General features: G+C 62.2%; 50 protein-coding genes. 23 read left to right on the top strand and 27 right to left on the bottom strand.

Features of this window, described 5'->3' with window-relative positions:
- Positions 1 to 246 precede the first annotated feature (246 nt).
- Complete coding sequence (locus ACP7EW_RS24095) at positions 247 to 3,330, bottom strand: efflux RND transporter permease subunit (protein WP_426220289.1); 3,084 nt, start codon at positions 3,328 to 3,330, stop codon at positions 247 to 249.
- 2 nt (positions 3,331 to 3,332) lie between these two features.
- Entirely contained in the window at positions 3,333 to 4,439 is a 1,107-nt protein-coding gene (locus tag ACP7EW_RS24090) for an efflux RND transporter periplasmic adaptor subunit (RefSeq protein WP_426220287.1), read from the bottom strand.
- Positions 4,440 to 4,542: 103 nt separating this feature from the next.
- On the opposite strand from ACP7EW_RS24090, the gene ACP7EW_RS24085 reads away from it, so the two are divergent.
- From ACP7EW_RS24085 to ACP7EW_RS24055, 7 genes are all read left to right on the top strand, one after another.
- Positions 4,543 to 5,748, top strand: coding sequence for a multidrug effflux MFS transporter (locus ACP7EW_RS24085; protein WP_426220285.1), 1,206 nt, complete (start codon positions 4,543 to 4,545; stop codon positions 5,746 to 5,748).
- Positions 5,749 to 5,824: 76 nt separating this feature from the next.
- Positions 5,825 to 6,691, top strand: a complete 867-nt coding sequence (locus tag ACP7EW_RS24080; RefSeq protein ID WP_426220283.1) for a pirin family protein — start codon at positions 5,825 to 5,827, stop codon at positions 6,689 to 6,691.
- Between the two features lie 166 nt (positions 6,692 to 6,857).
- Positions 6,858 to 8,303, top strand: coding sequence for a mechanosensitive ion channel family protein (locus tag ACP7EW_RS24075; RefSeq protein WP_033901674.1), 1,446 nt, complete (start codon positions 6,858 to 6,860; stop codon positions 8,301 to 8,303).
- Between the two features lie 122 nt (positions 8,304 to 8,425).
- On the top strand, positions 8,426 to 9,850 hold the full coding sequence (aldA, locus tag ACP7EW_RS24070) for an aldehyde dehydrogenase (RefSeq protein ID WP_033901672.1): 1,425 nt from the start codon (positions 8,426 to 8,428) through the stop codon (positions 9,848 to 9,850).
- Between the two features lie 76 nt (positions 9,851 to 9,926).
- Positions 9,927 to 11,234 (top strand): MFS transporter, encoded by a 1,308-nt coding sequence (locus tag ACP7EW_RS24065; RefSeq protein WP_426220281.1) that lies wholly within the window; start codon positions 9,927 to 9,929, stop codon positions 11,232 to 11,234.
- A gap of 1 nt (position 11,235) precedes the next feature.
- The gene (locus tag ACP7EW_RS24060; RefSeq protein WP_016979588.1) at positions 11,236 to 12,453 is read left to right on the top strand and encodes a mandelate racemase/muconate lactonizing enzyme family protein; all 1,218 of its coding nucleotides are present in this window, start codon (positions 11,236 to 11,238) and stop codon (positions 12,451 to 12,453) included.
- A gap of 27 nt (positions 12,454 to 12,480) precedes the next feature.
- Positions 12,481 to 14,094 (top strand): GMC family oxidoreductase, encoded by a 1,614-nt coding sequence (locus tag ACP7EW_RS24055; RefSeq protein WP_426220278.1) that lies wholly within the window; start codon positions 12,481 to 12,483, stop codon positions 14,092 to 14,094.
- A 127-nt stretch (positions 14,095 to 14,221) separates the two neighbouring features.
- Here the strand turns inward: ACP7EW_RS24055 and ACP7EW_RS24050 are convergent, their stop codons facing one another.
- Positions 14,222 to 15,325 carry a DSD1 family PLP-dependent enzyme gene (locus ACP7EW_RS24050; protein ID WP_426220276.1) on the bottom strand — a complete coding sequence of 368 codons (1,104 nt, stop codon included), beginning with the start codon at positions 15,323 to 15,325 and terminating at the stop codon, positions 14,222 to 14,224.
- A gap of 70 nt (positions 15,326 to 15,395) precedes the next feature.
- Between ACP7EW_RS24050 and ACP7EW_RS24045 the strand changes: the two genes are divergently transcribed.
- Positions 15,396 to 16,022: a helix-turn-helix transcriptional regulator gene (locus ACP7EW_RS24045; RefSeq protein WP_033901663.1), complete on the top strand. Its 627-nt coding sequence runs from the start codon at positions 15,396 to 15,398 to the stop codon at positions 16,020 to 16,022.
- Here the strand turns inward: ACP7EW_RS24045 and ACP7EW_RS24040 are convergent.
- Together ACP7EW_RS24040 and ACP7EW_RS24035 are read right to left on the bottom strand one after the other, a co-directional pair.
- Positions 16,010 to 16,390, bottom strand: coding sequence for a RidA family protein (locus ACP7EW_RS24040; protein WP_177053947.1), 381 nt, complete (start codon positions 16,388 to 16,390; stop codon positions 16,010 to 16,012). The two genes, ACP7EW_RS24045 and ACP7EW_RS24040, sit on opposite strands and share 13 nt — an antisense overlap.
- Complete coding sequence (locus ACP7EW_RS24035) at positions 16,387 to 17,352, bottom strand: threo-3-hydroxy-L-aspartate ammonia-lyase (RefSeq protein WP_426220273.1); 966 nt, start codon at positions 17,350 to 17,352, stop codon at positions 16,387 to 16,389. The genes ACP7EW_RS24040 and ACP7EW_RS24035 overlap by 4 nt, the downstream gene beginning before the upstream one ends.
- A 115-nt stretch (positions 17,353 to 17,467) precedes the next feature.
- Here ACP7EW_RS24035 and ACP7EW_RS24030 point away from each other — a divergent pair, with 115 nt between their 5' ends.
- Positions 17,468 to 18,082 (top strand): LpxA family transferase, encoded by a 615-nt coding sequence (locus ACP7EW_RS24030; protein WP_426220271.1) that lies wholly within the window; start codon positions 17,468 to 17,470, stop codon positions 18,080 to 18,082.
- On the opposite strand, the gene ACP7EW_RS24025 is transcribed toward ACP7EW_RS24030, so the two are convergent.
- The 9 genes from ACP7EW_RS24025 to ACP7EW_RS23985 all read right to left on the bottom strand — a co-directional run bounded on the left by ACP7EW_RS24025 (position 18,079) and on the right by ACP7EW_RS23985 (position 27,504).
- A complete protein-coding gene (locus ACP7EW_RS24025; protein ID WP_426220270.1) occupies positions 18,079 to 19,401 on the bottom strand; it encodes a carbohydrate porin in 1,323 nt (440 codons plus the stop codon). The two genes, ACP7EW_RS24030 and ACP7EW_RS24025, sit on opposite strands and share 4 nt — an antisense overlap.
- A 186-nt stretch (positions 19,402 to 19,587) precedes the next feature.
- Entirely contained in the window at positions 19,588 to 20,358 is a 771-nt protein-coding gene (locus ACP7EW_RS24020; RefSeq protein ID WP_038844039.1) for an SDR family NAD(P)-dependent oxidoreductase, read from the bottom strand.
- A gap of 28 nt (positions 20,359 to 20,386) precedes the next feature.
- Positions 20,387 to 21,445 (bottom strand): L-rhamnose/proton symporter RhaT, encoded by a 1,059-nt coding sequence (rhaT, locus tag ACP7EW_RS24015; RefSeq protein ID WP_426220268.1) that lies wholly within the window; start codon positions 21,443 to 21,445, stop codon positions 20,387 to 20,389.
- A gap of 40 nt (positions 21,446 to 21,485) precedes the next feature.
- On the bottom strand, positions 21,486 to 21,806 hold the full coding sequence (gene rhaM, locus ACP7EW_RS24010; RefSeq protein ID WP_426220266.1) for an L-rhamnose mutarotase: 321 nt from the start codon (positions 21,804 to 21,806) through the stop codon (positions 21,486 to 21,488).
- Positions 21,806 to 22,681 carry an amidohydrolase family protein gene (locus ACP7EW_RS24005; protein WP_426220264.1) on the bottom strand — a complete coding sequence of 292 codons (876 nt, stop codon included), beginning with the start codon at positions 22,679 to 22,681 and terminating at the stop codon, positions 21,806 to 21,808. The genes rhaM and ACP7EW_RS24005 overlap by 1 nt, the downstream gene beginning before the upstream one ends.
- 70 nt (positions 22,682 to 22,751) lie before the next feature.
- Entirely contained in the window at positions 22,752 to 24,185 is a 1,434-nt protein-coding gene (gene aldA, locus ACP7EW_RS24000) for an aldehyde dehydrogenase (RefSeq protein ID WP_033901650.1), read from the bottom strand.
- An 11-nt stretch (positions 24,186 to 24,196) separates the two neighbouring features.
- Entirely contained in the window at positions 24,197 to 24,997 is an 801-nt protein-coding gene (locus ACP7EW_RS23995; protein ID WP_426220261.1) for an HpcH/HpaI aldolase family protein, read from the bottom strand.
- A gap of 10 nt (positions 24,998 to 25,007) precedes the next feature.
- Positions 25,008 to 26,192 (bottom strand): L-rhamnonate dehydratase, encoded by a 1,185-nt coding sequence (gene rhmD, locus ACP7EW_RS23990; RefSeq protein WP_038844028.1) that lies wholly within the window; start codon positions 26,190 to 26,192, stop codon positions 25,008 to 25,010.
- 16 nt (positions 26,193 to 26,208) lie between these two features.
- A complete protein-coding gene (locus ACP7EW_RS23985) occupies positions 26,209 to 27,504 on the bottom strand; it encodes an MFS transporter (protein WP_426220259.1) in 1,296 nt (431 codons plus the stop codon).
- A 116-nt stretch (positions 27,505 to 27,620) separates the two neighbouring features.
- On the opposite strand from ACP7EW_RS23985, the gene ACP7EW_RS23980 reads away from it, so the two are divergent.
- From ACP7EW_RS23980 to ACP7EW_RS23970, 3 genes are all read left to right on the top strand, one after another.
- Positions 27,621 to 28,562 (top strand): LysR family transcriptional regulator, encoded by a 942-nt coding sequence (locus ACP7EW_RS23980; RefSeq protein ID WP_177076029.1) that lies wholly within the window; start codon positions 27,621 to 27,623, stop codon positions 28,560 to 28,562.
- A 91-nt stretch (positions 28,563 to 28,653) separates the two neighbouring features.
- A complete protein-coding gene (locus ACP7EW_RS23975) occupies positions 28,654 to 29,172 on the top strand; it encodes a sigma-70 family RNA polymerase sigma factor (protein WP_426220256.1) in 519 nt (172 codons plus the stop codon).
- Complete coding sequence (locus tag ACP7EW_RS23970) at positions 29,169 to 30,086, top strand: FecR domain-containing protein (protein ID WP_426220254.1); 918 nt, start codon at positions 29,169 to 29,171, stop codon at positions 30,084 to 30,086. Before ACP7EW_RS23975 ends, ACP7EW_RS23970 begins: the two co-directional genes overlap by 4 nt.
- On the opposite strand, the gene ACP7EW_RS23965 is transcribed toward ACP7EW_RS23970, so the two are convergent.
- The 3 genes from ACP7EW_RS23965 to ACP7EW_RS23955 are packed head-to-tail and all read right to left on the bottom strand — an operon-like array spanning position 30,083 to position 32,584.
- A complete protein-coding gene (locus ACP7EW_RS23965) occupies positions 30,083 to 30,799 on the bottom strand; it encodes an ABC transporter ATP-binding protein (protein ID WP_426220252.1) in 717 nt (238 codons plus the stop codon). The two genes, ACP7EW_RS23970 and ACP7EW_RS23965, sit on opposite strands and share 4 nt — an antisense overlap.
- Entirely contained in the window at positions 30,796 to 31,617 is an 822-nt protein-coding gene (locus ACP7EW_RS23960; RefSeq protein WP_426220250.1) for an ABC transporter permease, read from the bottom strand. The genes ACP7EW_RS23965 and ACP7EW_RS23960 overlap by 4 nt, the downstream gene beginning before the upstream one ends.
- 10 nt (positions 31,618 to 31,627) lie before the next feature.
- The gene (locus ACP7EW_RS23955; RefSeq protein WP_426220248.1) at positions 31,628 to 32,584 is read right to left on the bottom strand and encodes an aliphatic sulfonate ABC transporter substrate-binding protein; all 957 of its coding nucleotides are present in this window, start codon (positions 32,582 to 32,584) and stop codon (positions 31,628 to 31,630) included.
- 318 nt (positions 32,585 to 32,902) lie between these two features.
- Here ACP7EW_RS23955 and ACP7EW_RS23950 point away from each other — a divergent pair, with 318 nt between their 5' ends.
- On the top strand, positions 32,903 to 33,118 hold the full coding sequence (locus ACP7EW_RS23950; RefSeq protein ID WP_003173733.1) for a TOBE domain-containing protein: 216 nt from the start codon (positions 32,903 to 32,905) through the stop codon (positions 33,116 to 33,118).
- 136 nt (positions 33,119 to 33,254) lie between these two features.
- On the opposite strand, the gene ACP7EW_RS23945 is transcribed toward ACP7EW_RS23950, so the two are convergent.
- The 4 genes from ACP7EW_RS23945 to ACP7EW_RS23930 all read right to left on the bottom strand — a co-directional run bounded on the left by ACP7EW_RS23945 (position 33,255) and on the right by ACP7EW_RS23930 (position 37,116).
- Positions 33,255 to 34,406 carry a MalY/PatB family protein gene (locus ACP7EW_RS23945; RefSeq protein WP_426220246.1) on the bottom strand — a complete coding sequence of 384 codons (1,152 nt, stop codon included), beginning with the start codon at positions 34,404 to 34,406 and terminating at the stop codon, positions 33,255 to 33,257.
- 60 nt (positions 34,407 to 34,466) lie between these two features.
- On the bottom strand, positions 34,467 to 35,060 hold the full coding sequence (locus tag ACP7EW_RS23940; protein ID WP_426220244.1) for an FMN-dependent NADH-azoreductase: 594 nt from the start codon (positions 35,058 to 35,060) through the stop codon (positions 34,467 to 34,469).
- Positions 35,057 to 35,497, bottom strand: coding sequence for a GNAT family N-acetyltransferase (locus ACP7EW_RS23935; RefSeq protein ID WP_426220242.1), 441 nt, complete (start codon positions 35,495 to 35,497; stop codon positions 35,057 to 35,059). Before ACP7EW_RS23935 ends, ACP7EW_RS23940 begins: the two co-directional genes overlap by 4 nt.
- A 767-nt stretch (positions 35,498 to 36,264) precedes the next feature.
- On the bottom strand, positions 36,265 to 37,116 hold the full coding sequence (locus ACP7EW_RS23930) for a LysR substrate-binding domain-containing protein (protein ID WP_033901635.1): 852 nt from the start codon (positions 37,114 to 37,116) through the stop codon (positions 36,265 to 36,267).
- A gap of 244 nt (positions 37,117 to 37,360) precedes the next feature.
- Between ACP7EW_RS23930 and ACP7EW_RS23925 the strand changes: the two genes are divergently transcribed.
- Genes ACP7EW_RS23925 through metC form a run of 10 tightly spaced genes read left to right on the top strand, consistent with a single transcriptional unit; the run spans position 37,361 to position 47,787 of the window.
- The gene (locus ACP7EW_RS23925) at positions 37,361 to 38,182 is read left to right on the top strand and encodes a transporter substrate-binding domain-containing protein (RefSeq protein WP_269134026.1); all 822 of its coding nucleotides are present in this window, start codon (positions 37,361 to 37,363) and stop codon (positions 38,180 to 38,182) included.
- A gap of 1 nt (position 38,183) precedes the next feature.
- On the top strand, positions 38,184 to 38,990 hold the full coding sequence (locus ACP7EW_RS23920; RefSeq protein ID WP_426220240.1) for a transporter substrate-binding domain-containing protein: 807 nt from the start codon (positions 38,184 to 38,186) through the stop codon (positions 38,988 to 38,990).
- A complete protein-coding gene (locus tag ACP7EW_RS23915; protein ID WP_061436771.1) occupies positions 38,983 to 40,404 on the top strand; it encodes an FAD-binding oxidoreductase in 1,422 nt (473 codons plus the stop codon). Before ACP7EW_RS23920 ends, ACP7EW_RS23915 begins: the two co-directional genes overlap by 8 nt.
- Positions 40,401 to 41,603 (top strand): aminotransferase class I/II-fold pyridoxal phosphate-dependent enzyme, encoded by a 1,203-nt coding sequence (locus ACP7EW_RS23910; protein WP_426220237.1) that lies wholly within the window; start codon positions 40,401 to 40,403, stop codon positions 41,601 to 41,603. The genes ACP7EW_RS23915 and ACP7EW_RS23910 overlap by 4 nt, the downstream gene beginning before the upstream one ends.
- Positions 41,600 to 42,325: an amino acid ABC transporter permease gene (locus ACP7EW_RS23905; RefSeq protein WP_314530199.1), complete on the top strand. Its 726-nt coding sequence runs from the start codon at positions 41,600 to 41,602 to the stop codon at positions 42,323 to 42,325. The genes ACP7EW_RS23910 and ACP7EW_RS23905 overlap by 4 nt, the downstream gene beginning before the upstream one ends.
- A complete protein-coding gene (locus tag ACP7EW_RS23900; protein WP_038851189.1) occupies positions 42,315 to 42,998 on the top strand; it encodes an amino acid ABC transporter permease in 684 nt (227 codons plus the stop codon). The genes ACP7EW_RS23905 and ACP7EW_RS23900 overlap by 11 nt, the downstream gene beginning before the upstream one ends.
- Positions 42,985 to 43,809 carry an amino acid ABC transporter ATP-binding protein gene (locus ACP7EW_RS23895; protein ID WP_426220235.1) on the top strand — a complete coding sequence of 275 codons (825 nt, stop codon included), beginning with the start codon at positions 42,985 to 42,987 and terminating at the stop codon, positions 43,807 to 43,809. The genes ACP7EW_RS23900 and ACP7EW_RS23895 overlap by 14 nt, the downstream gene beginning before the upstream one ends.
- Positions 43,810 to 43,825: 16 nt before the next feature.
- A complete protein-coding gene (locus tag ACP7EW_RS23890; protein WP_426220232.1) occupies positions 43,826 to 44,422 on the top strand; it encodes a cysteine dioxygenase in 597 nt (198 codons plus the stop codon).
- Positions 44,419 to 45,066: a glutathione S-transferase family protein gene (locus tag ACP7EW_RS23885; protein WP_426220230.1), complete on the top strand. Its 648-nt coding sequence runs from the start codon at positions 44,419 to 44,421 to the stop codon at positions 45,064 to 45,066. The genes ACP7EW_RS23890 and ACP7EW_RS23885 overlap by 4 nt, the downstream gene beginning before the upstream one ends.
- 27 nt (positions 45,067 to 45,093) lie before the next feature.
- Positions 45,094 to 47,787 (top strand): cystathionine beta-lyase, encoded by a 2,694-nt coding sequence (gene metC / locus ACP7EW_RS23880; protein ID WP_426220228.1) that lies wholly within the window; start codon positions 45,094 to 45,096, stop codon positions 47,785 to 47,787.
- A gap of 41 nt (positions 47,788 to 47,828) precedes the next feature.
- Here metC and ACP7EW_RS23875 read toward each other — a convergent pair whose 3' ends face one another.
- The 6 genes from ACP7EW_RS23875 to ACP7EW_RS23850 all read right to left on the bottom strand — a co-directional run bounded on the left by ACP7EW_RS23875 (position 47,829) and on the right by ACP7EW_RS23850 (position 53,802).
- Positions 47,829 to 48,905: a nucleoside hydrolase gene (locus tag ACP7EW_RS23875; protein WP_426220226.1), complete on the bottom strand. Its 1,077-nt coding sequence runs from the start codon at positions 48,903 to 48,905 to the stop codon at positions 47,829 to 47,831.
- Between the two features lie 28 nt (positions 48,906 to 48,933).
- Positions 48,934 to 50,244, bottom strand: coding sequence for an MFS transporter (locus ACP7EW_RS23870; protein WP_426220224.1), 1,311 nt, complete (start codon positions 50,242 to 50,244; stop codon positions 48,934 to 48,936).
- 162 nt (positions 50,245 to 50,406) lie between these two features.
- Entirely contained in the window at positions 50,407 to 51,039 is a 633-nt protein-coding gene (locus ACP7EW_RS23865) for an N-carbamoylsarcosine amidohydrolase (protein ID WP_426220222.1), read from the bottom strand.
- Positions 51,040 to 51,107: 68 nt separating this feature from the next.
- The gene (locus tag ACP7EW_RS23860) at positions 51,108 to 51,860 is read right to left on the bottom strand and encodes a maleate cis-trans isomerase family protein (RefSeq protein ID WP_426220220.1); all 753 of its coding nucleotides are present in this window, start codon (positions 51,858 to 51,860) and stop codon (positions 51,108 to 51,110) included.
- 14 nt (positions 51,861 to 51,874) lie between these two features.
- On the bottom strand, positions 51,875 to 52,672 hold the full coding sequence (locus ACP7EW_RS23855; protein WP_426220218.1) for an alpha/beta fold hydrolase: 798 nt from the start codon (positions 52,670 to 52,672) through the stop codon (positions 51,875 to 51,877).
- Positions 52,669 to 53,802: an FAD-dependent monooxygenase gene (locus tag ACP7EW_RS23850; protein WP_016977979.1), complete on the bottom strand. Its 1,134-nt coding sequence runs from the start codon at positions 53,800 to 53,802 to the stop codon at positions 52,669 to 52,671. The genes ACP7EW_RS23855 and ACP7EW_RS23850 overlap by 4 nt, the downstream gene beginning before the upstream one ends.
- Positions 53,803 to 53,905 lie beyond the last annotated feature (103 nt).

Here is a 53,905-nt window from a genome sequence, read left to right as displayed (position 1 = left end):
TCACCGAATCCAGCGCACGCGAATACCACGCGTCCATCTGCTGGCGATAAAGCACCAGGCTCTGATGGAAACCATCCAGCTCAAATTCAATCAGGGCAATGTGGGAAGGGTGGGTCATCGGCGCCGATTCCCCACAGATGACGCACAAAAAGGCAAAGCACTAAAAAGAAAATCCATCCGCAATCCCTCGCACTGTGTATTCAGGCGAGGGACTTTGCGGACCTTTTCAGGGGAGGGGAGTAGCGCTTATCCGGCAGTTACGTGGGATTTTTCGACAATCCTCGTCTTCTCCCGCCCCAGCACCAGACTGCACAGCGCCGGCAAAAACAACAGCGTCAACAGCGTGCCCACCAGCACTCCACCAATCAGCACATAGGCGAGGGACGACCAGAACACCGACAAGGTCAGCGGAATAAACGCCAGCGCCGCCGCCAGTGCAGTCAGGATCACCGGCCGTGCACGGCGCACCGTGGCTTCGACGATGGCTTCGCGAATCGCCATGCCGTGCTCCTGGTTCTGGCGGATCTGGTCGGTAAAGATCAGCGTGTTGCGCATCAGGATCCCGCCAATCCCGATCAAGCCCAGGATCGCGTTGAAGCCGAACGGCTGGTTGAACAGCAGCAAGGTCGGCACCGCGCCGATCAAGCCCAGCGGCGCCGTGGCGAAGACCATGAACATCACGCCGAACGAGCGCACCTGGAACATGATCACCGTGAGGGTCAGCAGGATCATGATCGGGAACAGCGCGGCCAGGGCGACGTTGGCCTTGGCGCTTTCTTCCACCGGGCCGCCGATGTCGATCTGGTAACCGGCGGGCAGCTTGGCGATCAGCGGTTGCAGGTCTTTGTACACGGCCATTTCCACGTCGGGCGGTTGTACGCCGTCGATGATATCGGCGCGCACTTCCACGGTGGTCGCGCGGTTGCGGCGCTTGAGGATCGGCTCTTCCATCACTGCCTGGAAATGCCCGACCTGGGCCAATGGCACTGAGGTACCGGCGCTGTTGGTCAGGGTCATATTGTTGAGGTTGCCGAGGTCTTCGCGTTGGCTGCCCTGGGCGCGGGCGACCACGGAGACGGTGCGGTTGCCCTCGCGCACTTCGGTGATCGGGTTGCCGCTGAGCAAGGCATTGAGCTGGGACTTGACCTCGTTGGGGGTGAAACCCAGCAAACGCAGGCGGTCTTGATCCAGCACCAGGCGATAACCGCTGGTACGCTCGCCCCAATCGAGGAACGCGTCCTTGGTCAGTTTGTTGGCGGCGACCACTTTGCGCACGTCTTCGGAGACCCCGCGCAACACGTCCACGTCAGGGCCGGACACACGGAACACCACGGGGAACGGCACGGGCGGACCGAACAGCAACTGCGTCACGCGCACCCGCGCCGCAGGAAACTCACCGGCCGCAATGCGTTCACGCATGCGCAGTTTCAAAGCGTCGCGGGCGTGGGAGTCCGGGGTCTGCACGACCAGCTTGGCAAACGCCGGGTCCGGCAGTTCGGGGTTCAGCGACAGGAAGAAGCGCGGTGCGCCGCCGCCCACGTAGGTGTCGACCAGGGTGGTTTGCGGCTCTTGCAGCAGGGCTTTTTCCAGCTGCGCGGCCACCGCTTCGGTGCTTTTGAAGGCACTGCCGGGCGGCATGTACACCTCAAGAATCAACTCGGATCGGTCGGAGTTGGGAAAGAACTGCTTCTTCACCACGCTCATGCCCAGCACGCACAGCACAAACGCCGCCACCACCAAGCCGGTGACCAGCCAACGCCCACGTACACAGGCTTCGACCAATGCCCGCAGCTTCTGGTAGTAACGCCCAGCATAGATTGCATCATGGCCGCCCGGCACAGGCTTGATCTGCGGCAGCAGTTTCACCCCCAGATACGGCGTGAACACCACGGCCACCAGCCAGGACGAGATCAGCGCAAACCCGACGATCCAGAAGATATTGCCGGCATATTCCCCGGCACCGGAACGGGCAAAGCCCACCGGCAGAAAGCCGATGATGGTGACCAGCGTGCCGGTCAGCATCGGTGCTGCCGTGGAACTCCAGGCAAAGGTGGCGGCGTGAATCCGGTCGAAACCTTCCTCAAGCTTCACCACCATCATTTCAATGGCGATGATCGCGTCATCCACCAGCAAACCCAGGGAAATGATCAGCGCGCCGAGGGTGATGCGGTCGAATTCACGCCCGGTCAGCAGCATGATTACAAACACCACCGACAAGGTCAGCGGCACCGCTGCCGCCACCACCAGGCCCACACGGAAGCCCAGGGCCAACAGGCTGATGACCATCACCACCGCGAGGGCGACGAAGAATTTCAGCATGAATTCGTTCACCGCCAGGCTGATGTTTTTCGCCTGGTCGGAGACCTTGGCGAAGTTCACGCCCAGCGGCAGGTCGGCCTGGATCCTGGCTTCCTGGGCCTTGAGGCTCTTGTCGAGTTCGAGGCCGTTCCAGTGCTTCTCCATGATCACGCCCAGCATCAATGCCGGATCGCCTTGATGGCGGATACGGTAGCTGGGCGGGTCTTCATAACCCCGGCTGACCGTGGCCACGTCGGCGATGCGCAACACGCGGCCATTGACTTCCAGCGGCACGTTTTCGATCAGCGACAGGCTGTCGAACGCACCGTCGATCCGGATGTAGGCGCGGGCCCCGGCGGTCTCGACGAAGCCCGATGGTGCCACGGCGTTTTGTGCGGCCAATGCAGAAAAAATCTGATCCGGCTTGATGCCCAGGGTTGCCAGGCGCTCGTAGGAAAACTCCACAAACACCCGTTGCGCTTGCTCGCCAAGGATATTGATCTTCTTCACCCCCGGCAGGTTGAGCAAACCCTGGCGCAGGTCTTCGGCCATCTGCACCTGTTGCCGATGGGGCAGGTGTTCGGCCTCCAGGGCGTACAGCGCGAAATACACATCGGAATATTCATCGTTGAAGAATGGTCCGATCACGCCCTTGGGCAGCTTCGCAGCTTCATCACTGAGCTTTTTGCGGGTCTGGTAGAACAGGTCCTGGATTTCGCTGGGGCGCGTGGACTCCTTGTAGGTCATGCGCATCGACACGAACCCCGGCTGGGCGATGGTCTCGACGCGGTCGTAGTAGTCCAGTTCCTGCAGGCGTTTTTCCAGGCGGTCGGCCACCTGTTCCTGCATCTCCTGGGCGGTGGCGCCGGGCCAGGCGGCGGTGATGGTCATCACTTTGACGGTGAAAGACGGGTCTTCGGCGCGACCCAGCTTGCCGAACGAGAAGATCCCTGCCGCCAGGATCGCGATGATCAGGAACAACGTGACCGCGCGATGCTTGACCGCCAGTTCCGAGAGGTTGATACCGCGCATGCTCAGTTGTCCTGTTTGCGGTTGAGGGCCAGTACTTGCGCGGGCAGCAGGCGCACGGCGTCACCGCTGTGCAACAGGTGTGCGCCGAGGGCGACGATGATCTGGCCGGGGACAACGCCACTGTTGAGCAGCGCGTCTTCCTGGCCGAGGCTGGCGACGTTGACCGGGGCGAAACTGACTTTGTCGTCCGCGCCGATCAGCCATACGCCGGTGCCTTGTCCCGAGTCCTGCAGTGCGCCAATGGGCACGCGGGTTTGCTGGGCCTGGCCGTTGCCTTGCAGGCGTACGGTGATGGTGGAACCGAGGGCGAAGCGGTCGACGGCACCGTGCAGCACGTAGCGGGCGCGGTAGGTGCGGGTGGTTGGGTCGGCGCTGGCAGAGAGTTCGCGCAACGTGGCGGTCACCGCCTGGTCCGGGGCGCCGAAGGGGAAGGCCAGGGCTTTCTGTGAGGCTTGGTCGCGCTGGTTTTCTGGCAGGTTGACGATGGCTTCGCGGGCACCGTCATGGGCCAGGCGCGCAACGATCTGCCCTTCGGCGACCACTTGGCCGCGATCCACGCGCACGTCGGTGATGACGCCGTCGCCATCGGCCTTGAGCACGGAGTAGGTGCGACGGTTTTCGATCTGGCTGGCGTCGGATTGCGCCGAGGCCAACTCGGCTTCGGCGACGCGCAGGTTGGTCGCGGACTGGTCGAAGATCTGCCGCGACACGGCGCCAGTGTTGGCCAGGCGCTGGTAGCGGTTTTCATCGTCGCGGCGCTGGCGCAGTTGGGCCTGGGCGGCGTTGACGCGGTTTTTCGCCGAGCGCAGGGCCAGTTCGAAGTCGCCGATGTCCAGCACCAGCAGCGTGTCGCCACGGGAAACATGCTGGCCGGGGTCGACCTTGCGTTCGATGACCTTGCCGCCGACCCGGAAACCCAGGTCGCTTTCGGTACGTGCTGCGACCACGCCGGTATAGGCGCTTTGCTGAGTGCCGGCGGCTTCGACTTTGGCGGCGAGGACCGGGCGTGGCTGAGGCACTTCGGCGGCGGTGTCGGCCTTGCTGTTGCAACCGTTGAGGACGATCAACAGGGCCAGGGGCGTGAGAAGACGCAAGGGAAGAGGGTGCATGGCGGGCTCCGGGGGGTAACCATTGGGCAAAAAATTATGGACATAATTTTTTACGCATATTATGGTCGAAATATAAATTAATCCAGCCCCCCGGATGCCCCTCATGAGAAACTCCCCGGTCCCCTCGCGAAACCTGTTGTTTTTACTGGTGGCCCTGACGGCACTGGGTGAGGTTTCAACCCAATTGATTATTCCCGGCCTCGGCGCCATCGAGCAGGCACTCGCGGCGCCAGCCGGTTCGGCACTCATGGCGCTGTCGGCCTTTGTGGCGGCTTTCGGCCTTGGGCAGTTGCTGTTCGGCCCGCTGTCGGACCGCATTGGCCGGCGCCCGGTGCTGATCGGCGGCCTGGTGCTGTACGTGCTGGCGACCTTGTCGATGCTGCTGGTCCACGACATCCACCAGTTCATCGCCGCCCGCGTGCTGCAAGGCCTGGGCGCCTGCGCCGCGTTGGTACTCGCCCGCACGGTGGTGCGGGATGTGTGGAAGGCCGAGGCGGGGCCCGCACTGGCCCTGACCATGATCGGCATGCTCTACGCCATTGTGGTGGCACCGATGGTCGGTGGCCTGTTGATCAAACTGTTCGGCTGGCACGCGCCGATCGTCCTGGCGCTGGTGATTGGCAGCGTGGTGTTACTGCTGGCCTTGCTGTTCTTTCGCGAGAGCAACCACTTCCTCGATCCCAAGGCCGGTCATTGGCGCACCCTCGGCGGGCAGTACCTGGATCTGCTCAAGGGCCGCCAATACCGTGCGTTCGCCGTGGCCTTGGCGTGCACCTACGGCGCGATGTTTGCGGTGATCGCCGGTTCTTCGGCGGTGTTTATCAACCTGCTGGGCTTCAGCGCTCTTGAGTACGGCATCAATTTCGGGCTGATCGTGTCGATGCTGATCGTCGGTTCCACCTACACCCGACGCAACATCATGCGCCTGGGCCCGCAGCGGATTGTGGCGATAGGCGTGACGATGGTCGCCGTTGGCGGTGTGTCCGCGCTGGTCATTTATGCGCTGTTCGGCCTGTCGGTACTCGGCCTGGATATTCCGATCGCATTGGTCACCCTGGGCGGCGGCCTGGTGTTGCCGGGCTCGGTCACCGGCGGCGTCATGCCCAACGCGCACCGCGCCGGTCTGGCAGCTGGCCTGATGGGGTTTGCGCAGATGTTCGGCGCCACCTGCAGCGGTGTGTTACTGAGCCAACTGCGCGATGGCAGTGCCGCACCGATGATCATTATCCAGGCCTGTTTTGCGCTGACGGCCTTTGTCGCGTTTAATCTGCTGCGTCAGCGCCAAGTCAAGGGATTGTCCTATACGTAGGACGATCCAGGCCGCTTTTGCCGGCTAGTGCTCAACCTCCAGCCGACTTATGGTGTAGGCACTTTGGAGGTACACCATGAAAAAGCTTATCGGCATCTACACCAGCCCTCGCGGCCATTGGGTCGGCGACGGTTTCCCGGTGCGCACGCTGTTTTCCTACGACACCCTGGGTAAGCACATCAGCCCATTCCTGCTGCTGGACCACGCCGGCCCAGCGGATTTCACCCCGACCGAACAACGTCGCGGCGTCGGCCAACACCCGCATCGCGGCTTTGAGACGGTGACCATCGTCTACGATGGCGAAGTCGAACACCGCGATTCCACCGGCGCCGGTGGCACCATCGGGCCCGGCGACGTGCAATGGATGACGGCCGCCAAAGGCATTCTCCACGAAGAGTTCCACTCCGAAGCCTTTGCCCGCAGCGGCGGCGCGCTGGAGATGGTGCAATTGTGGGTCAACCTGCCGGCCAAGGACAAAATGGCCGACGCCGGTTACCAGACGATTGTCGACGGTGACATTCCGGTACTGCCACTGGCCGACGGTGCCGGGCAACTGCGCCTGATTGCCGGTGACTTTGCTGGCACCCAAGGCCCGGCGCGTACGTTCACGCCCATCGACGTGTGGGACTTGCGCCTCAACGCCGGCAAACCCGTCACATTGGACCTGCACGAAGGGCGTAACACTGCCCTGGTGATCCTGCGCGGCACGGTCTTGGTCAATGGCGAGGAGGTCGCGCGCCAAGGGCAGTTGGCGCTGTTTGAGCGTGATGGTCGCCAACTGACGCTGGAGGCCAATGACGACGCCAAGGTGTTGCTGCTCAGTGGCGAACCCATCGACGAACCCATCGTCGGGCATGGGCCGTTCGTGATGAATACCGAGCAGGAAATTCATCAGGCGTTTGCTGATTTCCAGTCCGGGAAATTCGGCCAGATGCACATCTGACAGCTCGCCGCAAAACCCTGTGGGAGCTGGCTTGCCTGCGATCGCATCAGCGCGGTGTCACTCATACACCGAGGCGTCTGCATCGCAGGCAAGCCAGCTCCCACATTTTGTTTCCAGCGTTTCCATTTCATGCGATCTTCACGGCATTCGCCCTGGAGTCGCCTGGATGCCCTCATTTATCGCTGATCACCCGATGCTGTGCGCCCTGGCGCTGATCTTTATCGACATCGCCGTGTGGCGCCTTATTTCCGTCAACCTCGCCAACTGGAAGCTGGCGGCGCGGTTGGCGATCTTTGCCGTGTACAGCGCCGTGCTGTTCAACGACGGCATGAACCCCATGCAAGTGGCGCCCTATGCGGACAACACCGCCTTGCACCTCGCGGCCACCGCCTTGCAGATCGGCTGGTGGCTGTTCGCGGCGCGTACTCTCACGGTATTGCTGGGCGCGGTGATGATGCAGCGCGTCGGTCACACCGGGCGCCTGTTGCAGGACCTGGTAGGCGCTGTGATTTTCCTGATCGCAATCATCGCCGCCATGGCCTATGTGCTTGACCTGCCGGTCAAGGGTGTGCTCGCTACGTCCGGCGCGGTGGCGATCATTGTCGGCCTGGCGCTGCAAAGCACGTTGAGCGATGTGTTTTCCGGGATCGTGCTCAACACCACCAAGCCGTATCAGATCGATGACTGGATCTCCATTGACGGCACCGAAGGCCGGGTGACCGACATCGACTGGCGCGCCACGCGCCTGCAAACCTCCCAGGGCAGCCTGGCAGTGATCCCCAATTCCCTGGCGGCCAAGGCCAAGATCATCAACTTCTCGCGCCCGGCGGACATGTTCGGCCTGTCGGTCAGCCTGCAAGTCAGCCCCCATGCGCGCCCGCAAACGGTGATCGAGGCGCTGGAACGGGCGATGCAAGGCTGCCGGCCGCTGTTGGGCAAGCCGGCGCCGAGTGTGGCGTTCAAAACGTCCGCCAGTGGCGGCGTCGAGTATGAAATCAGCGGTTTTGTACCGGCCATGGCCCTCAAGCGCGAGGTGCGCAACCAGCTTTACGACCTGGCCTTCCGTCACCTGCAAGCGGCGGGTGTCGGCTTGCTCTCGGCCACGGAAAGCAGCGCGCCTGCGGCTATGTCCGCCGCCCGTGCATTGCTGGAGCGTTCGTCGATTTTCTCCACCCTGCGCCAGGAAGAGAAAGATACCTTCAGCCAGAACATGACCCTGCACACCTACCGCGCCGGCGACATGATCCTGCCGGCGGGGGAGGTCAGCGATCATTTGTTTATCGTTGAGTCCGGGGTGATCTCGGTGATGCTGACCAAAGGCGGCCACAAGTTCGAAGCCGGGCGCATGGGGCCGGGGGAGGTGATCGGCGAGGCGGGAATTCTGTCGGACCAGGCCGCACTGGCGGATTTTTCGGCCAAGACCTTCTGCACCCTGTACCGCATCGAGAAGGAATACTTGAAGCCGTGCCTGGATGCGCGCCACGACATCAGCGAAGCCATGAAGACCCTGCTGGATTTCCGCCTGCACGCCGCGCAGGCCTTGACCCAGGAGGCGCCCGTGGTACCCGTGAAGAAGGGCTTCCTGCAGTGGCTGCGCCAACGCGGGCTCTGAGGGTAAAAACCGACTAACCTGCGTTTTTCGCACGTTACCCCACGCAATAAATCGTTTGTCCAACGGCTGGCCGATGACAAGACTGCATGTCACTCGGATAACAACAACGTTGGGCGAACCACATGCAACTCGAGCGCAATTTTTTCAACGGTCACTTTGTCGAACCTGCCAGTGACGCACTGATCGCCGTCTACAACCCGGCCACCGAAACCCTGGTCGGCCACGTCAGCGCTGCCACCGCCGAGGAGGCGATTGCCGCCGTCGACGCCGCCGCCATCGCCCAGAAAACCTGGGGCAAACTCACCAGTATCGAACGCGCCGAACACCTGCGTGCCTTTGCCGATGCCCTGGACAGCTGCGCTGAAGCCATCGGCACGGCGCTGGCCAGCGAGTCGGGCAAGAGCGTCAGTGACGCCAGCAACGAAGCGCGCTACGCCGCGCAGATCACCCGCTACCACGCCGAATGGGCACGCCGGATCGAAGGCGAGATCATCCCCAGCGATACCCCGGACGAAAACCTGTTCCTGCAACGCGAGCCGATTGGCGTCGTGGCTTGCCTGATCCCGTTCAACTACCCGGTCTACACCCTGTTGCGCAAGATCGCCCCGGCGCTGATCGCAGGCAATACCGTGGTGGTGCGGCCGAGCAACAACACGCCGCTGTCGGCGTTTGAAATCGCCAAGGCCGTGGTCAAGGCCGGGATTCCAGCCGGTGTGATCAACATCCTGACCATGGACCATGCCACTGCCGCCAGTGTCTGCACCCACAAGGCGGTCGGTCTGATTACCCTTACCGGCAGCGTGAATGCTGGGCGCATTGTGCTGGATTACTGCAAGGCCAACATCGCCAAGCCCTCGCTGGAGTTGGGCGGCAAGACCCCGGCGATCATCGAGGCCGACGCGGACCTGGAAAAAGCCGCCAGCGCCATTGTTGCCTCCAAGACCACCCACTGCGGCCAACTGTGCACGGCGGTGGAGCGTGTGTATGTGCACGAAAGCATCTATGACGCGTTTCTGGCCCTGCTCAAAAGCAAGATCAGCGCCGTGAAGTTCGGCGACCGCGCAACCGACGCGAGCCTGATGGGCCCGTTGGTCAACGCCAGCTCGCAACAGAATATCCACGCCATGGTCGAGCGCGCTGTCGCTGCCGGTGCTGTACTGGAAGTGGGCGGCGTGCTGCCTGAAGGTCCAGGGCATTTCTACCCGCCGACTCTGCTCAGCGGCTGCCGCCAGGACATGGAAATCATCCAGGAAGAAATCTTCGGCCCGGTACTGCCGGTGCTCAAGTACCGCGACATCGATGAAGCACTGGCCATGGCCAACGACCACCAGTTCGGCCTGTCGTCGGTGCTTTACACCGAGAACTACCGCACGGCGATGAAAGTGGCGAATGCCATCGAAGCCGGCGAGTTGTACGTCAATCGCACACCGGCGGACCCGTACCAGGGCTTCCACGCCGGCTGGAAACGCTCAGGGCTGGGCGGCGATGACGGTAAGCACGGGATGCTTGAGTTCACCCAGACCCGCTTGGTGGTCATGAAGTACTGATCCACGCACACCCGCGACACCTTTAATAAAAACAATTATCGGGGCACCCGTGCATCGGGTGCCTGAGGTCCGAATGATGTCCAAGCCTGCACCCGTTGCCCAGGTTCCTGTTGCCGTGCCCGCGGCAAATGACACCGCCAGTCGCTATTTCCAATTGATGTTGCTGGTACTGGCCGCAGGAGCGATCTACCCGATCCTCTACCTGCGCCAGGTCTACCAGACCACCATGCTCGACGTATTCCACATCAACCACAGCGAATTGGGCTATCTGTATTCCATGCTCGGCACGATCTTCCTGCTCAGTTACTTGCCCAGCGGCTGGTTGGCCGACCGCTTGCCGCCACGCTTCCTGATCTTCTTCTCGCTGGTTGCCACCGGTGGGTTGGGCCTGTGGTATTCGACGGTGCCGTCGATGACCGGCCTGATGATCATTTTCGGTTGCTGGGGCCTGACCACCGGCCTGACGTTCTGGGCCTCGGTGCTCAAGCGCGTGAAGATGATCGCGCACCACACCGAGCAGGGCCGTTTTTTCGGCATCCTCGATGGCGGTCGCGGGTTGGTCGAGGCGCTGTTGGCCACTGTGGCCCTGGGCCTGTTCGCCTATGCCACCGAAACCCGCAGCGAGACGGCGGCCGAGGGCTTCAAGCACGTGGTCTACCTGTATTCCTTTGTGTGTATCGCCATCGGCTGCGTGCTGGTGCTGCTCAAGGATCCCAAGTCCATGGCCGAGACAGCGGCGGTGGAGAAGGGCAAGTTCAACCTCATCGCTGACTTGGCCACGTTGGTGAAAATCCCCGAGCTGTGGCTGGTGACCGCCATCGTGTTTTGCGGTTACCACATGTTTTGGGCCACCTACAGTTTCTCCGACTACCTGCAAGGCAGCGGCATGACCGCCGTGATGGCCGGCACCATCACCACCATCAAGCTGTGGATGCGTCCCATCGGTGGCATCGGCGGCGGCTGGCTGGGGGACAAGTTCTCGAATATTTCGGTGCTGATCGTCGCACTGGCGCTGGTGACCCTGGCGATGGTCGGGCTGATCGTGTTCCCGGCCTTCAACAGCCTGGGCCTGCTGATCGGCACGGTGATCTTCATCGGGTTGATGACCTACGCGATCCGTGGCCTGTACTGGGCGATCCTCGACAGCTGCGACATTCCGCTGCGCATCACCGGCCTGGCCATCGGCATTGTCTCGGTGGTGGGTTACCTGCCGGACACCTTTATCCCGCTGATCAACGGCTACCTGACCGACACCTACCCAGGCAAGCCCGGTTACAACCTGTATTTCGGCTACATCGCCTTCATCGGCGTGCTCGGCACCCTCGCGGCCCTGACCCTGCGCGCCCGAATCAACCGTAAAAAATTCAACCAGACAGGTGCCTGAGATGAAAATCGTCGCCCTTGAAACCCATATCGTTGCTGTCCCGCCGCCGCACATCGGTGGCATGTACTGGCTGTTCGTCAAGCTCAAGACCGACTGTGGCATCGAAGGCGTCGGCGAGATCTACGCCGCCACCTTCGGCCCCAAGGCCATGCTGCCGATCATCGAGGATGTGTTTGAGCGCTACCTGCTCAACCACGACCCGCACCATATCGAGCGTTTCTTCCGCCAGGCCTATTCCAGCGGTTTTACCCAGCGTCCCGACCTGACCATGATGGGCGTGGTCAGCGGCCTGGAAATGGCTTGCTGGGACATCATCGGCAAGGCCGCCAACAAGCCGGTCTACGAGCTGCTCGGCGGCAAGGTCAACGAGCGTCTGCGCTCCTACACCTACCTGTACCCGGTCAACAGCCAGGGCGAGTACGACTACGACGACCCGGACCTGGCCGCCGAGTGCGCCATCGAGAACATGAACAAAGGCTTCACCGCCGTGAAGTTCGACCCGGCCGGCCCGTACACCGCGTATTCGGGCCACCAGATATCCCTTGAGGTGCTGGAGCGCTGCGAGACCTTCTGCCGCAAGATCCGCGAAGCGGTGGGCGACAAGTGCGACCTGCTGTTCGGCACCCACGGGCAGATGGTGCCGTCGTCAGCGATCCGCCTGGCCAAGCGTCTGGAGAAATACGACCCGCTGTGGTTTGAAGAACCGGTGCCACCGGGCCAGGAAGACGCCATGGCCCAGGTCGCGGCCAAGACCAGTATCCCGATTGCCACCGGCGAGCGGCTGACCACCAAGTATGAGTTCTTCAAGCTGCTGCAGGCCGGCGGTGCGTCGATCCTGCAGATGAACGTGGCGCGCTGCGGCGGGCTGCTGGAGGCGAAGAAAATCGCGAGCATGGCCGAGGCTTATTACGCGCAAATCGCCCCGCATTTGTACAACGGACCGATTGGCGCAGCGGCGAGCTTTCAGCTGGCCACGTGCACGCCGAACTTCCTGATCCAGGAAAGCATCATGACCTGGGGCGGTTTCCATGCCCAAGTGCTGACCAAGCCGCTGCAATGGGAGGACGGCTACATCATCCCGTCCACCGAACCGGGCCTGGGGGTTGAACTGAACATGGACGTGGTGCGCAAGCACACGCCGTACACCGGGGAACGCCTGCACCTGCAAATGGCGCCGACCCCGGCTGACGTGAAAGACACTTCGCCCGCCAAGGGCTAAAAAAAACGACTGATGCGGTAACCGTGAATGACATATGACTACATCATCGCCGGCGCTGGCGCCGCAGGCTGCATCCTGGCCAACCGGTTGTCCGCCTCGGGCGAACACACCGTGTTGCTGCTGGAAGCCGGCGGCAAGGACAGTTCCTGGTGGTTCAAGATCCCGGTCGGTTTCGCCAAGATGTATTACAACCCGACCTTCAACTGGATGTACTACAGCCAGCCACAAAAGCAGTTGGCCGGGCGCGAAATCTACGCGCCGCGCGGCAAAGTGCAGGGCGGATCGGGCTCGATCAACGCCATGATCTACGTGCGCGGCCAGGCCCATGACTTCAATGACTGGGCCGCCAACGGCAACGACGGCTGGGGTTTTGCGGACGTACTGCCGTATTTCCGCAAGCTGGAAAACCACCCGCTGGGCGACACCGAGTACCACGGCGGCAGTGGCCCCATCAGCATCACGCCGATGAAGGGCCAGACCCATCCGATCTGCGACGTGTTCCTCAAGGGCTGCGAGCAATTGGGCTATGCCCACAGCGACGACTTCAACGGTCCGAACTTCGAAGGCGCCGGTTTGTATGACGTCAACACGCGCAACGGTGAACGTTGTTCCAGCAGCTTTGCGCACCTGCACCCGGCGCTCGGCCGTTCCAATCTGACGGTGGAGTTGCATGCGTTGGTGGATCGCGTGCTGTTCGACGATCAGCAACGCGCCACGGGCATTGCCGTCACCCAGCATGGCGTGACGCGCACCTTCTCGGCGCGCAGGGAAGTGATCCTGTGTGCCGGCGCGGTGGACACACCGAAGATCCTGCAACTGTCCGGTGTGGCCGACCAGCACCTGCTGGCTGAACACAACATCCCGTTGGTCAAGCACCTGCCGGCAGTGGGCGAAAACCTGCAGGACCACCTGTGCGCCAGCTACTACTACAAGGCCAATATCCCGACGCTGAATGACGAACTCAGTTCGCTGTTCGGCCAGCTCAAGCTTGGCTTGAAATACCTGCTGACCCGCAAGGGCGCGCTGGCGATGAGCGTCAACCAGGCCGGCGGCTTTTTTCGTGGTAACGACGAACAGAAGGACCCGAACCTGCAGCTGTACTTCAACCCGCTGTCGTACCAGATCCCGAAAAACAACAAGGCCAGCCTCAAGCCCGAGCCGTATTCCGGCTTCCTGCTGTGCTTCAACCCGTGCCGGCCGACCAGCCGGGGCACCATCCGCATCGCCTCGAAAAACCCACGGGATGCGGCCTTGATCGACCCCAACTACCTGAGCACCCAGAAGGACATCGACGAGGTGATCCAGGGCAGTCGGTTGATGCGCAAGATCATGCAGGCGCCGGCCCTCAAGGGCATCACCGTGGCCGAGGTGCTACCCGGCGCGGCGGTGCAGACCGACGAGCAGATGCTGCAATACTTCCGTGAGAACAGCGGCTCGATCTACCACCTGTGCGGCTCCTGCGCCATGGGCTCGGACCCGCAGGTTTCAGTGGTGGACAAGCGCTTGAAGGTGCATGGGCTGGAAGGGCTGCGCATTGTCGATGCGTCGATCTTCCCCAACGTGACGTCGGGCAATACCCATGCGGCGGTGTTGATGGTGGCGGAGAAGGGCGCTGACTTGATCCTGGAGGATGCGGGTTAAATCAGGGGCGTACACAAGACCTGTGGCGAGGGGGCTTGTCCCCCGTTGGGCTGCGCAGCGGCCCCAAAAAAAGCAGGAGCGCTGCGCACTCCAACGGGGGACAAGCCCCCTCGCCACAGAGGGTTCCCTACCAGCCACGCAGGCGTGGCCAGTCCTGAATCCCGCCATCCTCCAACAGCGCGTGATAGCTGCCAAACTGCGCCCCCGTCGCACAGGCATGGTTGGGCAAAATACGCAGGCGCGTGCCCAGCGGGAATTGTGCGATCACATCCACATCACCGCCCTGGAACTGCACCACCCCATGCTCCTGATTGGCGCTGCTCAACAGCAGCCCCTCAATCGGTTCACCGCGTTCATCGCAGACCTGGCCGTAACCAAAGTCCTGTTTCTGCGATTGCGTGCCGCGATCCCGACTCATCGCCATCCAGCCCGAGTCCGTGATGACCCAGCCTTTTTCCGGTTGATGCCCGATCACCGTGGTCAACACGCTCAAGGCCAGTTCGTCGAGGCGGCACACGCCAATGTTGTGCATCACCAAGTCGAAAAAGGCATAGACCCCAGCGCGCAGTTCGGTCACGCCGTCCAGGTGGAGGGCGGATAACGCGGTGGGTGTCGAACCGACGCTGACCTGCGCGCAAAGCATCCCGGCGGCACGAATGCGTTCGGCCGCTTCGACACACCGCGCACGCTCCTGCTCCGCGATGGCTTGCAGTGCTTCAGGTGTGTCCAGGCCGTAGCTTTCACCCGCGTGGGTCAACACGCCGGTGAGGCGGTCGCCAAGCAGGCGTGCGATGTCCAGCAGCAGCGGGTCGTGTGGCTTGACCCCGGAGCGATGGCCGTCGCAGTCGATCTCGATCATCACCGCAAAGCGTTCGCCATGCTCGCGGCCAAAATCAACAATGGCCCGGGCACCGGCAAGGCTGTCGGTGATCAGCGTCAAGGCGCAACCCCGACGACGCAGCGCCAGGGCCTGGGGCAATTTGTGTGGGGCCATGGCCACGGCGTAGAGGATGTCGTGGATGCCCAGGTCGAAAAAGTACTCGGCCTCTTTCAACGTCGAAACGGTGATGCCACGGGCACCCGCGGCGATTTGCGCAGCCACCACTTCGGCGCACTTGTGGGTTTTGACATGGGGACGTAACTGCACGCCCAAGGTATTGGCGCGCTGTTGCATGCGCTGGATATTGCGCTGCATTTTTACGCTATCGATCAGTGCGGCGGGCGTGTGCACGGGTGCGGCTCCACATTGAGGGACAGTGCGCAAATTGACGCCCTGTCCAGGACTGGATATGTTGTCTTGCATGAAAAACACCTCTCCCAACGATACTCACCTGATCAGCCAGCTCGAACAGATTGCCGAAGGCTTGAGCAAGACCTTCAGCCCGTTCTGCGAAGTGGTGCTGCACGACTTGCGCGACCCGCAGCACTCGATCCTGGCCATCCATAACAACCTGTCCGGTCGCGCACCGGGAGACCCGACCACCGAGTTGGGCCTGGCGCGGATTGCCGACCCGGACTATCCGCAAGTCATCGCCAATTACCAGAACCAGTTCAGCGACGGTCGCCAGGTCAAGAGCACCTCGATTGGCATCAAGGGCGTGGGTGGCGAGTACGTCGCGGCCTTGTGCATGAACGTCGATCTCTCATTGTTCCGTGGCCTGCAAGGCATGCTGGAGCAGTTCGGCTCGGTCAGCGGCGACAAGCTCATCGAATCCCTGGACCCTTCCGGCGCCGACGTCATCCGTGCGCGTATCGACCAGTTCGCCGCCCGCCTGGCCACCACCCCGCGTGCGTTGAAGACGGCGGACCGGCGTGTGCTGATGCAGGAACTCAAAGACTCAGGCTGCCTGGATATTCGCCGGGCCATGGAAACCGTAGCGTCCCACTTAGGCGTGTCGCGCGCGGCGGTCTACACCTACGCCAAGTAGCGCGCCACGGCTTCAATCTCCACCAGATACCCGTGATGCAACTCGGGCACCGGTACCACCGCGCGGGCAGGGCGGTGGTCGCCCAGCGCGGCGGCGTACACGCTATCGAATGCAGGCCAGTGTTCGACGCCGGCCACATAGACCGTGACCTTCACCAAATCCTCTGGCGTAGCGCCGGCGGCTTTCAAGATCTCCAGCAGATTGTTCAGGGTTATCCGGGCCTGTTCGGCAAACGACGCCGACAGGTTGTGCTGTCCATCCGGACTGACCGGCAATTGCCCGGAGATGTACAACGTGTCGCCGTGGCGGATGGCTTGCGAGTAATGGCCGGCGGGCTTGGCGGCGTTGGGCGTCTGGATGATCTTCATGAGGCCTCGCTGAGCAGCGCGGCATACTTCTGGATATCGACGTTGCCACCGGTGACGATAATCCCCACACGTTGGCCCTTGAACCGGACACCTTCGTTGAGCAATGCCGCCAACCCCAGGCAGCCGGTAGGCTCCACCACCAGTTTCATGCGCTGCATGAAGAACTTCATCGCCCCCACCAACTCGGCATCCGACACGGTGAGGATGTCGTTCACCTGATCGCGGATGATCGGGAAGGTGTAGTCGCCCAAGTGTTGAGTCTGCGCACCATCGGCAATGGTGGCCGGTGTGTCGATATGCACGATGCTGCCGCTGCGAAACGAGCGTTGGCCGTCATTGCCGGCTTCGGGCTCGACGCCATACAGCAGGCAGTCGGGCGCCAGGGCGCGGGTACTCAGTGCGGTGCCCGAGAGCATGCCGCCGCCGCCGAGGCCGACGAACAAGGCATCCAGCTGGCCGGTGGTCTCCAGCAGTTCCTTGGCGGCGGTGCCTTGCCCGGCAAGGATGTGCGGATGGTCATAGGGCGGGATCAGGGTCAGGCCGTGTTCGGTGGCCAGGTTACGGCCGATCTGCTCGCGGTCTTCGGTGAAACGGTCATACAGCACCACGCGGGCGCCATAGTCGCGGGTGGCCGCGACCTTGGCGGCCGGCGCATCGGTGGGCATTACGATGGTCGCCGGTATGCCCAGCAGCTGCGCCGCCAGGGCAATGCCTTGGGCGTGGTTGCCGGAGGAAAACGCCACCACACCGGCCTTGCGCTGCTGATCATCGAAGCGCGACAACGCGTTGAAAGCACCGCGAAACTTGAATGAGCCAGCCCTTTGCAGGTTTTCACACTTGATGAACACCTGGGCACCGGTCAGCGCGTCGAGGGTACGTGAGGTGAATACCGGCGTGTGGTGGGCGAAGCCTTCCAGGCGTTGGGCGGCGGCGATGACGTCTTGGTAACTCGGCAAATGCATGGGGAACGGACCTCAGTGACTTGTCTAGATAAAATATCCACAACAAGACAAATAGTAAAGGTTCGTGTGTGCATGTTAGCGTTTCGGGCTTCTCTGACCGTTAGAGGATTACACGTTGGTCCGACTTACCGATTACATCGCCCCGATCTCTCAATCCTGCCTTGCGCCGTGGGCCGACCTGGCGCCTTGGGCACTGGTCACACAGGCGCCGGCCATCGTTCGCCAATTGTTGGCCGAACTGCGAGCCGACGAGTACCTCATTCAGGATGAAATCGCCATTCACCGTACCGCTACGGTCGAGGCGGGTGCCTTGCTCAAGCCGCCACTGATCATCGGTGCGCACTGTTTTATCGCCAGCGGCTCACTGCTGCGTGGCGGTTGCTGGCTGGATGAACACTGCATCATCGGTCCCGGCGCCGAGTTGAAGACGTCCTTCGTGTTCAGCGGCAGCAAGCTGGCGCACTTCAACTTTGTCGGTGATTCGGTGCTGGGGCAGGGGATCAACCTGGAAGCGGGGAGCATCGTCGCCAACTACCGCAATGAGCGCGATGACAAAGAAGTGTTGGTACGAGTGGACGGGGCATTGCAACGCACCGGTTGCGACAAGTTTGGTGCGCTGCTCGGTGACCAGTGCCGGATCGGCGCCAATGCGGTATTGGCGCCAGGTGCGCTGCTCCAGCCTGCCAGCGTAGTGGGGCGCGGGCAGGTGTTTGATGCAGAGAAAGACTAGAAGTCGGCAATAAACTGCACGCCGCCGACCACCGCACCGGTGGTTTGCGTCAGCCCGCCGGGATACTTCACGTATTGCAGGTTGGGCCGCACCATCAGCCACTTAGTCGCCTGCACGCCGTAGTTGATCTCGTAGCTGTACTCGCGGCGCTGTTCGGGCACGTACAGCGGGTCATCAATGGCGGGTACGCCATTGGCGGCGTTGAGCATCTGCGTGTTACGGGTATAGCGGTCGCTGACCTGCAATTTCGACGCGCCAATACCAAAAGTGTCGTCTGGGCGGGAATCAAACGGGCCACGGTAGATCAGGCCAACCTGAATCAGGTTTTTGATCACGCTCTTGTCCGGGTCATTCATTGTCAGGTTCGCGAACAGGTTGAGCCCGCGCTTGTTGTTGCCGTCGACCGTGGTCAACTGCTGCTGGCCCGACAGCCACCAGCCGTCGTTGCTGGAATACATCCGATAGGGCTTTTGCGAGCTGGCGGCAAAGTTGCCGTCGGCGTCCTTGAGCATGTCCTTGGTGTCGGCATTGGCATAGTAGTAACCCAGGTGGTATTCGGAGTTCAGCCCAGCTACCCGGCCCTTCCAGATGGCTTCGATGGGAAAACTGGTGCCTTGGGAGCCGCTGATGAAGGGTTTGAAGCCATTGCTGGCTTCGGCGTTGCCGGGGTTCTTGTCGTAGGCTCCGACCTGTACCGCAAACTCGTCGGAGAACTGGTACTTGGCGCGCACTGCCCACTGACTGATGGGGAAGCTGTTCCACACGCCATTCCAGTTGCCTTCCTGGGAACCGCACAGGGTCACGTTCTGGAATTCGCAGGGGAACTGATCGAAGTCTTCGCCATGGCCGAAGCGCCCCAGTTTCAAGGCGAATTTGCGCTCGAAGAATTTCTGCTCGTACCAGAACTGCGAGAGCCGCCAGGCATTGCCACCGCCGAACACTTCCATGGTGGAGGTCAGTCCAGTGGCGTTGGGCTGGTGCACGCGGTCGTTGGTGATGTCCTTGCCATGACGCTCGCCGATGCCGATGCGCAAGGTAGCGTCTTGCCAACCGAGCAGTTTTTGCAGGTCCATGTTCACACCGAGAATCAACTGGTCGCTCCAGCGTGCCGTGGTATGCGAGTTGTAGCCACCGCCGAGGTTGGAGCCGACTTCGCCGACGTACTTGAGGGTGAAGTCATAGCCCTGCTCGGCCAGTTGCGGGCGCAGGCCGTTCCAGTCGCCGAGCATGGCGGGGGAGTTTGGGTCCAGTAAACCGGCGCTGAAGGCGCAGGTCGACATGGCGCTGCAGAGCAGGGCCAGGGGTAGGGTGGTGCGCATGGAAAAGCTCCTTGGATTGTTGTTTTTATTGGGGTGGAACTCGAACTCCAGGCACACAGAGGCCCCTGTGGGAGCGGGCTTGCTCGCGAAAGCGGTGGTTCAGGCATGAATCCGGTGACTGACACACTGCATTCGCGAGCAAGCCCGCTCCCACATTGGAACTGTGGTGGTTGGAGGAGCGGGGTGTTACTGGAGGTTTACGTACAACCCGCCATCCACCAGCAACGACGCGCCGGTTACGTAGCGCGCCATGTCCGAGGCCAGGAATACGATGGGCCCGGCCACATCATCCGGCTCACCCAGGCGACCCAACGGCGTGCGTGAGGTCATGTAGGCGAGTTTTTCCTCATCGGCCAGGTCGTCCTTGTTGATGTCGGTGGCGATGGTGCCCGGCAGTACCGAGTTGCAGCGAATGCCGTACGGCCCCAGGGCAATTGCGCAGGATTGCATCAACGAATGCAGGCCGGCCTTGGTGGGTGTGTAATGGGTCTGCATGCCGCCGCCGACCAGGGCGCTGATGGAGCTGACGGCGATAATCGCGCCGCCGCGACCCTGGTTTTTCATCTGGTTGGCCGCTGCCTGTACGGCGAAGTAGGCGCCATTGAGGTTGGTGTTGACGGTTTTCAGGTAGACCTCGCGGGGCATGTCGAGGAACGAGTGGAACGGGCAGATGCCGGCGTTGTTGACGAACACATCGACGCTGCCGAAGGCTTTTACTGCGCCGGCCACCAGTTTGTCGCCGGTGTCCGGGTCGGCCGCGTCGCCGCCCACTTCAATGGCTGTACCGCCGAACGCCTTTATCTCTTCGATCAACGAGTGCGCTGCCTCGGTGCCTTGGCCGCTGCCGCTATGGCCGATCACCACGCGGGCACCCTGGCGCGCACATTCACGGGCGGCGGCGCGGCCGATGCCACGGGAGGCGCCGGTGATGATCACGGTTTTGTCTGCAAGCAACATAAAACTCTCCTTCAAAAAAAAAGCGGCATCAGCCGAGATAATTGCCGTAGCCGACCATGGCGATCGCACCGAGGATCACCGCGATACCCGCCACCAGCACGCCTTTGTTGGCCGCACTGGTGCCGTGCCACTCACGGAAATACAGGCCCCAGCAGTTGGACACGATGATGATGAACGACATGTGCAGTACCCAGGAGCTGGCGTCGTTCTGCAGGCGGCTTTCGCCCATGCCGTAGAAGAAAAACTGCAGGAACCACAGGGTGCCGGCAATCGCCACCAACAGATAGTTGCCTAGCAGCGGGGTGCTGCGGTCGGTGTAGTTATGGAAGGTGCGGTTGCGCCAGTTCAGCCACAGGCACCAGATACCGTTGGTGGTGAGGCCGCCCCACATGATCACCATGAAGGTCACGTTGTTCTGGAACAGGCTGTTGGCGCCGTGCTCTACAGCAGCGGCGGCCAGCGGTCGGCCGGCGGAAATGCCGTAGCTGAAACACGCACTCAGTACGCCGGAAATCACCGCCACCAGCATGCCCTTGCCCAGGGAGAATTCGCTGACACTGGCGAACTTCACCGCCTGGGACACTTCCCGTTCCTTGATCAGCCCGGCCTTGCCGCACACTGCAATACCGACCAGCGATACGGCCACGCCCCACAACACCCAATGCCCGCCTTGCGAAGCCAGCATCGAGGTCAGCGTACCTTCGGTTTCGCTGGTGAAGAGGTCGCGGTACAGCGCCGGCATCAATGCGCCGAGGGCCGAGGTGAGGCCCATGATCAGAGACATGCCCAAGGACAAGCCGAGGTAGCGCATGGTCAGGCCAAATGTCAGCCCGCCGATACCCCACAACACGCCGAACAGGTAGGTCCAGAGCAGGGTGCTGGTGTCTGCGTTGCGCAGGATTTCCACCCAACCGGGCACCGTCAGTTGCGCCGCGATCAGCGGCACGATCAGCCAGGACACCAGGCCGCCGGTGATCCAATAACTTTCCCAGGCCCAGCCGCGGACCTTCTTGTAAGGGATGTAGAAACTGCCGGAAGCTAAGCCGCCGATAAAGTGCAGAATCACACCAAGGAGAATGATTTCCACGTAGTCGAATCCTTTTTATTGTTGTTGTGCGTCGGTTGGATCAGGGGCGCGTCAGTTGGAACATCGGCAGCAGGTCAACACTGATCGGCGAGGCGTCTGCGTGGCTGGGCATGATGTCCTGCATGTAGGCCCACCAGCGCTGCATCAGTGCTGTACCGGGCAGCTCGTCCAGGCCGTGGACGTCTTCGTGGGTCAGCACGGCGAACAGCGCATTGCCCGGTTCATCGAAGAAAATCCGGTAAGCCACCACACCCGCATCGAGCAGCGCCTGGGCCAGTTCGGGCCAGATGTCGTCGTGGCGCTTGCGGTATTCATCGGCCTGGCCGGGGTTGAGGTTCATGCGAAAGGCACGGGTCTGCATCACGGCGCTCCATGGTTGGGCGTGTAGATACGCACCGCGTTGTGCAGGAAGAATTTGGCTTGTACCGCCTCGGGTTTACCGGCCACGCAGCGCTTGACCAGGCCCAAGGTGGCGGCGAAATCCGCCAGGTGATCGCTGTTGGGCCAGTCACTGCCGAAGAAGCAGCGGTCTTCGCCGAAGGCTTCCCACAACACCGCCAAGCGATCGTTGTAGAACGCCGTGTCGGTGATCAAGCCTTGAGGGCCGAGCTGGGGAATCTCCGCCAGTTTGGCGAACACATTCGGGCGTTCGGCCAGGCGCAGGAGGTCGGCGTGATAGGCCGCCTCTTCGCCGGATGGCACCTGGGCGTTGGGCAGGTGGTCGATGATGATGCGCAGCTCGGGCAGCCTATCGCTCAACTGCAACAGGCCTTTGACAAGACGCGGATTTGGGTTGGCGCTGTCCAGGCCACGGCCGCTGGCGGCAAGTTGGCGCAGGCCGTCGATAAAGCCAGGGCGCGCCTGGTCTTGCAGCAGGTCGCGATCCCACAGATTGCCGTAGCGCAGGCCGAGAAACAGCGGCTCATTGGCCAACGCGTCGAGGTCGTTGGCGAAGTCGGCGTGCAGCGGGTCGAGGTTGCCGACAAAGCCGAGCATGCGCGGTTCGCTGCGCAGGGTGTCGAGCAGCCAGCGGTTATCGTCGCGCCACGGGCTGGCCTCCACGGCAATCGCGCCGACCACATTGTGCGGCGCGGCCAGGGCCCAGTAATCCGCCGGCAGGTACGCGGCGTACAGCCGGTTACCGGGTTCAGGCCATGGAATGCCCTCGGGGCGACGTGGGTCGAACAGGTGCAAATGGCTGTCGATGATCGGGCCGCTGTAGGAAGTCAGGGGCATGACGCAGTCCTTATCAAAAGCAAATTCGGAGGGGCCAGCACGCTAGCGCGCCCGGCCCCGATTAACCAGCTCAGCTCTGCAGGTAAACCGCATGGGTGTGGGTGTATTCGTACAGGCCGTGCTTGCCGTCGGCACCGCCAATGCCGGATTTGCGCACGCCGGCATGGAAGCCCTGCATGGCCTCGAAGTTCTCACGGTTGACGTAGGTTTCACCAAAGTCGATTTCGCGCACCGCGTGCATGGCCTTGCCCAGGTCGCGCGTGTAGATCGACGACGTCAGGCCGTAGTCGCAATCGTTGGCCAGGGCGATGGCTTCGTCGAGGTCGTCGACGATCTGGATGGGCAGCACCGGACCGAAGATCTCTTCGCGCATGATCTCCATGTCGGCGCGGCATCCAGCCAAGACCGTCGGCTGGAAGTGAAAACCCGCACCCAAGTCGGCAATCTGCCCGCCGCTGACCAACGTTGCGCCCTGGCTCAGGGCGGTGCGTACTTTGCGGTTGACGCTGTCCAGGCCCTGGCGGTTGATCAGCGGGCCCATTTCCACGTCCGCCTGGGCGATAGGGTCGCCATAGCGGGTGGCGGACATGGCTGCGCTGATGCGTTCGATAAACTGGTCGGCAACCTTGCGCTCCACGTACACCCGCTCGGCGCAGTTGCACACCTGGCCGGTGTTGATGATGCGCGAATCGCGGATGGCTTTGACCGCCAGTTCCAGGTCGGCATCTGCCAGTACGATGGCCGGTGCCTTGCCGCCCAGTTCCAGGTTGAGCTTGGTGATGTTCGGTGCGGCGGCTGTCATGATCCGCGAGCCGGTCGCCACGCTGCCGGTGAAGCTGATCATGTCGACGCCTGTATGCGCCGTGAGCGCGCCGCCGACCCGGCCGTCACCGCAGACCACGTTGAACACCCCGGCGGGCAGGTCGGTTTCGGCGACGAGCTTGGCGAACTCGAAGCAGTTGTTCGGGGTTTCTTCGCTGGGCTTGATCACGATGGTGTTGCCGGTGAGCAGCGCCGGCGCCATTTTGCGCGCGATCAGGAAGAACGGGAAATTCCACGGCAGGATGCCGGCCACCACGCCCAACGGCTTGCGGAACAGGAAGATATTTTCATTGGGACGGTCGCTGGTGATGATCTCGCCTTCGATGCGTCGTGCCCACTCGGCCATGTAGTCGAGATAGTCGGCGGTGAAATTCACTTCCACCTCCGCCAAACCACTGACTTTGCCTTGCTCCAGGGTGATGGTGCGCGCCAGGTGCGCCACGTTCTCGCGCAGCTTGGCGGCGATGCGGCGCAGGTGCCCGGCACGTTCGATGGCGGGTTTGCGCGCCCAGGTCTTTTGCGCCTGGCGTGCGGCGGCCAGGGCCTGGTCGACCTCGGCGGCGGTGGACGCTGGCACCTTCGACAGCAAGGCGCCGGTGGCCGGGTTGAGCACGTCAATGTGCGCTTCGCTGGAGCTGAAGCGGCCATTGATGAAATTCTGGTAAACGGGAACGGATGACATGGGCAAGTTCCTCAATAAGTACGCGAAGGCGCTTTCGTTTCGGCGGCAGGGCGATAGCGGGCAAGGGTGGCCAGGGCACTCTGGCGCAGCAGGCTGATGTCGATGGCCACCGCGATAAAGCGGCAACCCCAGGCCTGATAGCGGCGTGCATCGTCTTCGTTGGGCGCCAGGATGCCGCTGACTTTGCCGGCGGCGAGGGTGGCGCCGATGGCGTGCTTGATGCGCTCCTGGACCTCGGGGTGGCCGGGGTTGCCGGCGTGACCCAGGCCGATGGACAGGTCGGCGGGGCCGATGAACACAGCGTCAACGCCTTCTACGGCGGCAATCGCGGCGACGTTTTCCACGCCAAGGCGCGACTCCACCTGCACGATCAGGCACAACTCCTCATGGGCGGTGGTCAGGTAGTTGTCCACGCCGTCCCAGCGCGTAGCGCGGGTCAGACCGCCGCCGACGCCACGGATGCCGTGGGGCGGGTAACGCATGGCACGCACCAGGGCCTGGGCCTGTTCGGCGGTTTCGACCATGGGGATCATCAAGGTCTGGGCGCCGATATCGAGCAGTTGCTTGATCAGGCTGGCGTCACTGTTGACGGCGCGCACCACGGGCGCGGTGCTGTACGGCGCGACCGTCTGCAACTGGTTGAGGACGCTCGGAACCGTGTTGGGAGCATGTTCGCCGTCGATCAGCATCCAGTCGTATCCGAGGCTGGCGACGATCTCGGCAGCGTAGCCGGTGGCGAAACCGGCCCAGATGCCATATTGGGTGGCGTCCTTGGCGAGGGCGGCCTTGAAGCCATTGCGGGGCATGTTCATGGCGGGTTCCTCAGCGGTTGTAGGGACGGTGCAGTTGGCAGTCCGGGTTCAGGTCAACGCCAAAGCCCGGCTTGTCCAACGCCGACAAGCGCATGCGGCCATTTACCGGCACCGGTTCGCCCAACAATTGCGGGTGGAACATCGGCACCACTTCATCCGCTTTGGGCGCCATCATCAGGAACTCGGCGAATGGGCTGTTATGGCGGGTGGCGACAAAGTGATAGCTGTACACCGACGAACCGTGGGGCACGACCATTGCGTTATGCGCATCCGCCAACGCCGAGATTTTCACCAGTTCGGTGAGGCCACCGCACCAACCGACGTCGGGCTGGATGATGTCGCAGCAACCCATCTCCAGCAGCATGCGGAAACCCCAGCGGGTGGCTTCATGTTCACCGGTGGTCACCAACATGCCTTTGGGCACGTTGCTGCGCAGGGCGGCATAGCCCCAATAATCGTCTGGGGACAGCGCTTCTTCGATCCACTTCAGGCCATGCTCATGGGCGCCGATCGCCAGCTTGGTGGCGTAGTTCAAATCCAGGCTCATCCAGCAATCGAGCATCAGCCAGAAGTCAGGGCCGACCCGTTCACGCATGGTCGCCAGCGCTTCGAGGTTCTTGCGCAGGCCTTCTTCGCCTTCGCTGGGGCCGTGGTGCAGGGGCATTTTGCCGCCGATAAAACCCATTTTCTGCGCGAGGTCCGGGCGCGCGCCGGTGGCGTAGAACTGCAACTCATCACGCACCGCGCCGCCGAGCAGTTGGTGCACGGGTTCCTGGCGGATTTTGCCGAGCAGGTCCCACAACGCCAGGTCGACGCCGGAAATCGTGTTGATCACCAGGCCCTTACGCCCGTAATACAGGGTGGACTGGTACATCTGGTCCCAGATTTTTTCGATGTCGGTGACGCGGGCGCCTTCGAGAAAGCGCGCCAGGTGTTTCTCGACAATGTAAGCCGCCGGTTCACCGCCAGTGGTCACAGCGAAACCGACGGTGCCATCGCTGGCTTCGATCTCCACCACCAGGGTGCCGAGCACGTTGATGCCAAAGCTGCGGCGGCTCTGGCGGTACTCGGGGTACTTGCTCATCGGCGTGGAAATATGGTCGTCGATCCAATGCCCATCGGCCTGGTCGTGGTAATCGGCGCCGCCCCCTCGCAGTACAAAAGCGCGGACGTGTTTGATGGTGAGATGACCCATGATGTGACTCCTGGCGTTAAACAGTGGCCGGCGTTTTCGACGCGGTGCGGCCGGGTGAATGGATGCCCAGCACCAGCAATGCAGCCAGTACCGTGGTGGCGGACAGCAGGTACAGGCCGGCTGCCGGGGAATTGAAGGCGCCTTCGGCCCAGTGCTTGATGACCGGTGCGATGAAGCCACCGAGGGCGCCGAAGGAATTGATCAGTGCAATGCCGGCTGCGGCAGCGCTGCCGGCCAGGTAACTGGAGGGGAAAGTCCAGAACACCGGTTGCACCGCGATGAACCCCGAGGCGGCAAAGCACAGCGCGAGCATGCCCAGCAGCGGGTTGGCGAAGGTCACCGAGCAGGCAATGCCCGCTGCAGCCATCAGCAGGGTCAGGCAGGCGGTCTGGCGACGCAGGCCGGTAAGGTCGCTGTAGCTGGGAATCCACCAGGCCGCAAACAGTGCGCAGAGCCAGGGAATGGCCGAGACCAGCCCGACCATCAAGCCAACCTTCGTGCCGAGCAGATCGCCCACTTGGGTCGGCAGGTAAAACACCACGCCGTAGACGCTGGCCTGGATCAGCAGGTACACCAGGCACAAGTACAACACCGCGGGTTGGCACAGCACGGTGAGCAGGCTGCGACCGTGGGAGGTTTTGTGCTGGTCTTCGCTGTCCAGCAGGCTTTGGATCTGCTGGCGTTCAGCGCAGGTCAGCCACTGGGCATCAGCGGGGCGATTGTCGAGGTACCAATAGGCCCAAATGCCTACTGCGGTCGCCATCAGGCCTTCCACCGCGAACAGCCACTGCCAGCCGTGTATGCCGCCAAACCCATCCATTTCCAGCAGCAAACCGGACAACGGGCTACCGAAGATGAAGGCCAGCGGCGCACCGAAATAGAAGAAACCCATGGCCTTGCCGCGCACGGCCTGGGGGAACCAGTAGGTAAGGTAAAGAATGACGCCGGGGAAAAATCCGGCTTCGGCCACACCGAGTAAAAAGCGCAGCACGTAAAAGCTGGTTTCGTTGTGCGCAAAGACCATGGCCGCCGAAATCAGGCCCCAGCTGACCATGATGCGGCACATCCACAGACGGGCGCCGACGCGGTGCAGGATCAGGTTGCTCGGCACTTCGAGCAGCGCGTAGCCGACAAAAAACACGCCGGCGCCAAACGCAAAGGCAGCGTCGCTTAAACCGGTGTTGGCCTGGAAAGCTTGTTTGGCGAACCCGACGTTGGCGCGGTCGAGAAAGGCCATGATGTACATCAACAGCAGGAAGGGCAGCAGTCGCCAGGAAATCTTGGCGAGCAGGGGCGCGGGGAGGGTTTTCATAGTGGCGTCCGATGTTTTGTTCTTATGGGACGGACTGTACGGCGGCCGAGCAATACGCTACAAATCGAATCTCGCTTACAACTGATAACCTCAGGGTATCGATAACAAGGATAAAAATGCGCAGTCCCGCGATCTCTCCCAGCCTGTTCAACCGCCTGCGCTACAAGCACCTGCATATGCTCGTTGCGCTGAGCTCCAGCCAAAACCTGCACCGTGCGTCACAGGCGCTGAACATGTCGCAGCCTGCCGCCACGCGCATGCTGCGCGAAATCGAGGACATGTTTGCCTGTGATCTCTTCGAGCGTCTGCCTAGAGGCATGCGCCCTACAGCGCTCGGGCAGGAGTTGATCCGTTTTGCCGAATCCGCGCTGGGCGGTTTGGACCGGTGTGCCGAAGACTTGATGGCACGACAGCAGGGCGGTTACGGTTACCTGTCGATTGGCACCATCATGGGGGCGGCGCCGGACTTGGTGATGGATTCCATCGCGCAGATCAAATCGCTGAACCCGCAACTGCGTATCCGCATCATGGGCGACACCAGCGACCAGGTGATCCAGTTGCTTGAACAGGGACGCATCGACCTGGCTATCTCGCGCCGCAATGCTGCCACCGACAACGAGCACTACAGCTTCGAACCCCTGGGCAACGAACGCTTGCTGGTGGTGGTGCACGCCGGCCACCCCTTGGCCCAGCGTGAGCAGTTGATGCTGGATGAACTGGTGCGCGACTGGCCGTGGATCCTGCAACCGCAAACCAGCCCGGCGCGCATCGGCTTCGACCAGGCGCTGCAGGATCTGGCGCTGCCCAGCCCGGCGGACATCATCGAATGCAGCTCGGTGTACTCCATGCAGCAGTTGATCCAGCTGACCGACGCGGTGATGGTGCTGTCCGAAAGTGCACTGCGTGATTACCTGAAAATGGGCCTGGTGGTGGCGCTGCCGGTGGCCCTCGACGTGCGACTGGCGCCGTTTGGCATGTTGTTGCGCAAGGGCGAAGTGGTGAGCCGCGAGCTGGGGTTGTTTATCGACTTGTTGCGACAGAAGGCCGCGATGCTTTGAACGCGATGTGTAAAGGGCATGGTGCGTCGGCACGATATTAAATAGAATGAATCTCATTTGAGACTCACTCGCGCCGCGCAGGTCGCTTGCCATGAATGATGCTGTTGTTCCGACCCTCGCCCCCGAACTGACGCTGTCGAGCCTGTACCGTGACCACCGCAGTTGGCTGGAAAGCTGGCTGCGCCGGCGCCTGGGCAATGCCTGGGATGCGGCTGACCTGAGCCAGGATACGTTTTTGCGCGTGCTCGCCAGCGCCCAGCCGATTGCGCAGATGCAGGAGCCGCGTGCGTATCTGGTCACCGTCGGCAAGCGCCTGTTGGTGAATTTTCATCAGCGACGCAGCCTTGAACAGGCCTATCTGAAGGCCTTGGCGAGTCTCCCTGAAGCCTGCGTGCCGTCGCCCGAACAGCGTTGGCTAGTGCTGGAAACACTACAAGCCTTGGATGAATTGCTCGATGGTTTGCCGGTGTTGGTCCGCCGAGCCTTCCTGTGGAGCCAACTGGAAGGCTTGGGCTACCGAGAGATCGCCGAACGCCTGGACGTGTCGGAACGCACCGTAAAACGCTACATGGCCCAGGCCTACGAACACTGCCTGCTGGTGGATCTGTGAGCCGCGACGTCGCCCGCGCCGCCGCGCAATGGTTGGCGCTGCTGGAGTCCGGTGCGGCCACCGAGCGTGATCACGCCGCGTTGCAGCGTTGGCGTGACAGCCACCCCCAGCATGAACAGACCTGGCAAAAAGCCCAGACCCTGCGCCAGCGTTTCAGCGACTTGCCCCAGGCCTTGGCGATGGCCAGCCTCGACCGTCCGCAACCGGGACGCCGTGCCGTGCTCAAGCGTGCGCTGGGGATCGCTGCACTGGTGCCGACCGCGTGGTTGATCAGCCGCCAATTGCCCATCGAGACCTGGCGTGCCGACTTGCATACTGCTACCGGCGAGCGCAAACGCATGTCCCTGGCCGATGGCGGCAGCTTGCAGCTCAATACCGCTACGGCGGTGGACGTAGACCTGACGCAGCGCCGCATCAGCCTGGTCGAAGGCGAGCTGGCGTTGAATGTACCAGGCACGACGGCGATGACCGTGCACACACGCTACGGCGAGCTGCGGGTCAGCCAGGCTGAGGTGTGTGTGCGGCAGTTGGCCACGGGTTGCCTGGTGTCGGTGCTCAAGGGCTCGGTCCAGGTGCGCGATTTGAACGGGCAGATGGCGACCTTGCAAGGTGGGCAGCAAGCGCCGCTCAAAGCCAGCGGTCTAGGGACCTGGGTGCCTTTCGATCTGCTGCAACTCGGCTGGCGCGATGGCGTGCTGACCGCGCAGAACCAGACGCTGGGTGACTTTCTGCGGGAGCTGGAGCGTTATCGACCGGGTGTGTTGCGCTGGGAGCCGAACCTGGAAGACCTGCGGGTTACCGGTAGTTTTCGCCTGGACGACACCGACCGCATCCTCAACCTGCTGGCCTCAAGCCTGGGGCTGGAGGTGCAGGCGCGGACGCGGTATTGGGTGACCTTGCGCAAGGTCGTCTAAATCACGTGGGCACGTTGCAGCTCAGTCAGGGATTGCGCCTTGAGCTGCGCCAGCAACGGATCACGCCGGTCACGCGGGTGCGGCAGACTCACCGCCAATTCCTGGCGAATGCTGCTCGGCCGGTTGTCCATCACCAGCACCCGGTCACTCAGGTACAGCGCCTCGTCCACGTCATGGGTCACCAGCAACAAGGCAATGGCATGATGCTCGGCCAGTTGCAGCAGTAGGTCCTGCAGCTTCATGCGGGTAAAGGCATCCACTGCACTGAACGGCTCATCCAGCAGCAATACCTGCGGGCGTGAATACAACCCCCGCGCAATGGCCACCCGCTGCGCCATGCCGCCGGACAATGCCTTGGGCAGTGCCTGGGCAAAGCCCTTGAGGCCGACTTCCTCGATCAACTGCGTGACCCAAGCCTTGTCGTAGTGGTTGTCATCGCTGAAACCGATGTTCTGTTCCACCGTGAGCCAGGGCATCAACCGTGGCTCCTGGAACACAAAGGCCACTTCGCCATCGGGGCTGTGCAGTTCACCCTGGAAGTCCGTTTCCAGGCCGGCGACGATGCGCAGCAAGGTGCTTTTGCCGCAGCCACTGGGGCCGAGCAGGCTCACGGCTTCCCGTGGTTGCAACACCAAATGCACGTCTTTCAACACGGTGCTGTTGGCGAAGCTTTTACGCGCGACGTGAATATCCAACAGCGGTTGCACGCTCATTGGCCGGCTCCCTGGAAGGTATCGCGCCAGGCCAGGCAACGCGTTTCCAGTGCTGCGAGCAGGCCATCGCTGACTTTGCCCAACAGCGCCAATACGATAATCGCCGCCAGCACGATATCCGGCCGCGAAGTCTCCCGCCCATCACTGAGCAGGTAACCCAAGCCCTTGGTCGCAGCGATCAGCTCGGCCGCCACCAGAAACATCCACGCCAGGCTCAAGCCACTGCGCAACCCGGTGAACAGGCCGGGCAGGGCGGCGGGCAGCAGGATCCGACGCACCAGCCGCCACCGGCTGAAACCGTACATCTGCCCGACTTCCACCAGCTTGCGGTCGATATCGCGGATGGCCGCGACGCCATTGAGGTACACCGGGAAAAACGCGCCAATCGCGATCAGCACGATCTTCGAGGTTTCGTCGATGCCCAGCCACAGCAGCAACAGCGGCACCCAGGCCAGACTCGGGATTGAACGCAGCCCGGCAAACGTCGGTTCCAGGTAGGCTTCGGCCTCTCGGCTCAAACCGACCCAGGCGGCAAACACCAGGGCCAGGCTGGCGCCAATGGCAAAGCCCAACAGTACCCGGCCAAGGCTGGCGCTGATGTGCTTCCACAATGCGCCTTCGGCCAGGTCGGTGAGGGTCACGGCGATCTCGCTGGGTGCCGGCATCTGGTACGACGGCAGCCAACCCACGCGCACCACCACCTCCAGCACCAGCAGGATCAGCACCGGCAACACCAGGCCCTTGAGCCGCCTTGGCCAGGCACTGCGGTTGATCACCACCGGTGCGGCAAGGGGCAATGCTTGGGCTTTGCTGGTCATCACGGGCTCCTTAATGGCCGAACGAGGTGTCAATCAACTGGTCGATCACCTGGTCCACGTTCACGCCTTTGCGCACCAGTTCTTCCGACACCAGGATCGGGGCGGCCGCCTTGGACGCCACCACGTCCTTGCTGCTCAGGAACGGCGTGCTCAAGTCGGTGCGCGAGAGTTGCAGCTTGGCCACTTCCAGCGGCAGGCCGGACTCGTCGGCCAGCAGCTTGGCGAATTCATCCGGGTGCTTCACCGCCCAATCCCGCGCCTTTTCATAGGCACCGAGCACTTTGGTGATGGTCTGCGGATGCGCCTTGGCGAATTTCTCGGTGACGCTGACCACGCCGTAGCTGTTGAAGTCCTTATTGCGGTACAGCAGGCGCGAACCGGCCTGGATTTCACTGGCGGCCATGTGCGGGTCGAGACCGGCCCAGGCGTCCACGTCACCTTTTTCCAGCGCAGTGCGGCCGTCCGGATGTTGCAGGTGCACCAGTTCCACGTCGTCCTTTTTCAGCCCGGCCTGTTGCAGGCTGCGTAGGGTGAACAGGTACGGGTCGGTGCCCTTGGTGGCGGCGATTTTCTTGCCCTTGAGGTCGTTGACGGTCTTGGACGGTGAATCCTTGCGCACCACCAGCGCGGTCCATTCGGCGCGGCTGTACACGTAAACCGATTTGATCGGGCTACCGTTGGCGCGGCTCAGCACCGCCGACAAGCTGGCGGATGAGGCAAAGTCCACGCCGCCACTGTTGAGGTATTCCAGGGAACGGTTGCTGCCCTGGCTCAACACCCAGCCCACTTTGGAGTTTGGCAAGGCTTGTTCCAGCCAGCCGAAATGCTTGAGCACCAGGCTGACGGGCGAGTAATAGGCGTAGTCGAGGTTGACTTCGGCGGGATCGGTGTCGGCGGCGTGGGCCAGGGGTTGCAGGCACAGCGCGAGGGCGCAGGCGCCGAATAGGCGTTGGGTGAAGGCTTTCATGGAACAGCTCCGGCAAGGCGTTGAGAGAAGACTTTTCTTATATTCAGAAAATTTGGTTTGCATGTTCCATCATGCTTTATAGGAATATGCAGTCTCTGTGCCATGTGCTTTGGAGGCGTGTTTCCAGGGTTCAGGAGGCGTTAAGCTGTGGTGGGAGAGGGCAGATTGTTGAAGCGCTGTTGGCTGGGCAACAGTTCGCATATATCTGTATCGAATAAATAAAGAGTTATATATTCCTTTTAATGTTCGTGGCGATGGCGCATTTTGAGGGCCTGCGCATTCGTGCGGATTGACCCAACAGCCAAAAGGAAAGCCGACATGACCATTAAAGCGATCAACGTGCGCAACCAGTTCAAGGGCGTGATCAAGGAAATCCTGCTGGGGGAAGTGGTGTCGGAAATCGACGTGCAGACCGCGTCCGGCATTGTCACTTCGGTGATCACCACCCGTTCGGTGCGTGACCTGGAATTGAAGGTGGGCAGTGAGGTGATTGCGTTTGTGAAGTCCACCGAAGTGTCCATTGCCAAACTGTAAATGACTGCCCCCGCACTCAGGCGGGGGCGTTCATGATTCTAGCGATTTTCGGTCCACTGCCACCGGGTGGATTTCGCAGTGGGCGTATTCCACGTTGTCAGCCCAGTTGTCCTGCAATAGACCGTCGCCGGCCAGATTAGGCCTGACGGTTGCGCAGGGCACGCTCCATACGCTGCAAGCCTTCTTCCAGCATGGCCCGTGGGCAGCCGAAGTTCAGGCGCACGAATTGCTGGCTGTCGTCACCAAACTCGATCCCGGCGCTCAAGCCGACCTTGGCCTGCTCCAGGAAAAACTGCTGTGGGTCATCCAGGCCCAGGGCGCTGCAATCCAGCCAAGCCAGGTAGGTGCCTTGTGGCGCATGCATGACCACGCCAGGCAGGCGGGTTTGCACGGCGTCGAGCAGGTAGTCACGGTTGCTTTGCAGGTACTGCACCAGCGCGTCGAGCCAATCACTGCACTGGCTGTAGGCCGCGCGGGTGGCTTCCAGGCCCAGGGGGCTGACGCTGTCGACCATGCCGCAACGGGCATTATTGAAGCGCTCGCGGATCTCGGCGTTCTGGATCACCGCAAAGCAGGTCTTCAGGCCGGCCACGTTGTAGGCCTTGCTCGCCGACATCAGGGTAATGGTGCGCTGGGCAATCTCGGGGCTGAGGCTGGCGGTGGGGATGTGGCGACGGCCGTCGAAGCACAGTTCGGCATGGATTTCGTCGGAGATGATCAGCGCGCCATGTTCCAGGCAGGCGTTGGCCACGGCCAGCAGTTCTTCGCGCGGGAAAACTTTGCCCATGGGGTTGTGCGGGTTGCTCAGCAACAGCGCACCCGCGCCGGTCAGCGCCTGGCACATCGCAGGCATTGGCGTGAGGTATTCGCCGTTGATCAGCTCGAAGGGTACTTCGATGCGCGGCAGGTTCCAGTGCCCCGGCGCCAGGCGAATCGGCCGGTAGTTGGGGGTTTGCAGCACCACCGGCTGGCCCGGCTTTACAAACGCGTGCAGCGCCATATTGAAGCCGGGCTCGACGCCGGGCAGGAACAGCAGCTCATCCGGCTGCACGCGCCAAGCGTACTTGGCCCACAGGTCGGCGATGATTGCCTCGCGCACATCCGGCCCGGCGACGCTGTAGCCCAGCACCTGTTGGTCGAGGCGCGCGTGCAGGGCTTGCAGGACGGCGGGCGGGGCGGCGATGTCCATGTCGGCGATCCACATCGGCAACACGTCTTGCGGGTAGCGGTTCCACTTGGTGCTGCCGGTGCCGAGGCGGGGGTGGATCGTGTCGAAATCAAAGCTCATGGGGGGGCTCGTATCAGGAAGTCAGGCGCAAGAATGGCGCTGATTCTAGCGCCATTATTTTTATAGGCCAGAGCTGATTGCCACCGCGAGTTGCCGGTGCGCCTGTTCCAGGGCGCGGTTGACCGCTTCTTCACCGCGCACCATGGCCGGCAGGTAGACGAAATCCACCGAGTGGATGCCCACCGTCGACAGGATGGTGCTCATGTACGGGGTCAGGAAGTCGGGCTCATGGCCCTTGTGGGCGTTTCCTGAACTGACCAGCACAAAGGTACGCCGGTCCTGCAGCAAGCCGACTTTGGCGAACTGTTCATTCACCGTAAAACTGCGCTGGATGCGCACCACATGGTCGATCCAGGCCTTGAGCGCCGCCGGCACGGTGAAATTATGCACGGGGGTGCACAGGATCAGCAGGTCACAGGCTTCCAATTCCACGATCAACTGTTCCGAGAGTGCCGTGGCGCTGCCGCTGAGTCCGCCGGGGGTGGTCAGCGCGTTGGCATATTCACGGGTCAGGGGTGGCAGTGCCTGGCCGCCGTAGTCACGCTCGGTCACCGCGGCGTCGGGGACCAGGTCGCGCAACAAGGCGAGGGCCAGCTTAAAGGTCTGCGCGGCTTTGCCGTGGGGACTGAAACTGAGGAGCAGGGCGCGGGTCATTGGCTCAGGTCCTGGGAAAAGTGCATGCCCAGGGGCAACAGGCCCTGGCGGAAATAGAAGCGCTGGGCCAGGGCCATGTGCATGCCGGTGTCCAGTACCAGCCAGCGGTAGCCGCGGGCGCGGGTTTCTTCGCGTACGCGGTCCAGCAGGTGTTCGCCCAGGCGGCGCCTTTGTTGCGTGGCGTCTACGACCAGGTCATCTACGTAGATGAAGCGGCCGTACAGGGTGTTTTCGGTTAGCCGATAGCCGGCGAGGCCGATTACCTTGCCGTGTTTTTTTGCTGCCAGCAGGTGGTAGCCGTTTTGCCGTTGGCGCTGGATTTGTTCGGCGAATGCTGGGGCGTCGGTGAGGTGGGGGCGCAGTTGGTGCATGACTGGGAAGCTGGCGATGAGGTCGGCTTCGGTTTCCAGGTGGGTGAATTCGATGTGGTCATTCATGGTGAGCCTTTGTGCTTTTTAGGATGCGCCATTGTTGAGGGTGTGGCGAGAGGCGGACAGGGGCATGATTGGACATGTGGGTTGGGGCATATCCGTTATTTAGGTAACGGCTGCTTAGGGTTCCGCCCTTACGGCGGCTCACTTTGGAAAAGCCCCAAAGTAAGCAAAGGGCTCTTGCCCCAACACTCGGCACCTCGCCTAGGCTCGGTGTGCCCTCACTCCGGCTTGAATCCGTGGGCCGCCGCGATGGGCCATCCTTGGCCCAGCGCGGCTAACCCGGCGTCCTGCCGGGTTACCCACGGATTCAAGCCTGCGTTCGGCCAGCGTGTTTGACGGGGCGCCTCAGATCAAAAGCCAGAGCAAGAGCGACTCGCTTCGCATCGTAGATACGTTGGTGTGTATCCCGTTTTTTTGCATCATCGTTGACGACCATCGCGGGCAAGCCCAGCTCCCACAGGAAAACGCACACGCTTCAACGTTTCGGTCGGCTATTAGGCCGCCGCGCTCTGCTTTTGATTGTGATCTTGATCTTAGGCGCCCCGTTAAACACGCTGGCCGGAATTCGGCAGGGATTTGGGGGGTAAACCGGCAGGGATGCCGGTTTAGCCGCCCAAATCACTGTCGGATTACGGGCACACCGAGCGTGAGCGAGGTGCCGAGTGTTGGGGCAAGAGCCCTTTGGTTACTTTGGGGCTCTTTTCCAAAGTGACCCGCCGTAAGGGCGGAACCTATTTCAGCCATCACCCAAATAACGGATATGCCCCCAATCACAACCCCTGACTCCCCCGAATCAAATCATAAGCCTTCCTGGCAATCGGATTCGCCGTATTCGGCCGAATCCAAAGGTAATACGTCACCTCCGGCAACCGCGGCAACCCATCCGTCTCCCCCAACACCCGCATATCCGGCCCCAACATCTCCATACTCCGCGGCGTCACCCCCAACCCCGCCCGAGTCGCCGCCTTGATCCCGATCAAATTCGAAGCCAGATACGCCTGGCGCCAAGGAATATTCGCCCGCTCCAACGCCTCCAGCGCATAACGCCGATAAATGCTCGGCTCATCCACCAGGATCAACGGCAACGGCTCACTCGGCTGGTGAATATACTGGGCCGAACAAATCCACCACACCGGCGACGTGCGCAACGCAAACCCCTCAAGATTCGGATCGGACCGCGTGGAAATCACCATATCCACCTTGCCCCGATGCAAGTCATCCATCAAAAACGGACTGCGGCCCACATCGATCTCCAATCGCAAACGCGGTGCCGAACGGGCAATGTGACTGAGGATCGGCGGCAATATCGTGTCAGCAATATCGTGGGGCGAGCCAATACGCAGCACGCCACTCAGGCTGCTCTCACGCAGCGAATTCAACGCATCGTCGTTCAACGACAGCATCTGCCGCGCATGGCGCAGCAACTGCAAGCCCGGCTCGGTCAGTTGCTTTTGCCGGCCACGCTTCTCGAACAGACTGACCCCCACTTGCTGCTCCAGGCGTTGCATGTGCTGGGTCACGGACGATTGGGTGCGCGACAGGTGCATGCCGGCGCCGGCGAAGCTGTGGTGGTCGACCACGGCAATAAAGGTGCGCAGCAGTTCAAGGTCAAGGGTCGACATGGCCGGCTCCAGAGGCGGTTTTTATATCAAGGGTGTGAAGTTAAACATTACAGATATTTATGTATGGATGAAGCGTATTTTTAGCGAGCCCCGTAAATAGTGGCATATATCGTAATCGCAGTTCGTGCGGACACGGCAAGTTATAACGATATGAGATATTTGCATTTCCGTTGCCCCCACACTCTCCCTAGCATGCCCCTCCATCAGGTCGGGGTACGCCGATCATTTGCCAGGGGGAAGTCCAATGAAGTTGAAAAAATGGTTGCCGGTGGCCCTCGGGTCGATCATCGCGTTGGGCAGCAGTGTGGCGGCGCAGGCCGATGCGACCCTGGACAAGATCGAGCAGCGTCATGTGCTGGTGGTCGGCGTGCTGTTGTCTGGCGGGCCATTCGGCAGCATTGACCCGACCACGCAAAAGCCCAAGGGCCTGAACGTCGACCTGGCCAACGAACTGGGGCGTCAACTCAAGGCAGAGGTGCAATTGGTGCCGGTGTTGCCCGCCAACCGTGTGCAGTTCCTGCAACAGGGCAAGGTCGACTTGCTGATCGCCAATATGGAGTGGACCGCCGAGCGCGGTGAGATCCTCGGTTTTGTGCCGACCCCGTTCTACCGTATTGGCGGCGCGGCGGCGGTGCTCAAGGACAGCAAGATCGCCCGCTGGGAAGACCTAAAGGATCAGCCCGTGTGCACTTCGCAGGGCAGCAGCTACGTGAAGCCGCTGACTGAGTTCGGCGCGCAGCTCAAGGCATTCAAGAGCTCTTCCGAATCCCTGCTGGCCCTGCGTGGCAACAACTGTGTGGCGGCGGTGCATGACTCGACGCTGATCAACCCGTTGATCAATGACAGCCCCGAGTGGAAGGACTACCGCGTCATTACCCCGGAACTCAACCCGGCGCCTTCGGTGATCTGGACCCGTCGCGGCGAAAGCGATACCCAGGCCAAGCTCGATCCGATCGTCAAGGAGCTGCACCGCAGCGGCTGGCTGATCGACGCCCAGACCCGCAACCGCATCAGCCCGGCTTCACCTGCGTTGGTGGAATTGCAGCAACAGTTCAAGGGCGCCTGATATGCACTTCAAGACCTTCACCGCCCTCGGCCTGGCGCTGTGCGCTGGCTTCGCCCAGGCCGATGCCACCCTCGACAAGATCCAGCAACGCCACGCCATCAGCGTCGGGGTGATTCTCAGCGGGCCACCGTTCGGCACCCTGGACCCCAAGACCGGTGAGCACCTGGGCTACAACGTCGAACTGGCCAAGGGCATCGGCGAGGCGCTGGGCGTCGAGACCAAGACCGTGTCGGTACTGGCGCCCAACCGCGTGCAGTTCCTGCAGCAGGGCAAGGTCGACATCCTGATCGCCAATATGCAGTTCACCGAAGAGCGTGCCGAGATCCTCGATTACGTGCCCACGCCCTACGAAGAAGTCGGCGGCGCGGCGTTGATCCGCAAAGGCGCTGGCATCCAGCAGTGGGCCGACCTCGAGGACAAGCCGGTGTGCGTGTCCCAGGGCAGCAACTTCATCAAACCGCTGCAAGAGACCTACGGCGCGCAGATCAAGGCGTTCCGCAGCCAGTCCGAGTCGCTGTTGTCGCTGCGCGGCAATGGGTGTGTGGCGGCGGTGCACGTCAGCCCGACCATGCATGCCTTGCTCAGTGATGCCGAATGGGAGGGCTATGAAATCCCATTGCCGGGCGACCTGATTCCGTCCAACTCGGTGATCTGGATCCGCAAGGGTGAACACGACACCCAGGCCAAGCTCGATGCCATCGTGAAGGGTTGGCATAAAAGCGGTTTCTTGATTGCCCTCGGCGAGCGTACCGGCATGGCGCCGTCCCAGGCCCTGCGCGATTTGCATGAGCAATACAGCCATGAGTGATGCGTTGTTCGCCACCTTGCAACAGCTACTCGGCGCGGCCCATGTGCAAACCAGCGAGCAAGCGGCGCACTACCTCACTGACAAACAGGGTCGTTATACCGGCCACGTGATCGCGGCGGTGCATCCGGCAAACACCGAGGAAGTGGCGGCGGTGGTGCGTGCCTGCGTGGCGCTGAAGGCGCCCATCGTGGTGCAGGGTGGCAATACGGGGTTGATGGCCGGTGCTACGCCGGATGCCAGCGGGCGTTCGGTGTTGCTGTTGCTGGACCGCATGAACCGCGTGCGTTCGGTCGACACCGACAACGACACCCTGACCGTGGAAGCCGGGTGCATCCTGCAACATGTCCAGGACGCGGCCCGCGCAGCCGATCGCCTGTTTCCCCTGAGCCTCGGCGCCGAGGGCAGTTGCACCCTTGGCGGCAACCTCGGCACCAATGCCGGCGGCACTGGCGTGCTGCGTTATGGCAATACCCGTGAGCTGACCCTGGGCCTGGAAGTGGTGACCGCCGAAGGCGAGATCTGGCATGGCCTGCGCGGGTTGCGCAAGGACAACACCGGCTATGACCTGCGCGACCTGTATATCGGCAGCGAAGGCACCCTCGGCATTATCACGGCCGCCACCTTGAAGCTGTTTCCGCTGCCCAAGGCCCAGGCGACCGCGTTGCTGGCGTTTGATGAGCTGGCGCAAGCCGTCGCTTTTTTGTCCCATGCCCGTGCCGGTTTTGGTGCGAGCCTGACGGCGTTCGAATTACTCACTGCTGATTGCCTGGCGCTGTTGCGCGATCAGTTTCCGGAGGGCCCGCAGCCGTTCAAGACGGCCAATCAGCCCTGGTTCGCCCTGATTGAGCTCTCTGACAATCACGGCGAAAGCCATGCCCGCGAAGCCTTCGAGGCCGTGCTTGGCGAGGCCTTCGAAAAGCAGTTGATCAGCGACGCCCTGATCGCTGAAAGCCTGGCGCAAAGCGAAGCCCTGTGGTTGCTGCGCGAAAACATGAGCGAGGCGCAAAAGCGTGCCGGGCGCAATATGAAGCACGATATCTCGGTGCCGATCTCGCAAGTGGTCGCCTTTGTGGCGCACACCGACGCGTTGTTGCAGCAGCATTTTCCCGGCGTGCGTCACTTCACCTTCGGCCACTTGGGCGACGGCAACCTGCATTACAACGTGGCCCATCCACTGGATTCGACAGTGGACGCGCACATGGCGCACTACGCCGAACTCAGCGCCCTGGTGCACGACAGTGCCCATGCCCACGGTGGCTCGATCAGTGCCGAACACGGTATCGGCCAGCGCAAGGTCGGCCTGCTCAGCCGCTATAAAAGCCCGGTGGAGCTGGACCTGATGCGCCGCATCAAGCAGGCGCTGGATCCGCACAACCTGCTCAACCCCGGTAAAGTCCTTGAGGTACAGCCATGACCCTACGCCTGTCCCAACGCGTGCAGCGGGTGTCGCTGTCCGCCAACGCCGCCGCCAAATCCCGCGCCACTGAGTTGCGCGAGGCGGGGCGCGATATTCTCGATCTCACCACCGGCGAGCCGGATTTCGATACCCCCGAACACATCAAGCAGGCGGCCTATGCCGCGATCGCGGGCGGTGCCACCAAATACACGCCGACGCCCGGTGTAAAAGCCTTGCGCTTGGCCGTGCAACGCAAGCTCGCGGATGAAAACCGCCTGGACTATCCACTGTCGTCCATTGTGATCGCCAACGGCGCCAAGCAGATCATCTTCAACGCGTTTGCCGCGACCCTGGATGACGGTGATGAAGTGCTGGTGCCGACACCCTACTGGCCATCGTTCCCCGACAGCGTGCGCTTCAATGGCGGCGAGCCGGTGTTCATCGAATGTGGGCTGGAGCAGGGCTGCAAACTGCTGCCGGCCCAGCTGGAACAGCACCTCAACGCGCGTACGCGCTGGTTGATCCTCAATGGCCCTGGCAACCCGAGCGGCGCGGTGTACAGCGAAACCGAACTGCGCGAGTTGGCCGAAGTGCTGCGTCGTCATCCCCAGGTGCTGGTCCTGCTGGATGAACTCTACGAACACATCCGTTTCGACGGCCGCCCTGCGCAGAGCCTGTTAAACGTCGCTCCGGACTTGCTCGACCGCTGTCTGCTGGTGGGCGGTGTGTCCAAGACCTACGCCATGACGGGCTGGCGCATCGGCTTTGGGGCGGGACCGAAAACCTTGACCGATGCCATCGCAGTGGTGCAATCCCAATCCACTTCTGGCGCGTCCTCGGTGGGCCAGGCGGCTGCATTGGCGGCTTACAACGGTGGGCTGGACTTTCTTGCGGAGCACGTCGCGGCTTATCAACTACGCCGGGATGTTCTGGTGGAAACGCTTGCAGCCGTTGACGGCCTTGAAGTCCTGGAGCCCCAGGGCGGTTTCTTCGTCTTCGTGCGTTGCGCCGGGCTGCTGGGCCGCGTTCGCCCGGACGGTCAGCGCATCAACAATGACGATGACCTGGTGGCCTGGCTGTTGGAGGAGGGCGTCGCCGGCGTGGCGGGCAGTGCCTATGGCCTGTCGCCGTGGTTCCGCCTGTCCATCGCCACCGCGACTGACAGCGTTGCCGAGGCTGGACGGCGTATCGCAAGCGCCTGCGGAAAATTGCAATGATGGAGGTTTTTGTCCACTGGGCTGCGGGTATCGGCCTGAACTACAACTTTCTGTTGGATGCCTACCAGCGTGGCACGCTGGTCCAGGGCGCGCTGACCACCGGCCTGCTGTGCCTGTTCACCATTATTGGCAGCCTGTTGGCGGGCATCACGCTCGCGGCGATGCTCACCTCGGGTAACCCGTGGCTGGCCAAACCGGCGCGGGTGTTCGTCGAAGTCACGCGCAACACGCCGACCCTGGTGCAGCTGTACTGCGCGTTCCTGGTGCTGAACATGCTGCTGACCCAGGCAGTCGGTGCGGCGAACCCGCTGACGCCGTTTGCCTGGGTGGTCATTGTGATTTCCCTGCACAAAGGCGCGTTCCATGCCGAGGCCTTGCGCGCCGGCATCGAGGCGGTGCCGACGGTGACCCTGGAAGCCGCCAGTTCCCTGGCGTTCAGCAGCCGCCAATTGCTGTGGAATGTGCAGTTGCCGTTGGCGCTGCGCTTTGCCTTGCCATCGCTGATCAACAACCTGATCGACCTGGTGAAGATGACCGCCGTGGCTTCCGCGATTGCGGTGGGCGACATCACCTACGCGGCCATCATGATCTGGACCCAGAGCGATAACGTGCTGGAACTGATGATCCTGATCCTGAGCTTTTTCGGCCTGCTGAGTTTTATCGTCAATTGTGTGGGGCGCTGGCTGGAAGCGCGCCTGAGGATGCCCGGCTATGGCCATTGATTCATTCCCGGTGTTGTCGGCGTTGTTGCAATGGTCGCCGGCACTGGTGGCCGGTTTCGGCCAGAACATCCTGATCAGCGTGGTGGCGATTGCCCTGGGCTCGGTGCTGGGGTTGTTGATCGGTGCGTTGGCCTTGTCGCCGTTGGGCTTTGTCGCGCGGCTGTGGGTGCAGGTGTTTCGCAATGCGCCGTGGTTGGTGCTGATCTATTTCACCACCTATGTGTTCCCGTTCGAGATCCACATCGGCAGCAGCTACGTGTCGTTCCCCGATTGGGTCAAGGTCACCATCGGCCTGGCGTTGCCGGCCAGCGCCAACGTGGCGGAGATCTTCCGGGGCGCCATCGGTTCGATCCCCAGCACCCAGTGGGAAGCCGCGCGTTCCCTGGCGTTTACCCGTGGCCAGTTGTTCCGTTCGATCATCCTGCCGCAGTGCTTCAAGCGCATGTTGCCGCCGTGGATGAACCTGTACGCGGTGGTCACCATGGGCACCGCGCTGGCCTCGCTGGTGGGCGTGCACGACGTGATCGACACCGCGCAGATCGCCAGCAACACCGTGAACATGACTGGCTTTACCGTGCTGATCTACTTGAGCCTGCTGGTGCTGTTCTTTGCCTATTGCTACCCGATTTCCCGTCTCACCCAACACCTGGAGCGCCGTTATGCCTTCTACTGAACCCTTGGTGAGCCTGCGGGATGTGCACCTGTCGTTCGGCGCCAACCCGGTGCTCAAGGGCATCGACCTCGACGTGCTGCGCGGCCAGGCGGTATCGATCATTGGCCCGTCGGGGTCGGGCAAGTCGACGATCCTGCGCTGTATTACCGGTTTGTTGCAGCCCCAGCGCGGCAGCATCCGCGTGGGCCAGACCCAGGTCGATACCTTGGCCCAGGAAGCCCAGCGCATCGAGTTGCGTAAGCGCGTCGGGTTTGTGTTCCAGCAGTACAACCTGTTCCCGCACTTGTCGGTGCTGGAAAACTTGGTGATCGCCCCGCGCAAGGTGCTCGGCCGCAACCGTGCCGACGCCGAGAAAGACGCCCGCGCCTTGCTGGCCAAGGTGCGCATGGAGCACAAGGCCGATGCCTATCCCGGCCAACTGTCCGGTGGCCAGCAGCAACGCGTGGCGATTGCCCGGGCGTTGGCGATGCGTCCGGAGCTGATCCTGTTTGACGAAGTGACGTCGGCACTGGACCCGGAGACCGTCGGCGAAGTGCTGACGGTGATCCGCGAGCTTACCGAAGAGGGCATGACCTGCGTGTTGGTCACCCACGAAATGCGCTTCGCCGAAGAGATCAGCGACGTGGTGTATTTCACCGAAAACGGCGTGATTGTCGAGCACGGCAACGCACAGCAGATCTTCCAGAACCCGGCCAGCGAACGCACCCAGACGTTCCTGCGCCATGCGTTGGGCGACACGGGGCGCCGTGGCCCCATCGCCCACGACCCGTACCTGTTGACCAATTTGAGCCGTTACAGCCTGTCTGTCTGATAAGAGGAAATTCGTGATGAGTATCGAAAACCGTGCCGACGTGATCGAAGCTTTTTTGCAGCAGATCCGCGTCATCAACCAGCGTGGCGTAGACCGCGTGGCCTTGGATGAAATCGTTGGGCTGCTGGAAAACCTCGCCCAGCGCCGCGACCTGTTCAACTTTGATGAATTCCCCGCGCCCGTGCCGGGGCAGGGCAGCACGGCGTTCCGCTATCGCCTGAATGACGACGGTGATACGCCGACGCTCTACCTGAATTCGCTGTTGCCGGGCAAAAGCACGATCCCGCATAACCACGAGACCTGGGCGATCATCAGTGCCATCGAAGGCCAGGAGATCAACTACGTCTACGCGCGCAGCGATGAGGGTCGCGAGCCGGGGTTCACCACCCTGACGCTGGAGAAAGAAGTGATCGTGCAGCCGGGCACCTCGATCTCGTTCCTCGGTGAAGACCTGCATGGCATCAAGGTCGAGGGCGAGCAGGCGACGTTGCATTTCCACCTCTATGGCTTGCCGCTGGAATCGCTGAACGGCCGATATGGCGTGGAAGCGGACGGTCGCATCCTCAACTACAACGCCTCGCAGATGGCGCCGTCGATCAAGGCCTACGCATGATCGACCTTTATTACTGGCCAACCGGCAACGGCTTGAAGGTCGGCATCCTGCTCGAAGAGCTGGGTGTGGAATACCGCCTGGTGCCGGTGAACATCCGCGAAGGCCAGCAGAAACAGGCGGACTTCCAGCGCATCAGTGCCAACGGGCGCATCCCGGCGATTGTCGACTATCGCCCGGAGGTGCCGCTGAGCCTGTTCGAATCCGGCGCGATCCTCAATTACCTGGCCGACAGCGCCGGTCAGTTCTTGCCACCGGCGGGCACTGCCGAGCGGCAAAAGGTCCAGGAATGGTTGTTCTGGCAGGTGGGGCATATCACCCCGTATCTGAGCCAGTTGCAGCTGTTCAAGGAGAAGGCTCCGGAGCCGATTGCGTTTGCCCTCGACCTGCTCAACGCCGAAGCCACGCGCCTGTATCGGGTGCTGGAACAACGCCTGGCCGAGGTGCCCTATGTGGCGGGCGAATACTCGGTGGCGGACATGGCGATCTTCCCGTGGATTCAACCGCAGCGGCAGGGCCAGGACTTGGCCGATTACCCCCGTATCCAGGCCTGGCGTGAGCGCATCAAGGCGCGGCCGGCGGTGCAGCGTGCCTATGCCAAGGGTCGCGAAGTGGCCGCGGGCGAACGTTCGTTGGTGTTGCAGTAACTCTTTTCTTCAATTGTTGGGACTTCCATGAGCCAGACCATCACCCCCAGTCAACTGCAGCAATGGCTGTTCGACGGGCAGGAAATCGCCCTGTTCGACGTGCGCGAACACGGCCAATACGGTGAAGCCCACCTGTTTCACGGGGTGAACCTGCCCTATAGCCGTCTGGAACTGGAGGTACGCCGACTGGCGCCTAACCCCCAGGTGCGCCTGGTGATTTACGACCAGGATGGCGGTGATGTGGCGGCGCGCACGGCGCAACGTTTACGGGTGCTGGGCTATAGCCGCGTGCACGTGTTGGAGGGGGGCGCCGAAGGTTGGCAGGCCGCCGGCTTGCAACTGTTTGCCGGGGTACACGTGCCGTCCAAGGCGTTTGGCGAGTTGGTGGAAGAGGCCAGCCACACCCCGCACGTGACCGCTCGGCAACTGGCGCAGTGGCAAGCGCGCGGCGAGCCGTTGGTGGTGCTGGACGGTCGGCCGTTCGATGAATACCGCAAGATGACCATTCCCGGCTCCATCTGCTGCCCCAATGGTGAACTGGGATACCGCGTGCATGACCTGGTGCCGGATGACAGCACGCCCATCGTGGTCAACTGCGCTGGGCGCACACGCAGCATCATCGGCGCGCAGACCCTGATCAACCTGGGCCTGAAGAACCCGATCTATGCTTTGGAAAACGGCACGCAGGGCTGGTACCTGGAAGATTTCCAATTGGAACACGGCAGCACCCGCCGTTATGCGGATGAGGTCAGCAGCGACCTTACTCAACAGCGTCGGGCCGCACAGCGATTGGCCGAGCGGGCAGGGGTGGCGACCGTGTCGGCGGATCAGGTGCGTCAGTGGGCCGATGACGCTCAGCGCAGCCTGTTCCTGTGCGACGTGCGCACGGCTGAAGAGTTCGCCCTCGGCACATTGCCGGGTGCGCAGCATACGCCGGGCGGGCAGTTGATCCAGTCCACCGACCTGTACATCGGTGTGCGTCAGGCGCGCATTGTGCTGGTGGACAGTGATGGTGTGCGCGCACCGATTGTTTCCAGCTGGTTGCGCCAGTTGGGGCATGAGGCTTATGTATTGAACGGTGGCATCGACAGCGGGCTGGCCTTGCCGGTGTTGCAGCCGGTGGCGTATGAGCCGCTGCCGTTGATCAGCCCTCGCGCCTTTGAGTTGGGGGACGTCAACCTGATTGACCTGCGCCCGAGCATGGTCTTTCGAAAGGGGCATATTCCCGGTTCCCGGTGGTCGATCCGTTCGTTGCTGGAAACCGATCAGCGTCCGCTGGTACTGGTGGCGGATGATCCTGCGTTGGCCGCCTTCGCCGCCCAAGGGTTGCAGGCGCAGCTGCTCGACGGCGGTTTCGCCGCCTGGGCCGCGGCCGGTCTGCCGGTGAGTGAGGACCCGCAAAACCCGCCCGACGCGCAATGTATCGACTTTCTGTTTTTTACCCACGACCGCCACAGCGGCAACAAGGACGCCGCGCGCCAGTACCTGGCCTGGGAAATCGGCCTGTTGGCGCAGATGAGCACGGCAGAGATCGCCAGCCTCAAGCCGTTGGCCGCTCCATCGCGGGTGCGCACTCGGTTGATTCACGCGGCTCGCACCGAAAAAGGCCATGGCGGCCGCGCGGTCAACGTGCCGGTTGCGCGCATCAGCACCGTGCTGTTCGACAACCTGGCGCAGATGCGTGACGCCCGTGCCCGCCGTGACAGTGAGCGGGTGTTGACCTACGGCGCACGCGGCAACCCGACTTCCCACGCCCTGGAAGACCTGGTCACCGAACTGGAGGGCGGCTATCGCACTCGTCTCTACGGCACCGGCCTGGCCGCAGCGGCCCAGGTGTTCCTGGCGTATCTGCGCCCCGGCGATCATGTGCTGATCACCGATGCGGTGTATTCGCCGGTGCGCAAGTTGGCTCGCGAGTTCCTGCAGGCGTTCGGCATTGAAGTCAGCTATTTTTCGCCGGACGGCAAAGGCCTGGAAGCCCAGTTGCAAGCCAATACCCAACTGGTCTACGCCGAAGTCCCGGGTTCGTTGCTCTACGAACTGTGCGACCTGCCCGCCATTGCCGCGTTGTGCAAACCGCGCAATATCTTGCTGGCCGTGGACAACACCTGGGGCTCGGGCTACCTGTATCGCCCGCTGGCGTTGGGCGCGGATATTTCCATCATGGCCCTCACCAAATACCTCGGCGGCCATAGCGACGTGATGATGGGCAGCGTGTCCACCACCCAGGCCGCGTGGCCGGCGTTGGGCCGGATGAGCGATACCTTCGGCAATGCTGTCAGCGCGGACGATGCCTACCTGATCCTGCGCGGTGCACGCACCCTGGCCTCGCGCCTGGATGTGCATGAGCGACAGGCGCTGGATGTCGCGCTGTGGTTGCAGGCGCAGCCGCAGGTCAAGCGCGTGTTCCATCCGGCGTTGCCCGAACATCCGGGGCATGCGCTGTGGCGGCGGGATTTCACCGGCAGCAATGGCTTGCTCTCATTTGAGTTGAACAGCGCTGACCTGGCCTATCTCGAGCGCTTCATCGACGGCCTGCAATTGTTCGGATTGGGCGCTTCATGGGGCGGCTATGAAAGCCTGGTCACCGTGGCCGATACCCAGGACCGCGACAGCGCGGCGGACCGAGGGCTGAACCCGATGGTACGCCTGCATATCGGACTGGAAGATGTGGCGGCGCTGATCGAGGACCTGCAACGCGGGTTTGCGCTGGCGGGTTGAGGCAAAAAACGCTCCCACCGTGCGTGGGAGCGTTCGCCCGGTCAGTGCTTGACCGGCGTTGGCAGGGTCACCAGGTTGACGTAGCCATCCCAGAATTTCTTCTGGTCCACGCCGAACACCACCTTGGCTTTCTGCGTGCCCACGGGTGCGCCTTTCTGGTAGCCGAGTGCACGGCCGTAGTCGGCACCGAAGGTGGCGTCCACATCGACCCACAGTTCCCGGGACTCGGTGACGATGTCCGGGTTGACCAGATACAGCGCCGGCAAGCTGTCCCAGGTAAAGCTGTGGTAGCTCGGGTCCTTGTCGAACAAGGGGCCGAACTCGTGCTTGTACAGGTCGGCAATCGCGCCTTTCTGGGCAATCACACGCTGGTACACCGTTTTATCGAAGGTGACTTTCTCGCACACATCGTTCGGGAAAATCACGTGTTCGATCGGCGAGCGCAGCACGATCTTCGCGGCCTCCGGGTCGAACCACCAGTTGAATTCCGCCGCCGGCGTGGTGTTGCCCGGAATCTCCAGGGCGCCGCCCATGTACACGATGCGCTTGATCAGCGGCACGATATCCGGCGCCGAACGAATCGCCAGGGCGACGTTGGTCAGCGGGCCGACCGCCAGAATCGTTACCTGATGCGGGTTGGCGCGCACGCTGTCGACGATGAATTGCGCGGCGGTTTCCTTGCGCAACTGGGTGTGCGTCGCCAGGCCATCCGGCGGTGCGATCAACTGCTTGGCCGAAGTCGGGCGGGGATTCTTGAATGCCCCCGGCCAGCCGGAGCCGAACAGCGCCTTTTCCGCCTCGTAGGTGGCGTAGTCATGCAGCAACGGGTAGGCAGCGCCGGAGTAGACGCCAACCTCTTTCTCCACGCCCATGCGCTCCACGGCCTTGAGCGCATCAACCTGCTCCTGGTCGACCCAGGCGTTGCCGCTGACCAGGGTCATGCCCAGCAACTCGATACGTTTTTGCGCATGGAGCTGGGCGAGCATGATGAAGGCCTGGCCGTCATCGTTGAGCACGTTGAAGTCGGTGTCGAAAATGACTTTCTCCGCAGCCTGGGCGGTGCCGGCACACAGGCCGACGGCAACCAGCAGCGCGCAGCTTTTCAGGAAACCTTGCATGGTGATTCATCCGAAAAAATTGTTGTTATCAACGGTTCACCAGTTTCGCCGGCAAGGCGATGACCAGGAAGCTGCTGAGGATCAGGCAGCCGGCGAAAAACCACAAGGCACCCGCACTGCTGCCTGTGACGTCGATCGCAACGCCCATCAACGAGTTGCTCACCAAGCCTGCGATATTCGCCACCGAACAGGCCAGGGCAAAACCGGTGGCCGCCGCGGTGCCTTTGAGAAAGGTCGCCGGCAGGCTGAAGAACACCGGCACCGCGCCGATGATCGCCGCCGAGGCAATCGCGAACAGCGCCACGGTGGCCGCCACATTATGGGTAAAGAAGGTGCTGGTGGCCATGGCCGCCGCGCCGATGAAAAACGGCACGATGATGTGCCAGCGGCGTTCGCGGTGTTTGTCGGAGCTGGCGCCAATCAGCAGCATGCCGAGCAGGGCGGCCACGCTCGGCAGTGCAGTGAGCACGCCGATATGGAAGGTGTCGGTGACCCCGGCGTTGCGGATGAACGTCGGCATCCAGAAGCCCATGGCGTAGGCGCTGAGCAGGATCGAGAAGTCGATACCACCGAGCATCCACACCTTGAGGTTGAAGAAACCGTCGCGGAAGCTGTGCTTGCTGGCGGCACCATCGGCGTCGTCCTTGCGCAGTTCGCTTTCCAGCAGGGCTTTTTCCTCGTCCGACAGCCATTTGGCTTGCTGGTAGGTGTTGGGCAGGGCCCAGAAGGTCAGCACGCCCAGCAACACGCTGGGCACCGCTTCGATCAGGAACAGCCACTGCCAGCCGCGCAGGCCGCACATGTGGTCGAAGTGGCCCATGATCCAGCCGGACAGCGGGCCGCCGATCACGCTGGAGAGCGGCAGACCGATCATGAACAACGCGATGATGCGCCCGCGTCGATGGGTGGGGAACCAGGTGGTCAGGTAGTACAACACACCCGGCAGAAAGCCCGCCTCGGCAGCGCCGAGCAGAAAACGCAGGATGTAGAACTGGGTCGTGGAGGTGACCAGCATGGTGCAGGCCGAGAGCAGGCCCCAGGTGATCATGATGCGCGCGATCCAGATCTTCGCGCCGACCCGCTCCAGCACCAGGTTGCTGGGGACCTCAAAGAGGATATAGCCGACAAAGAACAGCCCGGCGCCGAGGCCGAACGCGGTTTCGCTGAACTGCAACTGGTCGAGCATCTGCAACTTGGCGAAGCCGATGTTGATGCGGTCCAGGTAGGCGGCGAGGTAGCAGAAGCACAGGAAGGGGATCAGCTTCCAGGTGATCTTGTGGTAGAGCGTGTTGACGGGGTCTGCGACCGAGGTCGCGGGCGCTGCATTCGCAATGGGCATTGGGTGTCTCCTGGCGGTGACTTATGGTTTTTATACAGCCGCTTTTGTTCCAGCACTTCGGAGTGCTGTAGAAGCGACTTCCAAAGGCAGTGTCAGAAGACTGGGGCGTGGGCCCCAGTTTGATGCAAGACCACGCTCTATGGCGCAGTTCTTAATAACGTCTTATTGCTCCCTGAACTTGCGCATTGCCTCCTGCTTGCTCACCACGTCGCCATACTTGCTGTCGATATCGAACAGGTTGGCCTCATGGGGCGCCGGGTGCCGATCGCCGACGCATTCGCGCACGACGATGGTGCGAAACCCGTGTTGCACCGCATCCACCGCCGTGGCGCGGATGCAGCCGCTGGTGGAACAGCCGGCCAGCACGACGGTGTCGATGCCCTGGGCATGCAGCATTGGCGCCAGGCTGCTGCCGAAAAACGCGCTGGCGTACTGTTTGGTAATGACGACTTCCTCGGCCAGTGGCAACACCTTGGCGCAGAACGCCGCCAATGGGTTGCCTTCGACCATGTCCTTCATCACCGGGGCTTTTTTCACCCAGATCCCGCCATCGACGAAATGGCCGGGATGGTAGCGGATATTGGTGTGCACCACCGCAATCCCGTGTTGGCGTGCGGTGGCCAGCAGCTCGACGCTTTCTGCCACGGCCGTGACCACGCCAGGCGCAAACAGCGGCGCGCCTTCGGTGGTGTAGCCCTGCATGAAGTCGATCATCAGCAGTGCGGCTTTTTTGCCAAAGCCGATGCGGTTGCCCCATACGCCCTGGTAGTTGGCGTCGGCGGATTGTTCACTCATCTATAGAGTCCTCATTTTTAGGCCGTACACATTCCCTGTGGCGAGCGGGGTGGTCCTCCAGATTCACTTCAGTAGGCACCGGAAAGCAGGGCACCGGCACCCGGCACGATGGGCTCCAGGTCCAACGCCTTGAGCATCGCGTAGGTGGTGGCAATGGCGGCGGTGAGTACCGGTTTGCCGGTTTGCGCCTCGACCTTGGCCACCACCGGCAGCGACTGCATCTGCACGCAGGCAGACAGCACGATCACGTCGACGCCTTCCAGGTTCATCCCGGCGACGATGGCCGGCAGGTTGGCCGGGTCGTGGCGGGCCACTTCGAGGTTGTCGGGGATTTCCAGGGCGCGCCAATCCACTACTTCAAAGCCTTCTTCACGGATGTAGTTCACCACCAGCTCGGTCAGCGGTTTCATGTACGGCGCGACGATGGCGATGCGCTTGGCACCCATCACTTTCAGGCCTTCGATCAACGCGCCGGCGCTGGTGATCACCGGCGCGTTGGCGTCGTTCTCGGCAGTGGCCTTGCGCAGGCGCTGTTCGGAGTTGCGGTGGTAACCCAGGCCCATCGCCATGATCGCCACCAGGCATGCATAGCCCAGCACATCGACCTTGGCGTCCGACAGCTCAATGGCGCAACGGTCGGATTCGCCGTCCATGGCCGCCAGTTCTTCCTTGCGCACTTGCTTCATGCGCATGCGGCTGGAGTGAAAGGTGAAGCGCTCGGGACGGATCGCCTGGCGCGCGGTGAGCATCGCCGGAATCTCGGTTTCCATGGTGGTGTTGGAGCTCGGCACGATTTGGCCGATGCGGTAAGGCTTCTGCATGGGGGTCTCCATTCTTATTGTGTGAGGAAGTCGCCGAGGGCGACGAAGAAACCGTCGAGGTCGTCCCACGGAATCATGTGGCCGGCGTCTGGCACGCGGGCGACGTGGATACTCGGTTGCAGGTCCTGGATTTCGGCAATGTCCTCATCAAGGATCACGCCGCCACGCCCGGCCACCATCAACAGGGCAGGGGCCTTGAGGTGGGGCAGGTCCTGGTGGAAATCCACATCGTGGAAGTCATTGAAGGCACGCACGATGGCGGGCTCGTAGCAGGTGTGCAGCCATTCGGCGCGCAGTTGCAGTTGTTCCTGGGTCCAGGTGGCGCAGAAGGCGCGCATCGCCTGCGCGTCCATGCCGACCAGGGATTGGCGGATGGAGTCGACGTACCACGGCAGCTTGCTCGGGTATTCGCGTCGGCCTGGGCCTGACACCGGTGGGTCGATCAACACCACGCGCTTCACGCCTTGAGGGTGTTTGACGGCACTGCGCACGGCAAAACGGGCACCCATGGAGTGGCCCATCAGGTGGTAGCTGTCCAGGTTCAATGCGTCGGCAAAGGCGCCGATGTCCTCGGCGCAGGTGTCCGCGCTGTAATCCAGGTCAGGACCGGTCGAAGACAGGCCGCGACCGCGCACATCCAGCACGTAAGTGTCGAACTGCGCGCCGAGGCGTTCGGCAACAAAGCCCCAGGTGATGGCCGGGCTGGTGATGCCGGGGATCAGGATCAGCACCGGGCCCTTGCCGCCATAACGCAGGTAGTGCTGGCGAATGCCGTTGGCCTGCACGTTGGCGCCGTAGAGAAAAGTGCTCACGCGGCCACCCCCGATTTCAGTTCCTGGGCGTACAAGTCATAGCCATAAACCCAGGCCGGATCTTCCTGGGTGCGCAGCCAGGTGTTGGCATTGGACACGGCCTGCACGCGGGATGCGCGTTCCTTGCGGTTGGCTTCGTAGAGCTGGAAGGCGGTGCGGTAGTCGCTGATGCCGGTTTCCTGCAGGCAGCGGGTGAGCATGGCGGCGTCTTCGATGGCCATGCCGGCGCCCTGGGCCATGTGCGGTTTCATCGGGTGGCAGGCATCGCCGAGGAGTACCAGACGGCCACGGCTCCACAACGGCAGCGGGTTGCGGTTGCGCAGCGGCCATTTGGTCACGCTTTCGGTGGATTCGATCAGGGCCTGGACGGTGGGGTGGTAGCCCTTGAAGGCGTCGAACATCTCTTCGCGACTGCTGTCGACGAACGCACCCTGGAAGTCCCATTCGGCATGGGGCACGCCGGTCACGTAGTAGTACTCGTCGCGCTTGCCGGTGGTGTAGTAGACCATCATGTGGCGGTCTTCGGTCCACCACTTGATGCAGTCTTCGAACTTCAGGTCGTACTTGGCGAGCTGGTCACCCCGGATCAGCGCACGGTGCGCGACCCAGCCGCTGTACAGCGGTTTTTCCACGCCGAGCAGTTCTTCGCGGATCTTGGAATTGATGCCGTCGGCGCCGATCACGATGTCGGCGTAGGTCACCTGGCCATCGGCGAAGGTCAGGCGTACCTGGGTGTCGGTTTCTTCAAGGGTTTCCAGGCGCTTGTTGAAGTGCAGTGTGCCGGGCTTGAGGGTGGACATCTGCAGCGCATGCAGGTCGCCACGGTGCACGGTGATGTAGGACGCGCCATAGCCGGTGAGCGGGATGCGCGACAGGTAGTCGCCGCTCTCGCCGCAACGACTGAACCAGTGCTCGGGGTGCGAGCCCATCAGGTCCAGCTGCTTTTCGATGCCCATGCGGCGGAAGATTTTCATGATGTTGGGGCCCATGTGGATCCCCGCGCCCAAGCGGGAAAACTCCGGCGCCTGCTCGTAGACATCCACGTCGAAGCCGGCTTGCTGCAACAGGGTGGCTGCGGCGGCACCGCCCAGGCCTGCGCCGACGATGGCGATTTTCTGAGTGCTTCCCATGGGGCGTGTTCCTCTCTCTTTTTTGATTTTCGGCGGCGTCTGTCCGCAAGGTTTTTAAAGTGTATACGCTCATTTTTTGAAATGGGAAGCCTGTCTTTGCAAA

Source organism: Pseudomonas sp. DWRC2-2, assembly GCF_049897885.1.
In the GTDB taxonomy this organism is placed as follows: domain Bacteria; phylum Pseudomonadota; class Gammaproteobacteria; order Pseudomonadales; family Pseudomonadaceae; genus Aquipseudomonas; species Aquipseudomonas azotoformans_A.
Note: the sequence above shows the minus strand (reverse complement) of the source record. Positions and strands in the feature narration are given on the sequence as shown.

Bases quoted from the DNA above. Each gene is read 5' to 3' on its own strand.
- ACP7EW_RS23960 (WP_426220250.1), bottom strand. From the start codon at position 31,617: ATGACCAGCAAAGCCCAAGCATTGCCCCTTGCCGCACCGGTGGTGATC.
- ACP7EW_RS23985 (WP_426220259.1), bottom strand. From the start codon at position 27,504: ATGAAAACCCTCCCCGCGCCCCTGCTCGCCAAGATTTCCTGGCGACTG.
- ACP7EW_RS23920 (WP_426220240.1), top strand. From the start codon at position 38,184: ATGCACTTCAAGACCTTCACCGCCCTCGGCCTGGCGCTGTGCGCTGGC.
- ACP7EW_RS23910 (WP_426220237.1), top strand. From the start codon at position 40,401: ATGACCCTACGCCTGTCCCAACGCGTGCAGCGGGTGTCGCTGTCCGCC.
- ACP7EW_RS24045 (WP_033901663.1), top strand. From the start codon at position 15,396: ATGAAAAACACCTCTCCCAACGATACTCACCTGATCAGCCAGCTCGAA.
- ACP7EW_RS24020 (WP_038844039.1), bottom strand. From the start codon at position 20,358: ATGTTGCTTGCAGACAAAACCGTGATCATCACCGGCGCCTCCCGTGGC.
- ACP7EW_RS23955 (WP_426220248.1), bottom strand. From the start codon at position 32,584: ATGAAAGCCTTCACCCAACGCCTATTCGGCGCCTGCGCCCTCGCGCTG.
- rhaM (WP_426220266.1), bottom strand. From the start codon at position 21,806: ATGCAGACCCGTGCCTTTCGCATGAACCTCAACCCCGGCCAGGCCGAT.
- ACP7EW_RS24065 (WP_426220281.1), top strand. From the start codon at position 9,927: ATGTCCAAGCCTGCACCCGTTGCCCAGGTTCCTGTTGCCGTGCCCGCG.
- ACP7EW_RS24075 (WP_033901674.1), top strand. From the start codon at position 6,858: ATGCCCTCATTTATCGCTGATCACCCGATGCTGTGCGCCCTGGCGCTG.
- aldA (WP_033901650.1), bottom strand. From the start codon at position 24,185: ATGTCATCCGTTCCCGTTTACCAGAATTTCATCAATGGCCGCTTCAGC.
- ACP7EW_RS24025 (WP_426220270.1), bottom strand. From the start codon at position 19,401: ATGCGCACCACCCTACCCCTGGCCCTGCTCTGCAGCGCCATGTCGACC.
- ACP7EW_RS23865 (WP_426220222.1), bottom strand. From the start codon at position 51,039: ATGAGTGAACAATCCGCCGACGCCAACTACCAGGGCGTATGGGGCAAC.
- ACP7EW_RS23925 (WP_269134026.1), top strand. From the start codon at position 37,361: ATGAAGTTGAAAAAATGGTTGCCGGTGGCCCTCGGGTCGATCATCGCG.
- ACP7EW_RS24090 (WP_426220287.1), bottom strand. From the start codon at position 4,439: ATGCACCCTCTTCCCTTGCGTCTTCTCACGCCCCTGGCCCTGTTGATC.
- ACP7EW_RS23895 (WP_426220235.1), top strand. From the start codon at position 42,985: ATGCCTTCTACTGAACCCTTGGTGAGCCTGCGGGATGTGCACCTGTCG.
- ACP7EW_RS23930 (WP_033901635.1), bottom strand. From the start codon at position 37,116: ATGTCGACCCTTGACCTTGAACTGCTGCGCACCTTTATTGCCGTGGTC.
- metC (WP_426220228.1), top strand. From the start codon at position 45,094: ATGAGCCAGACCATCACCCCCAGTCAACTGCAGCAATGGCTGTTCGAC.
- ACP7EW_RS23975 (WP_426220256.1), top strand. From the start codon at position 28,654: ATGAATGATGCTGTTGTTCCGACCCTCGCCCCCGAACTGACGCTGTCG.
- ACP7EW_RS23980 (WP_177076029.1), top strand. From the start codon at position 27,621: ATGCGCAGTCCCGCGATCTCTCCCAGCCTGTTCAACCGCCTGCGCTAC.
- ACP7EW_RS23935 (WP_426220242.1), bottom strand. From the start codon at position 35,497: ATGAATGACCACATCGAATTCACCCACCTGGAAACCGAAGCCGACCTC.
- ACP7EW_RS23965 (WP_426220252.1), bottom strand. From the start codon at position 30,799: ATGAGCGTGCAACCGCTGTTGGATATTCACGTCGCGCGTAAAAGCTTC.
- ACP7EW_RS23940 (WP_426220244.1), bottom strand. From the start codon at position 35,060: ATGACCCGCGCCCTGCTCCTCAGTTTCAGTCCCCACGGCAAAGCCGCG.
- rhmD (WP_038844028.1), bottom strand. From the start codon at position 26,192: ATGGGTCATCTCACCATCAAACACGTCCGCGCTTTTGTACTGCGAGGG.
- ACP7EW_RS23900 (WP_038851189.1), top strand. From the start codon at position 42,315: ATGGCCATTGATTCATTCCCGGTGTTGTCGGCGTTGTTGCAATGGTCG.
- ACP7EW_RS23860 (WP_426220220.1), bottom strand. From the start codon at position 51,860: ATGCAGAAGCCTTACCGCATCGGCCAAATCGTGCCGAGCTCCAACACC.
- ACP7EW_RS23995 (WP_426220261.1), bottom strand. From the start codon at position 24,997: ATGAACATGCCCCGCAATGGCTTCAAGGCCGCCCTCGCCAAGGACGCC.
- ACP7EW_RS23915 (WP_061436771.1), top strand. From the start codon at position 38,983: ATGAGTGATGCGTTGTTCGCCACCTTGCAACAGCTACTCGGCGCGGCC.
- aldA (WP_033901672.1), top strand. From the start codon at position 8,426: ATGCAACTCGAGCGCAATTTTTTCAACGGTCACTTTGTCGAACCTGCC.
- ACP7EW_RS23885 (WP_426220230.1), top strand. From the start codon at position 44,419: ATGATCGACCTTTATTACTGGCCAACCGGCAACGGCTTGAAGGTCGGC.
- ACP7EW_RS23870 (WP_426220224.1), bottom strand. From the start codon at position 50,244: ATGCCCATTGCGAATGCAGCGCCCGCGACCTCGGTCGCAGACCCCGTC.
- ACP7EW_RS23945 (WP_426220246.1), bottom strand. From the start codon at position 34,406: ATGAGCTTTGATTTCGACACGATCCACCCCCGCCTCGGCACCGGCAGC.
- ACP7EW_RS23950 (WP_003173733.1), top strand. From the start codon at position 32,903: ATGACCATTAAAGCGATCAACGTGCGCAACCAGTTCAAGGGCGTGATC.
- ACP7EW_RS24055 (WP_426220278.1), top strand. From the start codon at position 12,481: ATGACATATGACTACATCATCGCCGGCGCTGGCGCCGCAGGCTGCATC.
- ACP7EW_RS23875 (WP_426220226.1), bottom strand. From the start codon at position 48,905: ATGCAAGGTTTCCTGAAAAGCTGCGCGCTGCTGGTTGCCGTCGGCCTG.
- ACP7EW_RS24005 (WP_426220264.1), bottom strand. From the start codon at position 22,681: ATGCCCCTGACTTCCTACAGCGGCCCGATCATCGACAGCCATTTGCAC.
- ACP7EW_RS24095 (WP_426220289.1), bottom strand. From the start codon at position 3,330: ATGCGCGGTATCAACCTCTCGGAACTGGCGGTCAAGCATCGCGCGGTC.
- ACP7EW_RS23850 (WP_016977979.1), bottom strand. From the start codon at position 53,802: ATGGGAAGCACTCAGAAAATCGCCATCGTCGGCGCAGGCCTGGGCGGT.
- ACP7EW_RS24035 (WP_426220273.1), bottom strand. From the start codon at position 17,352: ATGCATTTGCCGAGTTACCAAGACGTCATCGCCGCCGCCCAACGCCTG.
- ACP7EW_RS24060 (WP_016979588.1), top strand. From the start codon at position 11,236: ATGAAAATCGTCGCCCTTGAAACCCATATCGTTGCTGTCCCGCCGCCG.
- ACP7EW_RS24085 (WP_426220285.1), top strand. From the start codon at position 4,543: ATGAGAAACTCCCCGGTCCCCTCGCGAAACCTGTTGTTTTTACTGGTG.
- ACP7EW_RS23905 (WP_314530199.1), top strand. From the start codon at position 41,600: ATGATGGAGGTTTTTGTCCACTGGGCTGCGGGTATCGGCCTGAACTAC.
- ACP7EW_RS24040 (WP_177053947.1), bottom strand. From the start codon at position 16,390: ATGAAGATCATCCAGACGCCCAACGCCGCCAAGCCCGCCGGCCATTAC.
- ACP7EW_RS24080 (WP_426220283.1), top strand. From the start codon at position 5,825: ATGAAAAAGCTTATCGGCATCTACACCAGCCCTCGCGGCCATTGGGTC.
- ACP7EW_RS23890 (WP_426220232.1), top strand. From the start codon at position 43,826: ATGAGTATCGAAAACCGTGCCGACGTGATCGAAGCTTTTTTGCAGCAG.